Here is a 55,281-nt window from a genome sequence, read left to right as displayed (position 1 = left end):
CCGGCCCAGCTCGGGGTTGCCGGCCAACGGGGCGCCGATCAGCAGCGACTCGGGCGAGTCGGCGGCGTCGTGGTCGATCGTCCCGGCCGGGTGGGCCTGTGACTGAATGCTCAGCAGGTTGGACGGCGCGTACCAGCAGACCGCCGCCTGGACGCGGGTGTCGTCCTGGTCGTCCCCGGTCAGCGCGAGCATCGAGGCGAGATGTCCGCCGGCCGATTCGCCCCAGACCCCGATCCGCTCGTGGTCCACGCCCAACGTGTCGCCGTGTCGGCGCAGCCAGCGGACTGCCGCCGTGACGTCGTCGAGTTGGGCGGGGAAGTGCGCCTCGCCGCTGAGCCGGTACTGCGCGGAGGCGACCGCGAAACCGGCCCGGATGGCGGCGGTGAAGGGATCCACCTCCATGAGCCACTCCGGTGGCTGCTTGGGCGAGCCGAACAGCCACGCGCCACCGTGGATCCACACCAGGACCGGGACCGGTTGGCGGGCCGCCACGGGCACGACCAGGTCCAACGTGAGCGGGCGGAAGCCCGGGACCTCGTTGACGACGATGTCACGGTGCTCGATCCGGTCGCTCCGGGGCCGGGATGCCGCGTCGGTCATCGCGCCATCTTCGCACCGACGGTCCGTGTTGTCGGGCGTCCCGGTCGCGGCGACGCCCGACAACACGCGACCCGCGTTGGTCACTGCTGTTTGTCCGGGCTGGCGGGACGGGCGCGGACGTGGATCCGCTCCCCCTGCGGCCCGAACAGGCTGAGGGCTTCGGCGGTGCCCGGGCCGGGGTTGTAGAAGAGGTGCGGGATGTGGGTGTCGAACTCGGCCACCTCGCCGGGGGTGAGCGTCAGATCACGGTCACCGAGCAGCAGCCGAATCCGGCCGGAGAGCACGTAGAGCCACTCGTACCCCTCGTGGACCTGCGGGATCCGGCCTCCGGCGGACGGGTCCGGCGGGAAGATCTGCTTGAACGCCTGCACACCGCCCGGCCGGCGGGTCAGCGGCAGGTACGTCACGCCGTGCCGGACGATCGGTTTGGGGCGCACCCGGGGGTCGCCGGTGGCCGGGGCGTCGACCAGTTCGTCCAGCGCCACCTGATAGGCCCGGGCCAGCGGGAGCAGCAGTTCAAGCGTCGGTCGACGGCTCCCGGACTCCAGCCGGGACAGGGTGCTCACCGAGATGCCGGTCAGGTCGGCGAGCTGGGTGAGCGTGGTCCCGCGTCGGTGACGCAGGGCACGCAGCCGGGGGCCGACGGCCGCCAGCGCGGCACTGTCCTCGTTTGCCATAACAGCAAGGATAGTTGCCGCCGGGCTGGCGGCGGCGGATGGTGGGGACAGCCGACAGAACACGAGGGGGACAAGCGGTGGACGAGACATACGACGTGGTGGTGGTGGGCGGCGGCGCTGCCGGGCTCAACGGCGCCCTGGCGCTGAGCCGGGCCCGACGGTCGGTGCTGGTCATCGACTCCGGGGAGCCGCGCAACGCGCCCGCCGACCGGATACACAACTACCTGGGTCGGGAGGGAACGCCGCCCGGTGAGCTGCTCGCGGTCGGGCGGGCCGAGGTGGCCGGGTACGGCGGGCAGTTCCGCACCGGGCGGGTGCGCAGCGCCACCCGGGACGACGACGGGTTCCAGCTCAGCCTCGACGACGGCGAGCCGGTGCGCGCCCGGCGGCTGCTGGTGACCACCGGGCTGACCGACGAACTGCCCGACGTGCCCGCCCTGGCGCAGCGGTGGGGTCGCGACGTGCTGCACTGCCCGTACTGCCACGGCTGGGAGGTGCGGGACCGTCGCATCGGCATCCTGGCGACCGGGCCCCTGGCCGTGCACCAGGCGGAGATGTGGCGACAGTGGAGCTCCTCCGTGCTGCTCCTGCTCAACGACACCCCGGCACCGGACGCGGAGACCGCCGAACGGCTCGCCGCCCGCAGCATCACGGTGGTGCCGGGCCCGGTCGCCGAGGTGGAGGTGACCGACGACGCGCTGACCGGGGTACGGCTCGCCGGCGGACGGGTGGTGGCGCTCGACGCGATCGTGGTGGCGACGCGACTGACCCCCCGCGCCGACCTGCTGGTGGGGCTGGGCCTGGCCCCGGAGGAGGTGACGATGGGCGAGCATGTCATCGGTGCCCAGATCCCGGCCGACCCCACCGGCGCGACCACCGTCCCCGGTGTCTGGGTGGCGGGCAACGTGGCCGACCTCCGGGGACAGGTGATCACGTCCGCCGGGGCCGGGTTGACCGCCGCGGCGGCGATCAACGCCGATCTCATCGCCGAGGAGACCCGCGACGCCGTGGCCGCGTACCGGCAGTTGGTGGCCACGACGTTCGAGGAGCCGGCGTGGGAGGAGCGCTACCAGTCCCGACCCTCGGTGTGGAGTGGCCGGCCGAATCCGCAGTTGGTCGCCGAGGTCACCGACCTGACCCCGGGGCGGGCGCTGGACGTGGGTAGCGGCGAGGGCGCCGACGCGGTGTGGCTGGCCACGCGTGGCTGGCAGGTGACGGCGGTGGACATCTCCAGCACGGCACTGAGCCGGGCGTCCGCGAACGCCGAGGCCGCCGGCGTCGGTGACCGGATCGAGTTCACCCACGTCGACCTGCGGGACAAGCCGCCCGCCGAGCAGGCGTACGACCTGGTGTCCGCGCAGTTCATGCACCTGCCCCGGCAGCAGCGGCGGGAGTTGTTCGCCCGGTTGGCCGCGGCGGTGGCACCGGGCGGCGTCCTGCTGCTCGTCGGCCACCACCCGTCCGACCTGTGGGGGGCGGCGCACCGGATGCACATGCCGGACGCGATGTACACCGCGCAGGAGGTGGCCGCCGATCTGGACCCGACCGACTGGGAGGTGCTGACGGCGGAGGAACGCGCCCGTCTCGCCACCAACCCCGACGGCGAGGACGTCACCCACCACGACGCGGTCCTGGTCGCCCGCCGATGCTGACCCGCACCGAGCCGTCGCCCCGCGTCCGTACGTCGACCTGCGTCGATCATGGACTTTCCCCGGATGACAAAGGTGGTGGAGCAGCACCTTTCCGGCACTACGAGTCCGTGACCGGCGCGGGAACGGGGGAACGCGGGGCGACAACGTGAGAGGGGGTGGGGCAGGACTTCGCATGAGGTCCGCTCGGCGGTAGCGTTGCGCCACACTGACGGCCCGTGGGGCAGGCGACCGCCGACCCTGACGCCCCGATCGTACGGAGGATGGTGCATGTCCATCGGCGCTGAGCCGCACGCAGCACGCGACGATGCGGCCTCCCGGCCGAGCTTCGAGCTCGCCCTGCGCGGATACGACAAACGCCAGGTGGACCGGCACCTGGAGCAGCTCGACAGTCAGATCGCGATGTTGAGCCGCGAGCATGGACAGTCCGCCGTCCGGGTCCGTGAGTTGACCGCCGAGGTGCAGCGGCTGCGTGCCGAACTGGCCGAGCTTCAGGAGCAGCCCGTGCAGGTGGACCGCGCCTCGTTCCACGACCTCGGCCCGATGGTCGGCGAGATCATGGCACTCGCCGAGAAGCAAGCCGGGATGATCACCGAGTCGGCCACCGACCGGGCGAACGAACTGCGCAGCGAAGCTGAGCGGATCCTCGCCGACACCCGTGAGCGGTCCGCGCAGGCACGTCAGGACCTGGCCGAGGAGCTGGCCGCCCGGCGGACCGAGCAGGAGCAGGCGTACGAGGAGCGGCGCACCCTTGCCGAGGCCGAGTTGACGGCGATCCGCGAGCACGCCGAGCAGTTGCGGGCCGACGGTGAGGCCGCGCACGAGCGCGCCCAGCACGAGGCCAAGCGGATCACCGAGCAGAGCGCGCAGCAGCTCAACCAGACCCGGGTGGCCGCCGACGCGCTGATGAAGTCGGCCCGTACCCAGATCCAGCAGGAACTGCAGTCGGCCCGCGCCAAGAACCAGCAGGAGATGGCCCAGTGGCAGGCCAACGTGGAGCGAGAGGTCAACGAACGGCGTACCGCCGCCGAGCAGGACATCGCCGAACAGCAGGCCGCCGCTGAGCAGGAGCTGGCCGAGCAGCGCAGCGCGACCGAGCAGCAGATCGCCGCGCTGCTGGCCGAGGCGCAGCAGCACGTGACCGAGCTGCGCAACCGCGCCGACGAGCAGGCCGCCAGCCAGCAGCAGCAGCTCGCCGCCCTGCAGAAGGAGCTTGACGAGCGGCGGCAGGAGGCCGCGGAGCTGCACGCCGAGCTGGACACCGGCCGACAGCAGCTCGCCGAGATCCGCCAGGAGGGCGAGGCGCTGGAGAACGAGCTGTCCCGGATGCAGCAGCGGCTCAGTGAGGTCCGCCGGGACCTCACCGCCGAGAACGCCCGCCTGGACGAGGCCCGCCGGGCCGGGGACTCCGCCGAGCGGCACGCCAAGGAGGTCCGCGCCCGCGTGCAGCGGGAGGCCAAGCGGGTGGCCGACCTCGCCGCCGCCGCGGTCATGGCCGCGGCAGCCGGCGGTACGGAGACCGCGGAGTACCCGATGGTGGGTTCCCGCTCCGGCGCCGATCGGCCCGCAGCCGAGCGGACCGGCGTCGAGCAGCTCACCGTCGATCGCGTCGGCGTCGACCGGCACGCCACGGAGCGAGCGCCGGTGGCCGACGCCGACGCCGATCGCGCCCCGTCCGACCGCTCCCCTGTCGACAGTGGCCCCGCCGACCACGCCCCGGCCGAGCAGGTGGACGACGACCCGGCCGAGCAGGTGAACGGCGAGCACGGTGGCGCGGCGGCGGTGGCGGACGAGCCGGCGGCGCCGGACGCTACGGCTGCCCGTGAGGTGAGCGCTGACGCCGAGCCGATCTTCCCCCGGCACATCGGCACCGACGCGCCGACGCCCGTGCCGTTCCTGGCCTTCGGGCAGCCGGTCAGTGAGAACGGCGCCGCCCGCCACTGACCTCAGCAGCGGTTGCACCCGGGCCCGGAGCACCTCCGCACGGGCCCGGGCCGACCGCCCGGTCGTCGTTCACCGCTGAGCGACTCAAGAAGGAGGCTGAGCTGACCGAGTGAGGTACCTCCGCAACTCGGCGGCCTCCTCGTCGGTGAGGACGGGTGCGAAGTCGAGGTGCTCACCGGGGTAGACGGCGGTGCCGGAACCGGCCACCGTGACGAACCAGGCGCCCTCGTGGCCGAACCAGCGCGCCTGGCCGGCCCGACCGAGGGATTCCGCGTCGGTGGGGTCGTCGGTGGAGACGATGCGCACCCACTGCCCGTCGTGCCCGTACGGCGGCTGAGGGATCACCACGTCCAGGCGGGCCTCGGCGATCTGGTCCACCGGTACGCCGAACAGGCGGGCCGCACCCTGGCGTGCCACCGTGCGCACCTCCCGCAGGCTGCCGGTGGCACCGGCCAGCGTCTCCCCGTCAGGTCCTTCGACCAGCACCGCGTACGACCGGTCCGGCTCATGGCGGACCCGGGCACGGAACTGCGGCGGGATGTCAGGCATCCACCGATGATCCCTCACCGGGCCCGCCGCGTGGGTCCTCGGCACCTGATCAGGGTCCGGGTGGATTCTGCGCGGAACCGGATCGCCGCGCCCGACGGAGCTGGCAGGCTGGGCTGGCCGCCGTGCACCAGCGGTGGCCGCCGGCCTGGCCGGTGACCGAGAGGAGCGCCGGGTGACCGACCAACCGGAGGAGTTCGACCTGCTCGTCGTCGGTGGCGGCAAGGCCGGGAAGACGTTGGGCATGGACGTCGCCCGATCCGGGCAGCGGGTAGCCATGGTCGAGCGCGGCATGATCGGCGGCAGCTGCATCAACGTCGCCTGCATCCCGACCAAGGCGTTGGTGACCAGCGCGCGGGCCGCCCGCCAACTGCGGGACGCGTCGGCGCTCGGCCTCACTGTCGACGGCGGCCGGGTCGACGTGGACCTCTTGCGCGCGCACAAGCAGGACGTGGTCGAGGGGATGGTCGCCGCCAACCGGCAGCAGTTCCTGGACTCCGGCCTGCACCTGGTGATCGGCGAGGCCCGGTTCGTCGGCCCACGGACCGTCCGGGTGGCCCTCGCCGACGGCGGCGAGCGGCTGCTGCGCGGCGCCGACGTCGTGATCAACACGGGGACCCGCCCGCATCTGCCGTCGGTGCCCGGGATGGCCGAGGCCGGGGTGCTCACCAGCGACGAGCTGCTGCGCCTGGATCGGCTGTCGGCCCGGCTGGTGGTGCTCGGCGGCGGGACCGTCGGGGTGGAGTTCGCGCAGATGTTCGCGTCGTTCGGCAGCGCGGTGACGCTGGTCGAGGGCGGTCCACGGCTGCTCACCCGGGAGGATCCCGACGTGAGCGACGCGGTGATGCGCGTCTTCCTCGACGACGGCATCGACGTCCGGGTGGGTGTGGCGGTCGCGCGGGTCGACCGGGACCCCGACGGCGCGTTGCGGGTGACGCTGGACGACGGCGGCGTGGTGATCGGGGACGACGTGCTGGTGGCGGCCGGCCGGGAACCGGTCACCGACGGGCTCGGCCTGGACGTGGCCGGCGTACGGCTCAGCGAACGGGGCTTCGTGGAGGTCGACGAACACCTGCGCACCAGCGCCGAGCACACCTGGGCGGCCGGAGACGTCGCCGGCAGCCCACAGTTCACCCACGTCTCGTTGGACGACTACCGGATCATCAGGGCGAACCTCGCGGGCGGCCAGCGCAGCACCACCGATCGGCTGATCCCGTACACCGTCTTCACCACCCCGGAGCTGGCCCGGGTCGGGCTGACCGAGACCGAGGCGCGCCGCGCCGGGTACGACGTCCAGGTCGCCCACCTGCCGGTCGCCGCCATCCCGCGGGCCCGCACCCTGCGTCAGACCCGGGGCATGTGGAAGGCGGTCATCGACACCGGCACCGACCGGATCCTCGGCGCGGCGCTGCTCGGCCCCGAGGCCGGCGAGGTGATCACCTCCGTGCAGCTGGCCATGCTCGCCGCGATGCCGTGGACCGCCCTGCGCGACGCGGTCATCACCCACCCGACCATGACCGAGGGTCTCAACCTGCTGTTCGCCTCGCTGGAGTCCCGCCCGGTCCGCTGAGCGTCGTGCGGTTCGCCGACCCCAGGCCACGAAGCGGTCGTACAACTCCCGAGCACCGGGTCCGTCGTGGGGGTTGAGGTGGTAGAGATCCTGGGCGGCCTCAGAGAACATGCCCGCCAGGTAGATGGTCAGCCCCGAGGGGTCGTCGTCGAACTCCGCCGTGAGCAGCAGCCTTGCGTCGGGGCAGGGCCACTGCTGGCCGTCCGCCCGGCAACGCCACATCGGGCGCAGCGGAGTGTGCGCCTCGCCGTCGCGCATCGGATGGCCCGCGAGTCCGTGCCGCCCTGTCTCGACCCGGAAGGGCCGAATTGTGCTCACCGCTGGCCGGACAGGTTCAGGCGGATCGCTGAGGCGAGCACGTGGTGCTCGAAGCAGGCTCCGGTGCCACATTCCGGGGGATCTTGGCGTCGGCACACATGCCCTGTCACCCACACCTGGCCGCTGATCGCCCCTGGACGGATGGCCACGACGATCACCACCTCGTCCCGTCGAGCGAGCACGGTGGGTTCGCAGAACCACTCCCCGGCCAGTAGGAAAAGCTTGGTTCCGGCGGGAACCGTCACGTCGACGTCCACGGCCGGCGCTCTCCCAGTCCAGTTCATGACGTTTACCCCCAAGGGTTTTGCGTGGTGGCCCACAGAGCGAGATTTCGGCGGGCCACCACAACCAGCGGCTACGACAGGCCACGCCCGTCCGGCAGCGACCCGCCGCGCCCTTTCGTGCCGCCCGAGATCGACCGACTTGGGTAGCGTGGCCGCTACGCTGAGGGGTGTGGCAGCCGTGAGCAGTGGGCCCACACGGGAGCCCACACGCCGGAGGGCGAGATGGACGGTTTCGGGGACACGCTCAGGCAGCACCGCAAAGCCGCCGGCTGGTCGCTGCGAAAGTTCGCCGAGCTGACCGCGTACGACTTCGGCTACCTCGGGCAGATTGAGCGCGGCGACCGCCCCGCCAACGCAGCTGTGGTGGCCGCTTACGACCGCGCGTTGTCTGCTGGTGGCGCATTGGAGGTGGCGTACGGGAGTAGGCAGGCTGGCGACAAGGACGTGCGCAGACGATCGGTCCTCCAGGCGATGGGCGCGCTCGCGGCGGCACCCGCAGTAGACCGGCTCGCGGGTTGGGAGGCCCTGCGGCAAGGGCTCAGCGCCGCCGTCGATGTCGACTTCGATGAGTGGGCCCAGATAGTCGCGGACCACGGGCGCGGCTACTACTCCCGACCACGCGACCAACTGTTGGCCCAACTGGGGCGGGACCTGACCGTGTTGCAGCACCAGATCGCCGCGGACGACGGGCAGCAACGCCCATTGCTGCTACGCGTCGCCAGCCGCCTGTCGGTCATCGTGGCGCTCAGCTTGAACGCGTGCGGACAGACTGTGTTGGCCGGCAGATGGCGGGCCAGCGCGCACCGGATTGCTGACGGGTCGGGTGACGCCGACACGCGGGTGCTCACCCGGGCGTGGGACGTGGTGAACGGCTGCTACGACGGGCGGACACCGACCACGGTGATAGCGCTGGCCGACGACATGCTGCCGTTGCTCGGCGGCAGGCCTTCGGCGGCCACGTGTGGGCTGCTCGCGGGCCGGGCGCAGGCACTCTCGCTTGCCGGTCGACACGCCGAGGCCGTGGCCTCGGTACGGGCCCTCGCCGACCAGGTGGAGGCTCTTCCCGCCACGGTGACCGTCGATGTGGAGTCGCTGTGGGGGTGGCCAGAGCACCGGCTGCGGCACACCGAGTCGTGGGTGTACGCCCACGCCGGTGACCAGCGCGCTGCCGAGACTGCACAGCAGCGTGCCCTGGAGCTGTACCCGCCGTCGCAGCAGCGGCTACGCACGCAGGTGCAGCTGCACCAGGCGGCGGCGTTGTGCCGCAACGGGCACATCCCCGACGGGTTGCGCCTCGCGGCGGATCTACTCGATCAACTGCCCGCTGAACAGCACAACGAACTCGTGCGTGCGGTCGCCCGGCAGGTTGCCGCCGCCGTTCCCGAGGCCGAACGACACCGGCCGGTCTACGGCGAACTGGTGGAACGGGTACGCGTCTAGCATCCGGGCATGGCCTTGATCTACACCACCAGCCACGGCCAGGACGCGGCTCCCTTCTTCGGCCCGCTGGTCGACCTGTACGAGTGTGTGTACGCCGAGCCGCCGTACGAGGAAGGCCCCGATCAGGTGGCCCGTTTCCGTGACTGTCTGCCTGGCGAGGCCGACCGGCTCGGTTTCACCCTGGTCACTGTCGCGGTGGACTCGTCGCTGGTAGGTGCCGCCTACGGCTGGACCATGCCAACCGGCGATTGGTGGACCCGGGCCGACGCTGATCCGCCCGCCGAGATTCGTGCCGTGGCGAAGCTGGCTGTCATGGAGTGGATCGTCCACCCTCATCACCGCGGCGAGGGCGTCGGCGCGGAGTTGATGCGTCGGCTGCTCGCCGACCGCCCGGAGCGCTATGCCACTCTCGCCTCGGATCCCCGTTCCCGGGCCCGACAGGTGTACGCGCGCAACGGGTGGCGGCAGGTCGGCACATCAGTCCTGCCGTGGGGCCCGCCCATGGCACTCCTCGTCCTCGACCTTGGATCGGAGCCGGTTGACTGAGCGCCGCGACGCGCAGCGCTACCCGGCGATCTCGTCGCGTACCCGTTGCTGGAAGGCGCGGGCCTGTGCCCCGGTGGGCGGCGGCCCGCCGTGCCGCGCGGCGACCGCCTGCCGGATGACCTCGGCCGGGTCGCCGGCGTCGATCAGCCGCTGACCGGCCGCTGTCTTGGCGAGCCAGCTGCCGTCGCGGTGGCGCACCAGCGATCGGCAGGCGCCGAGCACGGCGTCCTCGGTGCCGGGTGCGGGCTGGTCGGCCGGCGGTGCGGGTAGGGCGAGCCACCAGGTCAGCGCCTCGATGAGCAGCCGGCGCAGGTCCGCCGGGGCGAGGTCGGCGAAGACCTCCCCCGCTGGCGGCCCGAGCAGCGCGAGTCCGCTCTGGTGCAGGATGCTGCGGTCGAGGCCGTACCAGAACCGGCCGTCGACGACCGGGCGGTCGGCGGGGTCGAGGGTGCGGCGGAACGGCATGTCGGCCCCGGTGTTCAGTTCGACCTCGAAGCCGGGCTCGGGGGTGCCGGAGGCGGCCACCGCCCGGTCGTAGCAGACGAGTTCCAGCCCACGCGCCGGGCAGGGCAGCGCCTCGTGCCGCAGCCGGGCGACCAGCGCCTGCTTGGCGTCGGTGCTGAGCGGCCCGGCGCTGAGCAGCGCCACGTCCACGTCACTGCGGCCGGGCTGGTACGCCCCGAGCCCGACCGAGCCGGCGGCGTACGCGCCGACCAGGTCGGTGCCGAGCACGTCCCGGGCGGCGGTGACCAGGTCGTCGAGGTAGCGCTGAAGATCGGAGTGCACGGGCCATCATGGCGCACGCCTTGGAACCGGGCGGCACTACCCCGCGTAGAGCAGCAGCAGACCGGCGACGGTGTAGGCGACCATCAGCGCGAGCAGGGGCAGTTGACCGGCCACCGCCCGGGCGCGGGGGAACAGGTGCAGGGCCCGGTCGTGGGCGAGCAGGGTGCCGAGCAGGTGCCCGACGATGATGACGGTGATCTGGAGGGTGGCCACCCCGGAGGGCGTGACCAGCGCGGTGTGCGGCTCCCAGCCGGCGGTGCCGAGCCAGTTGGCGCCGGTGCCCAGCGGGTCGGAGAGCAACGCGACGGTGCGCTGGCCCTCCAGGATCAGCAGTGAGTAGTAGTGCGCCACCACATACCCGACCGCGATCGGCACGATGGAGTGGGCGATCTCGCCCGGCACGGCACGGGCCTCGGCCGGGTCGGCGCGACCGATGCGCGCCGCGGCGCCGGTGGCGGCGAGGTAGGCCACCGCGACGGCGGCGATGACGAGGCTCAGGCCGGCGCTGCCGGTGACCGCCGGGTGCAGGCCGTTCTCCTGGCTGAAGCGCAACCAGCCCGGCGCGTTGGAAAGGCTGTCGTACATTGTCGAGCCGAGCAGCACGATCACCACGGCGACCAGCCCGGGGCGGGGACGCAGACCGGCGATCCCGTCGAGCGGGTTGCGCCACACCAGGACGCCGTCGGCGGCCCGGCCGAGCGGGGCGAGCTGACCGATCACTGTGCTGTACGCCTCGAACGGGTCGGCGTGGTCGAACCAGCCGGCGCCGAACACCACCGCGCCGACCAGCAGGAGCACCGCGTACCCGGCCAGCCAGGCGGTGATGACCGGCAGGGTGGCCCGGTCGGGGGCGACCAGTTCCAGCCAGACGAACCCGAACAGGGTGGCGGCGGCGGGCCACCATCCGACCCCGTCGGGCAGTTCACGCAGCCCGCGGTGCGGGTCGCGCCGCGCGGCCAGCGCGGCGAGCAGGTGCACGGTACGCAGCGGGTTGACCGCCCGCCAGACGGGGCCGAGCAGCAGCGACAGCGGTGCCAGCCCGACCCAGAGCAGGACGTAGAGCGTGCCGGCCGTCGGGTTGTCAGCGGTGTCCGGCCCGCCCAGCAGGCCGAGGCAGAACCAGGCGGCGGCGAGCAGGCCGAGCCCGCGCAGCGCCCACCGGACGGTCTGCGCGTCGACGAGTCGACCGAGCCAGCGCGGCACGGGGCGACCGCCGGTGGCGTCCCGGTCGAGCCGGGGTTCGCGCCACAGCACACCCAGTGCCACGAACGTGACGACGAGGGTCAGCGCGGCGGCGACGACGAGCTGCGGCAGCGTGATCGGCAGGTCCTGGCGGCCACCGGCACCGTGGGCCAGCAGCGTGGGCGCGGCCGTCATGCCGCTCAGCGGACGACGAGCTGGAAGAGCACCAGCTCGGAGTCGTGCGTCTCCACCTCGAACAGTCCGGTCTGGTCGGCGCGGAACTCGACCGAGCCAGGCGTACCGGCCGGCAGCCGGGCGCCCAGGTCGTAGCCGTGCACGTGCAGTTCGTCGGACACGTCGGAGGTGACGGTGATCCGGACCAGCTCGCCCTTACTGACGGTGACCCGACCGGTCGGCGGATCGACCCGCCGCTTCGCGATCGTCACGGTGATCTGTCGGTCCACCGCCGGGGTGCTGGCGGCGGCGCTGGGAGTGCCGGTGGGCGTCGGGGCGGGTGCGGTGGGGGTGGCGCCCGACGGGCCGGCGGACGTCGGCGCCGTCGAGGGGGTGCCCACCGAGGGGTCGTCGTCCTGCCCGCAACCGGCGAGGAGCAGGGCGGCGAGGGCGACGGCGGTGACGGTCGCGGCTGTGCGGGCGGCGGGGGTACGGACGAACACGGGTGGACTCCGAACGACGCGAGGGGGACGGGTGTCGGTTTGATCGTCGGGGAGGAGAACTCTACGTCTTGTTCGGTGCCGGGGAAATGACCATGATGAACGAATGCGATCGAAGCTGGTCACTGTGCGTAAGGTTCTGAGCCGTACCGTGGCGGCGCTGGCGGCGACCCTGGCGGTGTCGCTGCTGCTGCCGGTCGCCCCGGCGTACGCGCACGGCCAGCTGGCGACCTCCACCCCGCTGACCGGCACCGTGGTACGCGAGCCGCTGACGCAGCTGGCGTTGTACTTCACCGAGAAGCCGGCCTCGAACGCGCACTTCGCCGTCACCGGGCCGGACGGGTCGCGGGTGGACAGTGGCTGGTCGCACGGTGAGCCGAAGCGACTGGACAAGCCGGTCACCGAGTACTTCATGGTCAACGGCGTGTTCGAGCCACGGCTGTACCACACCGGCTTTCCGGCCATGGTGACCGTCGCCCACTGGCCGGCGAAGGGCCGTTACACCGCCAGCTATCTCTCCGTCGCCTCCGACGGTGAGGCGGTGCGGGGCGAGGTGAGCTTCGACTACCAGGGCCCCGGCACGCCCGCCCCGGCCGGTTGGTCGCCGCCCACGGCGGGGCCGGATCCGGCGCTGCTCGCCCAGGCCGAGGGTAAGGGCTCGACCACCCCCGGAGCCAGCGGCAGCCCGGTCGCCCCCACCGGCGCGGTTGCGGACGACCCGGCCGGTGCCGCCCCGGAGCAGCGCGGCGGCGGCTTCCCGGCCTGGCTGGTCCCGGCCCTGATCGTCGTGGTGGTCTCGGCGGTGGTGTTGCTGGCGGCCCGCCGTCGACCGGCGACGCGGGGCGCCTCCCCGGCGGGCCGCCGGCCGACCGGCGCGGCGGGTCGGGGCGGCGGCGGCACCCGCAAGGCCGCGGGTCCGGCTCGGAAGACCGGCGCCCGGACGGGTGGTCCGGCGCGGCGCGGACGGCGGTAGACCACCGCAGCACCCGGCATTCTTCGCGTACCGCCTCGAACTTTCGCACAGACATAGGAAACTTTTGATGTATCGAGGCGAAGCCATGGACAGTGCAATCGAAACCCCTTAATGTCTCGACCCATCAACCCGGTGTTTCCGCACTGTCACTCGTCGGCGTCGAGGACGTTACGGAGCCGGGGCCGACGGTCATCCTCACCGCTGATCCACGCCGGCCGTCGGGCACTCCACCGCCTCCTGGAGGAACGATGGGCACACCCCTGCTACGCCGACTCCACCATCCCGCCCTCGGTGCGCTGGCGCTCGTCCTCGCCGCCGGCCTCTGGGCCGTCCCCGCCACCGCCGCCCCCGCGCAGGAACCGGGCGTCACACTGCGCGTCTTCGATGTGCAGGTGCCGCTGTCCGAGCTGTGCACCCTCAAGCCCGCCCAGACCCCGAACGTGGACAAGCTGATGTCCACCATCAACTGGACCTCGGCGGCCGACTTCGGCTTCGAGGACAACTTCGTCTCGCAGGTGCTCGGCAACATCACCACCACCCAGGCCGGCAGCTACACGTTCCGGCTCAGCAGCGACGACGGATCCAAGCTGTCCATCGACAACGCCGTGGTGATCAACCACGACGGTCTGCACGGCGCGACCCCGCCCAAGGAGGGCACGGTCACCCTCACCGCCGGTCTGCACCCGCTGCGCATCGACCACTTCGAGCGCGGCGGTGGGCAGCAGATCACCCTGGAGTGGAAGACGCCCGGCTCGTCGGCCTTCGTGGTCGTACCGAACTCGGCGCTGAGCACCGACGCCGGCGTGGTCCGGGTGACCGCGCCCGGGCGCAAGGAGTGCGAAGGGGTCTTCGACTCCCCCGGCGACGGACTGCCGCTGACCGGCGTACACCCCGGCTACACGCTGACCAACCTGCGGCCCAGCGGCTTCCAGCCGAAGGTCACCGGGATGGACTGGCTGGCCGACGGCCGGCTCGTCATCAGCACCTGGGGTGGCAGCGACCAGTCCGGCACCTCCCAGGACGGCGAGGTCTGGATCCTCGGCAACACCGGCGGGTCGACCAGCCCCGGCACCGTGACCACCAAGAAGATCGCCGGTGGCCTGAAGGAGCCGATGGGGCTCAAGGTCGTCGACGGGGTGGTCTACGTGACCGAGAAACAGCGGTTGACCCGGCTGGTGAACACCGGCGGTGACGAGGCGGCCGAACGCCTGGAAACCGTTGCCACCTGGCCCTACGGCGGCAACTTCCACGAGTTCGCCTTCGGCCTGCTCTACGCCGACGGGTTCTTCTACCTGAACCTGTCAGTGTCGATCAACTCCGGCGGCGCCACCACCAACCCGCAACCCGCCACCAACCGGGGCACCACCATCAAGGTCAACAAGGACACCGGCGCGGTCAGTTACGTCGCCGGCGGCCTGCGTACGCCGCACGGCATCGGCTGGGGCCCGGAGGGCGGCCTCTTCGTCACCGACAACCAGGGCGGCTGGCTGCCCTCGTCGAAGCTGGTGCACGTCAAGCAGGGCCGGTTCTTCAACCACTACACGAACCCGGCGGGGCCTTTCGACACCGCCCCGGTCACGCAGCCGGTGCTCTGGATGCCGCAGAACGAGATCGCCAACTCGCCCAGCACGCCGCTCTACCTGACCAGCGGCCGGTACGCCGGCCAGTTCGTCATCGGCGACGTGACCTACGGCGGCCTGCAACGGGCGAACGTGGAGAAGGTCAACGGCGAGTACCAGGGCGCCCTGTTCCGGCTCACCCAGGGCCTGGAGGCGGGCGTCTCCGAGGTCAACATCGGCCCGGACGGCGCGATCTACGTCGGTGGGCTCGGCGCGGGCGGCAACTGGGGCCAGAGCGGCAAGCTGTCGTACGGCCTGCAGAAACTCACTCCGAACGGTTCCACCACGTTCGAGATGCTCGCGATGCACGCCACCACGACCGGCTTCGAGGTGGAGTACACCCAGCCCGTCTCGGCGGGGACCGCCGCCGAACTGGCCGCGCGCTACAAGATCAAGCAATGGCGGTACGTGGCGACGTCGGCCTACGGCGGGCCGAAGATCGACGAGGAGACGCTGACCGTCACCTCGGCCACCCTGTCGGCGGACGGAAAGAAGGTCACACTGGTGGTGCCCGGTCGCAAGGCCGGTCGGGTGGTGCACCTGCGCTCGCCGCGCCCGTTCACCTCCACCACCGGCCAGTCACTGTGGAGCACCGAGGCGTGGTACACGCTCAACTCCATCCCGGGCAGTCCGCCACCGCCGACCGGCGGCACCATCACCGGCGTCGGCGGCAGGTGCCTGGACGTCGACAACTCGGGCACCGCCGACGGTACGAAGATCCAGCTCTGGACCTGCAACAACACCGCCGCGCAGTCGTGGACCCGGGTCGGCGACACCTACCGCGCGCTCGGCAAGTGCCTGGACGTGGACAACGCGGGCACCGCGAACGGCACGAAGATCCAGCTCTGGACCTGCAACGGCACCGGCGCGCAGGTCTGGCAACCGCAGAGCGACGGGTCGATCCGCAACCCGCAGTCCGGGAAGATCATGGAGGCCGCCGGCGGCAACACCGCCGAGGGCACCCAGATCCAACTCGGCACCTACGCGGGCGGCGCACACCAGAAGTGGGTGGTCAGCAGCGGGGTGACCGGCTGACCTACGACGGGGCGCGGTCTGGTCGGCGGATCAGGCCGTGCCCCGGCCCGTTTGGCGCGTGGGGAGCACGCTCAGCGGAACAGCACGGGCCGGTTCCCCCGAGCGCCGACGAGCTGGCCCTGGATGTTGATGTCCTCGATCACGTCGGTCTCTTGCACGCCCCGGGTGGTCAGGTCGGTCATCACCCCGTTGCGCCAGAGGAACGGGTGCCACGCAGCGGTGGTGCTGCTCTGGCCCACCACGTCGCCCCGGTCGTTGATCGCGGTGGCGCGGCTCCAGTCGCCACCGAGCGTGCCGAGGTCGGTCAGTGTCCCGTTCTGCCAGCGGAACGCCCGACCGTTCGCCGCGCCCACCACCTGGCCACGGTTGTTGATCCCGAGGGCCTCGCTGCCGATCTGGGTGAGCACCCCGTCGCGCAGGCGACCGCCGACGCAGGTGCACGGGTAGTCCTGTGGCGGCACGTTGAACCCACCCACCACGTCTCCCGCGTTGTTGAAGTCGGCGGTGGACTCGTAGAAGTACTGCCGGCCCAGGTCGGTGAAGACGCCGTTGCGCCACAGGAAGCGGTGCGGCATGTCGCCGGCCGGTTCGCTGGTGCCGAGCACCTGCCGCCGGTCGTTGACCCCGATCGCCACACTGTTCTCCCCGCCCAGCGTGCCCAGGTCACGGAGCTGGCCATCGCGCCAGAGCACCGCTCGGGTCAGGTAGTCCGAGCCGAAAGAGGTGATCGCCACATCGCCGAACTCGTTGACATCCACGGCGGTGGAATCCGTGTCACCCGGCAGCACGCCCAGGTCGGTGATGACACCGTGACGCCAGAACACGGCGTGCCGCGCGCCGCCGGCGACGGTGCTCCAGCCGACGATGTCGCCGCGGTCGTTCATCGCCGTGGCAGCGCCGTCACCTCCGCTCAGGGTGCCGAGATCGACGACCCGGTAGCTGGGTGAGGACGCGGCGGCGGGAGCGGGGGTGAGGGTGATCAGCGCGACGACGGTCGTCGCCGCACTCAGCAGGGGACGCGGGGACACCATGGACGCCAAGGGGACGCTCCTCTGGTCGGAGCGGCGACGACCCGGCGGACGGGCGCGGGCCATCACCACTGTGCGTTCGTTCGGTAACGCACAGTAGATCCGGTGTCGAAGCGGCGCACCAGGGACCGAACGGTCATCGACACCCGGCATCCGGCCGTGGGGCGTCGGTCAGGGGCCGTGCGGCAGCGGCTGCGCCAGCGCCCGCAGGTCCGCCGGCAGCTGGGCCAGCGCGTCCTCGAACTCCCGGTGCCCGACCACCCGGTGCATCGTCTGCAACACCGCGCGGGTGCCCCGCTCGGCGGCCGGGCGGTCGATCCCGGCGCGGTCGGCCACCCGGCGCAGGAACTCGTCGTAGTCGAACGTTTCGGCCGGCTCGGCCGCCTTGACCAGCAGCGGGCTCAGTTCGTCGGCCAGGTGGGGAGCCAACGCGCCCGCCTCCCCGCCGCTGAGCCGCTCGGTGAGGGTCCGCAGGACCGCCTCGGTGAGCGGGCGCGCCTGCTCCGGCGAAACATTCGCGCGTGCCGCAACCTTGTCGACGAACGCCAGCTCGGCCATGTCCCCGCCCTTCGCCTCGGAGACGCGTGGCTACCCGGGCCACGCGGCAGCAAACCCGACGGCCGGCGCGATGGTTCTGCTGGTTGCCCCGCGCGACGCCGTCGGCTTCTCGTACGGTGAGGTCGGACCGGGAACCCGACGGCTGCCCGACGGCGGCCCGTGCCGCAGGAGGAGCAGATGGCCCTCGACCTGCCCGACGTGATCGACCGGTACTTCCGGGCCGTCAACGACCGGGACCTGGACGCCTTCGTCGCCTGCTTCGCCGACACCGCGAGCGTCGCCGACGAGGATCGGGTGTACGACGGGCGGGCCTCGATCCGCTCCTGGCGGCAGAAGACCATGGACGCCTACTCGTACACCGCCGAGCCGGTCCGCCTCACTCCGCAGGCGGGCGATTCGTACCTGGCCCTCACCCGGGTGTCCGGCGACTTCCCTGGCAGCCCGGTCGAGCTGCGGTACCGGTTCACGCTGCGCGACGGGCTGATCGGCGCCCTGGACATCCGCCAGTGACGGCGAACCCGTCCACCGCCGCGACGGCGCCGTGCCGCGAGTCCGACCCGGCCGCGCGGTGACCGCGTCCGGCCAGCGAGCCCAGCCGGGCGATCCGGCCCGCAGGTGATCAACCGCCGAACGGACGAGACGGCCAACGGGTCAGTGGATGACATGATGTGAGGAACAGCTGTCGCTACGAGAAGGGTTCCGGCTGCCCGATGGCGCACTTCGAGGCTCGCACGCCGACGACACCCGCGTGGATCGCGGTGCCGCCGGCCGGGCAGCCGCGTCGGGCGGGCTGATGCCGGGAGAGCGACGGGAGGCCGTGGCCGAGCAGAACGTCCCGACCCACGCCACGGACACCATGGCGTACCAGGTCGCGACCGACGTGCGAGCGCTGCGCGCGTTCGTCAGCGCTGGGGCGCTGGCCCGCGGCCTGTCGGCGGAGCGGGTGGAGCTGTTGACGCTGGCGGTCAGCGAGCTGGCCACCAACACGTTGCAGCACACCACCGGCGGCGGCTGGGTCCGGCTCTGGGCAGAGTCGGGTCAGCTGTTCTGCGACGTGGTCGACCACGGGCCGACGCGGGTGTTCGGGCGCAGCATGCCGGCCGCCGACTCGGTACGCGGTCGCGGGCTGGCCATCGTCGAGCAGATCTGTGACGAGGTGGCGGTGCTCACCGGCCCCGGGGAGACCGTCGTACGGATTCGCCTGAGTCTGTGAACGTCGGCGGCGATCCCCGCCCACGCGGGCCACGACGGCTGTCACAATGCGGACAGCCCGGGCCGACGGTGGCCCCGGCTCAGCCCCGAACAGGAGGACGCCACGATGCCGGACAGCGCACGTGAGGCGGAGCTGCTCGACGCCGAGCGCACCCTGCAGGCCGCCCAGCGAGCCGGCGACGTCGCCGCCCTGGACCAACTGCTGGTCGACCAGCTGATCGCCATCGGCCCGGACGGGCGTGCGCTCACCAAGCAGGACGACCTGACCGCCCACCGGGAGCGCCGCTCGGTCGTCGAGGAGTTGGTGGAGGAAGAACTGGACCTGCTCGTCGTCGGTAGGACAGGGGTCACGTTCTTCCTGGGTCGGGTGTCCGGAACCCTCGACGGGGTGCCGTTCGCGGCGCGGCTGCGCTACACGCGGACCTGGGTCCACGACGACCCACACGGCTGGCGGGTCCTGGCCGCGCACATCAGCCCGGTCTGACTCAGCTCGGGTCCTCGTCGTCCTCGTCGAGCAGGCCCTGCTCGTCGAGGAACGCGAACCACCGGTCGTCGGCGGGGGTCAGGTCGGCGTAACCCGGCCCGAGCAGGTAGTAGTCCACGAAGGATTCCACGTCGGGGGCGAGCTCCTCGAACGCGTCGGCCATGAACCACTCGGTGCCGGTGGGTGGGAAGTACCAGATCGCTCCGGTGCCACGGTCCATGAAGACCGGTTCGTCGCTGCGGGTGCCGATCACCAGCCAGCCGGCCCGGTTCTGCGGAATGGCCGAGAAGTCGGGCGCGTAGTCCAGGTGGTACTGGATCCCCGGCAGCGTCGACGTGGACGCCAGCTCGACCCGACCCGCCCGGATCCCGTCGGCCACCAGCAGGAGATCCCGCAGGTCGGCCGGGAGCCCCGCCGGCACGGCGTCGATGGCCGCCCCCTCGCCGAACTCGGCGTACGCCAGGCTCTCCGGCAGATCGGCCAGGTCGGCCCGCAGCTCCTCGATGAGCTGCCGCAGCTCGGCGTTCACCGCACCACCTCTGTTCGGATGAGGCCCGACTGCGCGGTTACCGGCGAGCCGATGCGCGGTTTGGTTCTACCACGCGTCGGCCCGCCCGGGCGTCACCTCGCCGAATCCGCCAGACCAACGGGAACGGGAACTGCCCACGAATCGGTCGGAGGCTCTGCCGTCGAGCCCTTTCCTCAGGTCACGACGGCGTCGATCGGGCCGACGCGCAGGGTGCCGTCGTTGAGGGGGGTGCAGCGGATGCCGCCGGTGGTGCGCAGCGCCTTCCACGCCCCCGGGCCGACGGTGACGTCCATCCAGGCGCACGGTCGGGCCGCCCGGTTGACCCGCAGGCTGACCGGGCCGTCGCCGGAGTCCAGCACCAGCACTCTGCCGATCAGCTCGTCGACGGCGATCCCGGTGGTGAGGATGTTGCGCCGCACCTCGGCCAGGCCGATGCCGTCCGGCAGCGATTCCCGGGCGATGACGGTGACGCTGGCGTCGCGGTGTGCCTGCTGACCGAAGTACCGGTCGCCGACGATGCCGAGGCCGGCCCGGATCCGGACGGCGTCGACCAGTTCGCCGGGTGGGGCGGGTGCCGGACCGTCGGCGGGCCGGCCCAGGAAGCGGTGCACGGGCGAGGCCAGCAACTCGACGATCTCCGGCATGACAGGAAGTCTACGAAGCGGACGGGGTGCCGCGGCGCAGGTCGACGGATGACGAGAAGGGTCTGCTGTTGCCAGGGCACTCCAAGCTGTTCTATAACTGTTGCATGAGTTCTATAACAGTACGCGCGACGGTGGTCCCCGGGCGGTACGGAAGCTATGGCGGGCGGTACGTGCCGGAATCCCTGATCCCCGCCTGCGAGGCGGTCTCCGAGGCCTTCTCCGAGGCGTGGGCCGATCCCCGGTTCCGGGGCAGCCTCACCGCTCTGCTGTCGGCGCACGTGGGACGGCCGACGCCGCTGACGCCGGCCGTGCGACTGTCGGCCGAACTCGGGGTGACGGTGCTGCTCAAGCGGGAAGACCTGACGCACACCGGATCCCACAAGATCAACAACGTGCTCGGGCAGGCGTTGCTGGCCCGGCGCATGGGGCGTACCCGTCTGATCGCCGAGACCGGAGCGGGCATGCACGGCGTCGCGACGGCGACGGCCGGTGCCCTGCTCGGTCTACCGGTGACGGTGTTCATGGGCGAACGCGACGTGGAACGCCAGGCACACAACGTCTTCCGGATGCGGCTGCTGGGCGCCGAGGTCGTTACGGTGACCACCGGCAGCCGCACGCTCAAGGACGCCACCAGCGAGGCCATGCGCCACTGGGTGACCGACGCCGACGAGGCGTACTACTGCGTGGGCTCGGTCATCGGTCCGCACCCCTACCCGATGATGGTCCGCGAGTTCCAGCGCGTCATCGGTGACGAGGCCCGACAGCAGTGCGCGGCCGAACTGCCCGCTGCCACCCCCGACTACGTGGTCGCCTGCGTCGGCGGCGGCAGCAACGCGGCCGGCACGTTCGCCGGGTTCGTCGAGACGTCGGCGAAGCTCGTCGGGGTGGAGGCCGAAGGCGGCTCCGGCGCGGCGAACGGGGAGGTCGGCGTCCTGCACGGCTTCCGGTCGCTGTTCCTGCAGGACGAGCACGGGCAGATCAGGGAGGCGCACTCGATCGCGGCCGGGCTGGACTACCCGGGCGTCGGCCCCGAGCACGCGTACCTGCGCGATCTGGGGCGCGCCCGGTACGTCACCGCCTCCGACGGGGAGGCGGTCGCGGCCGCGGTCCGGCTCGCGCGGGCCGAGGGCGTGCTGCCCGCCATCGAGTCGGCCCACGCGCTCGCCTGGGTCGTTCGCGCCGCCGGCACACCGGAACTGCCCAGCGGGTCGACAGTGCTCGTCACCCTCTCGGGGCGCGGCGACAAGGACGTGACCACCCTGATCGCGGAGGCGGACCTCGGATGAAGCTGTTGATGCCCTACGTCACCGGCGGGATCGTGCCCGGTTGGACGGCCTTCCTGAGCGCCTTCGCGCACGCCGGGGCCGACATGATCGAGGTCGGGCTGCCGTTCTCCGATCCCACTGTGGACGGCCGCACCATCCAGGAGGCCTCGGACGCGGCGCTCGCCCGGGGCGCCACGCCCGCCTCGGTCCTGGCGGACCTCGCCGGAACGCGGGTGGGCATCCCCCTCGTCGCCAGCACGTACGCCAACATCGCGCTGCGGCCGGGGTTCGGCGACGCGCTCACGGCGGCCGGGGTGACCGGGCTGATCGTGCCCGACCTGCCCCTCGACGAGCTGGCCGGGTTACACGTGCCGGGCGTCCAGGTGAGTCTGCTCGCCTCGCCCGCCACGCCGGACGACCGGCTCGCCGAGATCGGCCGGCGCAGTCAGGGTTTCGTGTACGCCGTCTCGGTCATGGGCACGACCGGCGAACGCGAGCGGCTCGCGCCCTCGGCCGTCCTGCTGGCCGCTCGCCTCAAGCAGGTCACCGACCTGCCCGTGCTCGTGGGCTTCGGCATCTCGACCCCGCAGCAGGCGGCCGAGGCGGCGGCGGCAGCCGACGGGGTCATCGTCGGCGCGGCCGTCATGCGGCGCATCCTCGACGGGGCGAACCCCGCCGAGGTCGGGGCCTTCGTGGCGTCACTGCGGGCCGCGCTGTCGCCGGTGGCCCCCGTGCGATGATCGGCGGTGGCCGTCGACGACGGGGGGCGGACAGTCGACGCATCGGGAGGCAGACCAGTGGCACGCTATCGGGCCATCGCCGCCGACCTCGCCGCCAAGATCCGCGACGGCCACTACCGGCCGGGCGACGCGCTGCCCGCGCAACGCGAGCTGAGCGCGGCGTACGGCGTCACGGTGATGACTCTGCGGCAGGCCCTGCGCGAGCTGAGCGCCGAGGGGCTGATCGTCCAGCGGCCCGGCAAGGGCACCTACGTCACACCGTCGCCCGCGGCGTACCAGCTGGGATCCTTGCGGAGCTTCGGCGACGACCTGCGCGAGCAGGGCCACGAGGTCCACACGACGGTGCTCTCCCGCGCGCAGCGCCGGGTGCCCGCACGCGTCGCGGCCCGGCTGCGGGTCCGCGAGGCCGAGACGGGCCTGCGCCTCGAACGGGTCCGCGCGTTCGCCGGCCGCCGCGCCATTCACCAGATCTCCTGGATACGCGAGCCGCACGCGAGCCGGTTGCACGACGTGGACTTCACCGGCACGTCGTTGTACGCGGCCCTGGCCGACCTCGGCGTGACGGTGGCCCGGGCGGCGGAGACGATCCGGCCGCAGGTGTTGAGCGCCGACGTGGCCCGGCATCTGGACGAGGCCGAGGGAGCGCCGGTGCTGGTCAGCGACCGGATCACCTACGCGCCCGACGGGACGGCCCTGGTGACGGACCGGGCGACGATGGTGGGCAGCATGATGCAGATCACCGCCGACCGGGCCGCCACCGGGCTGTCCCTGCACTACGGCGCGGTTTAGCCCGCCATTGACCCGGTGCCGGCTGGTGTGCCGGTGACGGTCAGGTCGCGCACCCGGCCCACGTTGTCGAACGAGCCGAAGCCGACCCGCCCCGCACCGAACGTGGTGTCCTTCGCGGTCAGCAGCGGGTCCCGGTCTCCGTCGACGTAGACGGCGATCTCGCCGGTGGCCGGCAGGTGCACCACCCGCACCCGGTGCCACCGGGCATCGGTGATCGCCGGGTTGGCGCCCCGGGACCGGCCGTTCCACTGGTGGTCGATGCGTTCCCGGTCGGCGTTGTTGACCTTGAAGATGCCGTTGTGTGGATAGATCGTGTTGTCGGTGGAGAGGTGGGCGTAGTAGAACTCGGTGTCCGAGCGCCAGCCGAAGACGATGATCACGTCCCGGTTGCTGACCTCCACCGGTGTGTCGAGCCGTACCTGGGCGTCCACCCGCACCGACGACCACTCGGGGCCGGCGGTCAGCACGGCGTACTCGAAGGGCCGGCGCGGACCCGGCCGGCTCTCCCCGGCCTCGGCCAGGATGACCTGGTCGCGGGTGAACCGCCACTTCGCCGGCGTCACCGGCGCCCAGTTCGCGGCCCCGGCGGTGCGCCGCAGGGTGGTGTGCCCGACGTCGCCGCTGGCGAACTCCCTGGTGCCGGTCACCTTCCAGACCTTCCCGTTGGCCTTCGCGACGACGTAGAGCTCACCGGCGGCGTCGGTGCCGAAGCGCAGGTCGACCCGGTTGGGGTCACCGGGCGCGCCCGGCGCGGACAGGTCGCGCATCCGGACCGGGGTGCCCGCCGCGTCGAAGAGCGCGAGTTGGTGGATCGTGGCCAGCTCGCGGCTTCGCCGCATCTCGTTGGCCTCGGTGTAGAACACCCGGCCGTCGACCAGGTCACCGAAGACGTACTTGCCGCGCAGCGCGGGCAGCGTCCGCCCCCGGTAGACGAAACCACCGGCCACCGCGACACCGACGTCGTCGGTGCAGTTCCAGCCGGCGGCGGGGTCGTGGTCGTACGCGGCGACCGGGTAGGTGTAGCCGTAGCTGGCGTCGTCGGCGGGCAGCGGAAGCAGCCGGTCGCAGGGGTTGGTGGCCGTCTTGTCGAAGACGAACGAGCCTTCCCGCTCGCTCCAGCCGAAGTTGTCCCCGGCACGGACCTCGTAGATCGCCTCGACGGCGTGTTCACCGATGTGCCCGAGGTACATCCGACCGGTCGCCCGGTCCCAACTGAACCGGTGCGGGTCCCGGAAACCCACAGCGTAGAGCTCGCCGAGCGCGCCAGCCCGCCCCACGAACGGGTTCGTCGGTGGGATGCCGTAGCGCCCGTTCGTGGCGTTGGTGCCCCGGGGGTCGATCCGCAGCAGCTTGCCGTGCGGCACCGCCAGGTTCTGCGGGTCGGTGTTGCGCGCGCCCTGCCCGCCGTCGCCGACGGCGAGGTACAGCAGGCCGTAGTCGCGGTCGTGGCGCTTGGCAGTCGGGTTGAAGTTGATCTCCTGGATGCCGTGCACCTGGCCGCCGAAGCCGATGCGCAGCACCTCGCGGCGCCCACCGGCGAAGGTGGCGGCGGCCGGGTCGGTCGCCGTCCACTCGGTGATGACGCCGTGGAAGAGCGTGTTGGGCTGGGCGTAGTCCGGGGTGGCGGTCGTCGTCGACGCCAACTCGGTGTGGATGGTGTAGAACCGGCCGTTCACCCCGAACTCCGGGTGGAACGCGACGTACCCGAAGCCCTGGCCGAGCCCACGACCGGAGAAGAACCGCGGCGCGAACGTCGCGGCCACGTCCAGGTAGACGTGCGGCACACCATTCTCGACCAGGTAGAGGCTGCCGTTGAGGTCGGGCACCGCCCGCCGGCCGGAGCCGTCGGGCACCTCCATGATGGTGTTGATCCGCGCGGTACGCATGAGCCGCGCGTCGGTCGGCGCGGGCGTGGGGTACGACTGCGGGAAGCTGGCGTACTCGCTGAGCACCAGCCCGAGTCGGGACTGGGTCGGCATCTCGGGGATCGGGTCGTAGACCGCGTCGGCGGCCCGCGCGGGGGTGGCGACCAGTGTGGACAGGATCAGCACGAAGGCGGTGAGCCCGGCCCTCACTGTGGGCCGGCGGGTGGTGCCGGCGCGGCGGTGCACTGTGCGCACGCGTGTCTCCTTCTCGGTGGGACGGTGCCGAGGGTGGTCAGCGGGCAAGGTGGCGGTACTGCCTCCGTACGTCGTTCGCGGAGACCACTCTGTCGAGGAACATCAGGCCGTCCATCCGGCAGTCGCACGGGTTGCGTTCCACCGTGTCCTGCGGGAAGCTGCCGCCGATCTTGATGCCCCGGGGGTCGGACGCGCTGGTCAGGTGCGGGCCGGGTCCGGACACCAGCCACGGGTCGTCGGTGCGGGTGTAGAAGCCGTCCACCGGTTCACCGTTGCGGTAGAGGGCGAGCGCGCCGGTGTCGAAGTCGAAGGTGGCGGCCAGGTGCACCCACTGCCCCACCGGCAGCAGCTCGCGCCAGTCCCGGCTGGCGGCGAAGGTCTGCGAGTTGCCGCCGTCGAGCCGCCGGCCGAGCGCGACGAGGCGCACCTGCCCGTCGACGTCGATCAGCTCCAGCAGGGCGCGGACGCCGTGGCCGTCGGAGTCGCCGGTCAGCACCCCGGCCAGGCCGATGGCGTTGTACCTGTCGTCCGGGTCGGCGGTGGTGGAGTTGGGCAGCGGGCTGTCCATGTTCAGCTTGAACCAGCCCATCACCGTGGTGCCGGCGGTGGCGCTGAAGGCGCGCAGCGTCCGCACCCCGCTGGCCGACCAGGTGCCGGCCTTCCAGTCGTCGTTGCCGGCGACGGTGGGGTCGACCTGGCGGGTCTGCACCGCGTTGCGGCTGCCCCGGTAGGCGTGGTCCGGCACCCGCATCGCCGCGCCGCCGTTGACCAGCTCGATCTCGGTGCCGGAACGGCCCTGGTCGCGTTCCAGGGCGGGGTCACCGGGCACCGGGTGGTCGAAGTCGTACGCGGCGACCAGGTGCGCGCGCAGCGCCGGGTGGACGTCGGGCGAGGTGTGCCGGTCCGCCTGCGCCGGTGGCGTGCCCACACCGGCCAGGACGCCGATCGCCAGCAGGGAGACGGCCGCTCGTCGGGCAGTGGACATGGCTGTCACCTCGTTTCGCGGCAGGGAGGATGCCGGTCACGTAAGCGCTTACGTAAGCGCTTACGTACCCTAGGCTTCGATCAATGTCACTCGCAATAGATCGGGTGACATGAATGTTTCCGGAGGGTTGCGGATGCCTAGGGCCAGCCGGCGGCCGCGCCTCGTGGACGTCGCCGAACACGCCGCCGTCTCGCTGGCGACCGCCTCCCGGGCCCTCGCCGGCCGCGCGGGGGTCAGCGCCGAGGTGGCCGACCGGATCCGCCAGATCGCCCGCGAGCTGGGCTACGTGGCCAACCCGTACGCCCGCACCCTGGCCGGCGGGGCCACCTCCACCGTGGGTCTGATCGTCCACCAGGTCGACGACCCGTACTTCGCCGAGATCGCCGCCGGGGTCATCCAGCTCGCCGCCGAGCAGGGGCTGCTGGTGCAGATCTGCCAGTCCGGCCGCGACCCCGACTACGAGCTGCACCAGCTGCGCCACCTGATCGCCCAACGGGTCGGCATCGTCCTGATCAGCGGTTCCGGCTACGACGACCCACGGATGGAGAGCGCGGCCCGCGCCGAGCTGGCCGCGTTCCAGGACCACGGCGGCCGGGCCGCGGCCATCGGTCGACACGCGCTCGGCGTCGACGCCGTCCTGCCGGACAACGAGGCCGGTGGCCACGCCCTCGCCCAGCACCTGATGGATCTCGGCCACCGGCGGATCGCGGTCGCCGCGGGCAGCGCCGGCCTCACCACCGTCGCCGACCGGCTGGCCGGGGTCTCGGCGGCAGTGCGCCAGCGCGGCCGGTCCCCCGTCGACCTCGCCGTCGTGCACAGCGCCTTCACCCGCGACGGTGGGCGCGCCGCCGCCGAGCGGATCCTCAACGAGCATCCGGAGACGACGGCAATCATCGCGCTCAACGACGTGATGGCCATGGGCGTGCTGTCCACGCTGCGGTCCCGCCGGGTGCCGGTGCCCGCGCGGATGTCAGTGGTCGGCTTCGACGACGTCTCCGTGGCCGCCGACCTCGCACCCAGCCTCACCACCATCCGGCTGCCGATGACCGAGATGGGTCGCACGGCACTGACCCTCGCGCTCAAGCCGCGCACGACCCGCCCCCGCCGCCGCCCCACCGGGCACCTGCTGGTCGTCCGCGACTCGACCGGGCCCGCACCGACGAGCTGACCGCAATGCCGCACCGCGACGGCCGGACGTCTGGCACGGTCGAGGGGTCCACCTTGTGACCGGGTCAGGAGAGTCCATGGCCGAGAACGCCGTACGCCACCGGACCGTCGACGTCGACGGCATCGCGATCTTCTACCGCGAGGCCGGTCCCGTCGACGCGCCGGTCGTGCTGCTGCCGCACGGGTACCCCTCGTCGTCGTTCCAGTTCCGCCACCTGCTGCCCGCGCTGGCCGACCGCTGGCACGTCATCGCGCCCGACTACCCGGGCTTCGGTTACAGCGCGCTGCCCGAGCCCGACCGGTTCGCGTACACCTTCGACGCCCACGCTCACCTGCTCCAGCGCTTCGTCGACACGCTGGGGCTGACCCGCTACGTGATCTACCTGCAGGACTACGGCAGCCAGTTCGGGCTGCGCCTGGCGATGGCCGCCCCGCAGCGGGTCGCCGGCCTGGTCATCCAGAACGGCGACATCTACCCCGACCAGCACGGGCCCAAGTACGAGCCGCTGAAGCGGTTCTGGCGCGACCCGACCGACGAGGGCCGGGAGGAGTTGGCCGCGGCGATCAGCGAGGACGGCTTCCGCGGCGAGTTCCTGGGCGAACTGCCGGACCGGCTGACCGACCAGGTGAGCCCGGACCTGTGGCGGCTCTCCGGCGCGCTGGTCACCGATCCGCGGCGGCGCGACGCCTGGCTCCGGCTCCTCGCCGACCAGGGCAGCACCGTCGCCTGGTTCCCCCGCCAGCAGGAGTACCTGCGGACCCACCGGCCGCCCACACTGATCGTGTGGGGGCCGCACGACGGCTACATGCCGCAGGGCGCCGCCCGCGCCTACCTGCGGGACCTGCCCGACGCGGACCTGCACCTGCTCGACGGCGGCCACTGGCTGCTCGAGACGCACCTCGACGAGGTCGTCCGGCTGGTCCGCGACTTCCTCGACCGGCTCCCGCCGTGACAGACGCGCCGCCGATCAGACCGCCAGGGCGGCCCGGACCTCCCGCTCCGCGGTCAGCCCCCCGTCGCCGTGCGAGGTGACCCGGCCGGACTCCAGCACGTGGTAACGGTCCGCCACCCGCAACGCGAAACCCAGGTGCTGCTCGACGAGCAACACACTGAACCCGGCCTGCCGGGTCAACTCGACGATCCGCTCCTGGATCTCCGCGACCACCGACGGCTGGATGCCCTCGGTCGGCTCGTCGAGCATCAACAGCCGGGGCCGGGTGATCAGGGCACGGGCGATGGCCAACTGCTGGCGCTGACCGCCGGAGAGCAGCCCGGCCCGACGCCGCAGCAGCGGGCGCAGCGCCGGGAACAGATCCAGCACCTCCGCCGTGGCCACCGCCCCGTCGCGCCGGCCGTCGGCGACCAGCCGCAGGTTCTCCGCGGCGGTCAGGTGCGGGAAGCACTGCTGACCCTGCGGGACGTACGCCATCCCCCGCGCCACCCGCTCGTGCGGCCCGGCGCGGGTGACGTCCTCGCCGTCCAGCTCGACGGTGCCGGCGCTCGGACGCAGCAGGCCGGCCGCGACCCGCAGCAGGGTGCTCTTGCCGGCGCCGTTGTGCCCGAGCACCGCGGCCACCCCGTCGGGCGGGACGGCCAGGTCGACCCCGTGCAGCACCCGAGAGCGCCCGTACCCGGCGTGCACCCCACGCAGCGTCAGCATCATGCCTCCGAAGGAGTACGGGCCGACCCGGCGTCGACCGGGTGGCCAAGATAGACCTCCTGTACGCGCGGATCCGCCTGGACCTGCGCCACGGTTCCCTCGCTGAGCACCCGCCCGGCGTGCAGCACCGTGACGCTGCGCGCGAACCGACGCAGGAAGTCCATGTCGTGCTCGATCACGACGACAGTGCGGTCCCGGCTCACCGTCTCCAACAGGGCGCCGGTGGCGTCGCGTTCCTCGTGGCTCATGCCGGCGACCGGTTCGTCCAGCAGCAACAGCCGGGCGTCCTGCACCAGCAGCATGCCGATCTCCAGCCACTGCTTCTGGCCGTGCGCGAGGGTCCCGGCGAGGTGCCCGGCGCGCTCGGCCAGCCCGATGGTCTCCAGCGCCGCGGCCACCTCGTCGGGGACACCACGGCGACGCCGGGCCAGCGTCGCCCAGCTGCGCCGGGCCCCGGCGGCGATGTCGAGGTTCTGCAACACCGACAGCTCCTCGAAGACCGTCGAGGTCTGGAACGTCCGCCCGACGCCGAGCCGGCTGATCCGGTGCACCGGACGACCCAGCAGCTCCTCGGCACCGAAGCGGACCGAGCCGGTGGCCCGGACCAGGCCGGTGATCGCGTCGACCAGTGTGGTCTTGCCGGCCCCGTTCGGCCCGATCAGGAACCTGATGTCCCCGGCGGGCACCTCCAGGCTGACCCCGTCGACGGCGGTGAAACCGTCGAAGCTCACCCGCACGTCGCGGACCGACAACCCGTCCAACCGTTCGCCACTCATGCCGTGCAGGTCGGGCATGCGCTCACGGCCCTCGCTGCGCTCGGTGCGTTCGCTCATGCCGCAGGCACCTCCGTCCGATCGGCGCGTCGTCGGGCTGCCGGCAACCACCCGCGCCGCACCGGCCGCGCGCCGACGTCACGGCGGCGAGCCAGCGCCCACAGCGACGCCAGGCCGCCGGGAAGGAACGCCACCACCACCACGAAGAGCAACCCCTGCAGGTACGTCCAGGTGCCCGGGAACCGCTCGGAGAGGGCGGTCCGCGCCCAGGCCACCGCCACCGCGCCGAGGACCGGCCCGAGCAGTGTGGCCCGGCCACCCACCGCGACGCCGATGACGAACTCGATCGACGGGACGATGCCGATCAGCGCGGGCGAGATGATGCCCACCGCCGGCACGAACAGCGCACCGGCCAGCCCGGCCATGCCGGCCGCGACCACGTACGCCACCAGCTTGACCGACGCCGGGTCGTAGCCCAGGAAGCGGACCCGTTCCTCACCGTCGCGGACCGCCACCAGCAGCTCGCCGTAGCGGCTGTGGATGAGTTGCCGGGTCAGCGCGAGCAACGCCAGCAGCGTCCCGGCGATGATGAAGTACACCATCCGCTGGTTGACCGGGTCGTCCAGGTCGTAGCCGAAGAAGCCCTTGATGTCGGTGAGCCCGTTGGTGCCGCCGGTGGTGCCCTGCTGACCGATCAGCAGGATCACCATCGCGGCGGCGAGCGCCTGGCTGAGGATGGCGAAGTACGCGCCACGCACCCGGCGGCGGAACACCAGTGAGCCGAGCCCGAAGGCGACAGCCATCGGCAGCAGCACCGTGGCGGGCAGCGCGAACCACGGGCTGGCGAACGGCCGCCACCACAGCGGCAGCTCGTCGAGCTGGCCGTACAGCTGCATGAAGTCGGGCATCCCACCCGGGCCCGCGTCGGCGAGCTTGAGGTGCATGGCCATCGCGTAGCCGCCCAGGCCGAAGAAGACGCCCTGACCCAGGGTGAGCATCCCACCCCGGCCCCAGGCGATCCCGATGCCGACCGCGACCATGGCGACGCAGAGGTACTTGGCGAGCAGCCCCAGCCGGAAGTCCGACAGCACCAGCGGGGCGACGGCGAAGAGCAGCGCCGCGCCGAAGGCGAACCCGGCCGCCGGCCGCAGCCGCGAGCGCCGTCCCGGCGGGTTCGGTGGTGCCGCGCCGGCGGGGGCCGGTGCGACGGCGGTGCTGGGCGGCGCGGGGGTGACGGCGGTCATGCGAGGCTCCTGGTCCGCAACGTGAACAGGCCCTGTGGTCGCCACTGGAGGAACGCGACGATCGCCACGAACACGATCACCTTGGCGACGCTGAGGGTGGTCAGGTACTCCCCGGTGGCCTGGAGCACGCCGAGGGCGAAGGCGACTATCACACTGCCCTTGAGCTGGCCGATCCCGCCGACCACGACGACCAGGAAGGCGTCGATGATCAGGTTGGTGCCCATGGTCGGGCCGATCGGGCCGAGCAGGGTGAGCGCCACCCCGGCCAGCCCGGCCAGGCCGGAGCCGAGGAAGAAGGTCGTCCGGTCGACCCGGGAGGTGGCGATGCCGGACACGGCGGCGAGGTCGCGGTTCTGCACCACCGCGCGGATCCGACGCCCGAGCGGGGTGAGTCGCAGCGCCAGTGTGAGCGCCGCGACGGCGGCCAGCGCCAGGGCCAGGATGAACAGCCGGTTGTTGGCGATGGTCAGCCCGCCGGGCAGCGCCACGTTGCCGGTGAGCAGCTCGGGCGCGCGGGTCTGCACGTTCGGGCTGCCGAAGACGTCGCGGGCCAGCTGCTGCAACATCAGTGACACCCCCCAGGTGACCAGCAGGGTGTCCAGCGGCCGGGCGTAGAGCCGGCGGATGAGCAGCACCTCCAGCAGGACACCCATGGCGCCGGCGACCACGAACGCCACCGGCAGCGCCACCACCAGCGACAGGCCGGCGCCGGTGATGCTCTGCTGCAGGACGTAGGTGGTGTACGCGCCGGCCATGATGAACTCACCGTGCGCCATGTTGATCACGTTCATCTGGCCGAAGGTCAGCGCGAGGCCGAGCGCGATGAGCAGCAGCACCGCGCCGATGCTGATGCCGGTGAAGAGTTGACCGAAGAGGACTGTCACGGTGGGTACTCCGTACTGCTGGTCGGGTGGCCCGGGCGGGGCGCGTCGCCGCGCGGCCCGCCCGGGCCGGCGTCGTCAGCTCAGGCCGCTCGCCCACGGGTAGGTCTTGAGGTACGGGTCCGGCGCGACCGGCTTGCCGGAGTTCCACACCTCGGTGATCAGACCGTCCGCGCCGATCTTGCCGATCCGGGCGGTCTTGGCGATGTGCTGGGTCTTGCCGTCGACGGTGACCAGACCCTCCGGCGCGTCGAAGGTGATGCCGTCCGAGGCGGAGCGGACCTTCTCCACGTCGAAGGCGCCGGCCTTCTCGACCATCGCCTTCCACAGGTGGACCCCGACGTACGCGGCCTCCATCGGGTCACTGGTCGGTTTGTCCGCGCCGTACTTCGCCTTGTACGCGGCCACGAACTTCGAGTTCGCCGCGCCCGGGGTGGTCTGGTAGTAGTTCCAGGCCGTCAGTTGGCCCTCCAGGTACTGGGTGCCGATGCTCTTGACCTCTTCCTCGGCGATCGACACCGACACCACCGGCATAGCGGCGGCGGTCAGCCCCGCGGACTTGTATTCCTTGAAGAAGGCCACATTGCTGTCACCGTTGAGCGTGTTGAACACCGCGTCCGCACCGGACGATTTGACCTTGTTGACGATGGTGCCGAACTCGGTGGAGCCCAGCGGCGCGTAATCCTCGCCCAGCACTGTCATCCCGTTCGCGGCCGCGTACGCCTTGATGATTTTGTTCGCGGTCCGGGGAAAGACGTAGTCGCTGCCGACCAGATAGACCGACTTCGCGCCCTGCGACTTGAGGTAGTCGAGCCCCGGAACGATCTGCTGGTTGGTCGTCGCTCCGGTGTAGAAGATGTAGGGCGACTGCTCCAGACCCTCGTACTGCACGGGGTAGAACAGCAACGCCTTGTTCTTCTCGAACACCGGTTTGACCGCCTTGCGGCTGGCTGAGGTCCAACAGCCGAAGACGGCGGCCACCCGGTCCTCGGAGATGAGCTTCTCGGCCTTCTCGGCGAAGGTGGGCCAGTCGGAGGCGCCGTCCTCACCGACCGGCTGGATCTTCTTGCCGAGGACGCCGCCGGCCGCGTTGATCTCCTCGACGGCGAGCATGATGGCGTCGCGAACGGTGACCTCGCTGATCGCCATGGTCCCGGAGAGCGAGTTGAGCAGGCCAACCTTGACGGTGTCGCCGGAGACGTCGGCGCTGACGCCGGTGGCGCCGCCCTCGTCGGTGGTCTTGCTGCCGCACGCGGTCATCGCGGCCGCGGCGACCACTGTGATGGCACCCGCCAGGATGCGGCGGCCCCGGAATAATGACATCTACTCTCCCTGCGGTGCACTCAGGTGACGTAAGGACGGTCGGTGCGGTCCGATGGAGCTGACGTGGGCGATGCCGAGGTCGACGGGTGGACGCCGCGCGGGGCACCGGATCGGATATGGGCAGGGAAAGCGTCGACCGGCATGATTGCGCGGGTGTTTCCCAGTCCTTAATTGACTGTTTCCGAGGGCCCTGTCAGGCGCGCACGAAAAACGGCCGACACCGTGGGGAGGAAACGGTGTCGGCCGTTGGGAAAGACGCGAGATAAGTGCCACCACAATGGTGGGCGGAAGAATCCGCCGACGGTGGGCGCACAATGGTGACAGCTGACCGCCCGGCCAGATACTTCACGCAGGAAGCATCTTAGGACGGGATCGGGTGGCGCTGTCAAGGGCCCGGTGGGCCGACTCCCGGCGCCCGGTTCAGAGTTGGGCGAGCACTGTGAAGTCCAACCCGTCCGCCTCGGCCAGGTAGATGCGCTGACGCACGTGCCGCTGACGCAGCCGCAACCGTCCACGCGGCCCGTGGTAGGCGACCGTGTCGGCGGCCGTCTCGATGGCCCGCACATCGAGGGTGCGGGCCTGGCCGATCAGCGCGGCGAGCAGCATGACGCCCTCGTAACAGGACTCCCCCAGGCTGCCCAGCGGTGGCGCCTCCACCCCGAAACGCCTGGCGAACTCGCCGTGGAAGTCGAGGTTCTCCGGAGTCACCAGCCCGGCGAAGAAGCCCGCCGTGCTGTACAGCCTCCGGGTCGCGCCGGCACCGCTGGCCAACAGCATGTTCTCGTCCATCAGGGTGCTCAGCCGCAGGCAGCGCTGGTCCAGGCCGGATCGGGCGAACGCGCGGTTGAACCGCACCGCGTCGGCACCGACCAGCAGCATCAACACCGCGTCCGCGTCACTGTGCTCGATGCGGCGCAACACCTCGGTGAAGTCGTGCGCGTCCAACGGCAGGAAGTGCCGGCCCACCACCTGCCCGCCGCCGCGCAGCGCGTACCGCTGGGCCGCCCGCGAGGTGCGACGCGGCCACACGTAGTCGTTGCCCACCACGAACCAGCGCCGCACCCCCTGCTCCCCGGCGAGCAGCCGCATCGCGGGCCACAGTTGGGCATCCGGTGTCTCGCTGGTCAGGAAGACCCCTTCGGTACGCTCACCGCCCTCGTAGAGTGCGGTGTAGACGTACGGCACCCGGTGCGCGACGCGGGGCGCCAACGCCTGGCGCACCGAGGAGATGTGCCACCCGGTCACCCCTTGCACGGCTCCCACCGACACCAACGCCTCGACCTCGGCGGCCACCTCGGCCGGCGGTGCGCCACCGTCGACCGGCACCAGCCGCACCTCCCGGCCCAGCACCCCACCACACCTATTGATCTCCTCCACCGCGAGTTGCGCGCAGAGCTCGCAGGTAGGGCCGAACATGCCGGCCGGCCCGCGCATCGGGTAGACCAGCGCGATGCTGACCACGGCACGGTCGACGGTCAGCCACGGCGGTGCCGGCGCGGACATGAGCACATGATTGCCCGGCCCACGACGGAAGACCAGCGCTCACCACTGGCCGGGACGACTCGCTACCATGACACTGCCACCGGACCAGGGAGTTTCATGTCAGACGTGCCCGGGGCGCCAGCCGACCTGCTGCGCTCGCTCACCCGCGCCGAACGGTTGCTCTCCCGCCGGCTGGGCGCGGTGCTGGCCGACGACGGGCTGAGCATCGAGGCCTGGCGGGTGCTCTGCCTGCTCTCCGACGGCCAGGGTCACCCGATGAGCGAGGTGTCCGCCGAGGCGTCGCTGCCGCCGGGCACCCTCACCAAGCTGGTCGACCAGCTCGTCGACCGCAACCTCGTCTTCCGCCGGATCGATCCGGTCGACCGCCGCCGGATCCGGGCGTACCTGACCGCTCGGGGCCGCCGCGAGCACGCCCGCCTGGACGAGCGGGTCCGCGCGAGCCTCGCCGAGTTGGGAGTGCCGCACGCCGCCGACCTGACGAGCCAGCTCGACGACCTGATCGGCCGTCTCGCCCCGGCTCCGCAGCGGGAGCACGTTCACGCGTCCGGCCCCCACCGCTGACCTCAGCCCGGCGCACGCGGCACTCAACCGCGAACGCCACCCCGCCGCGAGCGTGATGTCTGTGAGTCATCGTGATGATTCACAGACATCACGCTCCCCGCGGTGTCCGCTTCCAGGACGGCCGGGGCGCCAGGCGGACCGACAGGGCTTCCTAGCCAGTGAGGTGGGCGCGCAGGGTGTGCGCGTCGGGGGCGGTGGCGGTCCACAGGGTCGCCGGGCCACCCGCCAACGGCAACCGGGCGACACCGCCCTCGACCATCGGCGGGTCGGCGGGTCGCGACGGGTCGACCACCAGCAGCGACCCGGTGGCCGGGGCGCCGCCGAGCACCGCCGGGCCGGCCCAGCCCGGCGCGTGCGGTCCCACTGCCAGGGACTGGCGCAGCAGTGGCCGATCCGCGTAGTCGACGTGGGTGTGCACCACGGCGCCGCCGGGCGTCTCGCCGTACCGGCCGCAGATCAGCTCGTCGCGCCAGCGCAGGCTCGCACCGGCGGCCAGCTCGACGCGGGACTCGGCGAGATGCGCGCAACCGGCCGCCGCGACCAACTGCTCCGGAAGCCAGTGCAGCGTGGCACCGGCGTGCACCACCGCCCGCACCACCATCCGGGACACCGCACCCGCCCGGCCCGGCAGGGCGATCGACGCGGCGACGCTGTGCACCCGGACCGCCGCGCCCGGACCCACCTCGATCTCCAGGCGCAGATCGTCGCCCGCGAGCGGGCCGGCCGCCCCGCCGACGAGGTGCACAGTGGCGACACCACCGTCGGTCGGGGTCTGGCGCAGCAGCAACGGCGTTTCGCCGCGCAGCTCGACCACTGCCGTGCCGCCCCGACCGTCGGCCCGGGCGACCAGCCGGGCGAGCGCTCGCATCAGGCCAGGCCGACCGGCGCGGTGAGCGGGTGCAGGTCGGCGTGGTGGGCCAACTCGTGCCGGATCCACTCCGCGACCGCCGACGCCGTGGGATCCCCCACGATGGACAGGAAGAGGGTCGGGAGGTCGCCACGTCGGGCTCGCGCGTCACGGTCCATGACCGCGAGGTCGGCACCCACCAGCGGCGCCAGGTCGGTCTTGTTGATCACGAGGAGGTCGGCGGCGGTGACCCCCGGCCCACCCTTGCGGGGCACCTTGTCCCCGCCCGCCACGTCGACCACGAAGATCTGCCGGTCGACGAGCCCCCGACTGAAGGTCGCGGTCAGGTTGTCCCCACCGCTCTCCACGAGGACCAGGTCCAACGGGCCGACCGTGTCGGCCAGCTCGTCGACGGCGTCCAGGTTGGCGCCGATGTCGTCGCGGATCGCCGTGTGCGGGCAGCAGCCGGTCTCCACCGCCCGGATCCGGGCGGGGTCCAGCACCCCGGCCCGCCGGAGGAAGTCGGCGTCCTCGGTCGTGTAGATGTCGTTCGTCACCACGCCGAGCCGCAACTCGTCGGCGAAGGCGCGGCAGAGGGCGGCCACCAGGGCCGTCTTGCCGGAACCGACCGGGCCGCCGATGCCGACCCGCAGGGCACGGCCGGCACGCGCCAACGGCGGGTGGGGGTCCACCCCCGGTTCCGGGTGGGTGTGCGGAACGGTCTCGTCGTGGGGTGGGGCGGCCGGCGGCGGCGTGGTCGGTTCGACGGCGGGCACAGCGCTCGGCACAACGGTGTCAGGACGCAAAGAGACGCACCTCCCAGGTGGCATGGATTTCGGCATGGATGTCGGCGAGTGGAGCGGCGGCGGCCGGCAGCCGCTCCGGTGGGCCGTCGGCGGCCCGTGCCGCGTCGGCAGCGGTGCCGTCGCAGGCGTCGGCCAGACCGACCAGCAGGGCCTGGACCCGGTACGGGTCGAGGCCGAGCAGACGTACGCCGGCGCTGGCCGCCCCGGTGACCGTCCCGTACGCGGCGATCGTGGCGGTCTCGACGCGGGACAGCCCGGCCGCGGCGCAGAGCAGCCCCAGCACCAGCGGTTGGTGTGCGCCGCCGGGTGTCGCGGGCAGGTCCGCGAACGGGGCGTCCGGCCAGACAGCCCGGCCGGCCCGCAGCAGCGCCCGGCCCTGTCGACGCGAGACCGCCCGCAGCGCCGGTGCGGCGGTACGCGCGTCCAGCTCCGCGTCGAGCCGGGCCAGCGCCTGCGACCTGACGGCGGGCCCAGTCACCACACCCGACCGGGCGGGATGCGCCGAGCCGACGCTCTCGGGCACCGCCGTCCGGTGCGCCGCCGCCGCGAACGCCGCGCCGACCAGACCGGCGGTGGCCAGCCGTCCGGCCAGGAACGCCTCCAACGTGACCAGGTCGGTGACCCGGCCGGCGGCGACGGCCGCCTCCAGACCACCGGAGTGCGCGTGCGCCCCCGCCGGAAAGCGCCCGTCGGCCAACAGCAACAGCAGGCTCGGTGTCGCCATCAGAACAGGAAGTACCGCTGGGCCATCGGCAGCCGGGTCACCGGGTCCGGCTCCACCACCTGCCCGTCGATCCGCACGGTGAAGGTGTCCGGGTCCACCTCGATGCGCGGCATCGCGTTGTTCTCCGGCAGGTCGGCCTTGCCCCGCGACCGCACGTCGCTCACCGGCACCACCCGGCGGCGCACGTCCAGGCGGAGCCCGGCGTCCACTGCCGCCGGGGCCACGAAGGCCAGGCTGGTGGCAGCCGCCGCCGCGCCGTACGCCCCGAACATCGGCCGGGGCAGCATCGGCTGGGGTGTCGGGATCGAGGCGTTCGCGTCACCCATCTGGGCGTACGCGATCATGCCGCCCTTGAGCACCAGGTGCGGTCGGACGCCGAAGAACGCCGGGTCCCAGAGCACCAGGTCGGCGAGCTTGCCCGGCTCGACCGAGCCGATCTCCCGTTCCAGCCCGTTGGCCATCGCCGCGCAGATGGTGTACTTCGCCACGTACCGCCGGGCCCGGTGATTGTCGGCGGACCCGTCACCCGGCAGCGCGCCGACCCGGTCCTTCATCACGTGGGCGCTCTGCCAGGTCCGCGTGATCACCTCGCCGACCCGGCCCATCGCCTGCGCGTCGGAACCGATGATCGAGATCGCGCCGAGGTCGTGCAGCAGGTCCTCGGCGGCCATCGTGGACGGTCGGATCCGGCTCTCGGCGAAGGCCAGGTCCTCCGGCACCGACGGGTTGAGATGGTGGCAGACCATCAACATGTCCAGGTGCTCGGCCAGGGTGTTCGTGGTGTACGGCCGGGTCGGGTTGGTCGACGACGGCAGCACGTTCGGCTCGCTGGCCACGGTGATGATGTCCGGCGCGTGCCCGCCGCCGGCGCCCTCGGTGTGGTACGAGTGGATCGCCCGCCCACCGATCGCCCGCAGGGTGTCGGCGACGAATCCGGCCTCGTTGAGCGTGTCGGTGTGGATCGACACCTGCACCCCGGACGCGTCCGCCACCCGCAGGCACGCGTCGATCGCCGCCGGTGTGGTGCCCCAGTCCTCGTGCAGCTTGAAACCGCCCGCACCGGCCCGCAACTGTTCCCACAGCGCCTCGTCGGAGACGGTGTTGCCCTTGCCGAGCAGCAGCACGTTGACCGGCATCGTGTCCAGTGCCTCGTGCATCCGGGCCAGGTGCCAGGCGCTCGGGGTGACAGTTGTCGCGCGGGTCCCCTCGGCCGGCCCGGTGCCGCCGCCGACCAGAGTGGTGACGCCGCTGGCCAGCGCCTCGGTGACGATCTGCGGGCAGATGAAGTGCACGTGGGTGTCGACAGCGCCGGCGGTGAGGATCCGCCCGTTGCCCGCGATCACCTCGGTCGACGGGCCGATGACCAGGTCGGGGTGCACGCCGGGCATGGTGTCCGGGTTGCCGGCGCGACCGAGCGCCACGATGCGCCCGTCGCGCAGCCCCACGTCGGCCTTGACCACACCCCAGTGGTCGAGCACCACAGCTCCGGTGATGACGGTGTCCAGTGCCCCCTCGGCCCGGGTGGCCCGGGACTGCCCCATCGACTCGCGGATCACCTTCCCGCCGCCGAAGACCGCCTCGTCGCCGCCCACGCAGTGGTCGGTCTCCACCTCGATGAGCAGGTTCGTGTCGGCCAGCCGGATCCGGTCACCGGTCGTCGGTCCGTACAGGTCGATGTAGCGGTCCCGCCGCACGGCGCTCACCGCGGCGACCCGGCGGCCGTCGGGGTGTCGAGCGGTCCGGCGCACTCGCCCCGCAGGCCGGGCACGACGCGCGCGCCTCCCAGCGGGACGAGGTCGACGCTGCGGCTGATGCCCGGCTCGAACCGGACCGACGTGCCGGCCGGCACGGCGAGGCGCTGCCCCCACGCCGCGCCCCTGTCGAAGGACAGCGCCGGGTTGGCCTCGGCGAAGTGGTAGTGCGAGCCGACCTGCACCGGACGGTCGGCGGTGTTGACCACGAGCAGCGTGGTCACCGGGCGACCCACGTTGATCTCGACCGGGTCGGCGGCCGGCAGGATCTCCCCGGGGATCACGGGATCGGGTGGTGCACCGTCACCAACTTGGTGCCGTCCGGGAACGTCGCCTCCACCTGCACCTCCCTCAGCAGCTCGGGGATGCCGTCCTGGACGTCGTCGCGGCCGAGCACCGCCCGGCCGGCCGACATCAGGTCGACCACCGACCGCCCGTCGCGGGCCCCTTCGAGGAGGAACGCGGTGATCACCGCGACGGCTTCGGGATAGTTGAGGCGCAGGCCGCGTTCGCGGCGGGCGCGGGCGACATCGGCCGCGACGTGGACGAGCAGGCGGTCCTGCTCGTGCGGGCTGAGGAACACGGGGCTCTCCCGGTGGGTCGGCGTGCCCCGGCTCGCGTCGGCTCCACGCGGAGCCACCCCGGGCGGACCCGGGAACGAGCTGGGAGTCACACGACCGCCGGGGCACCGCCGCCGGGGCGACCCGGGACTCCACCATCCCGGCCCGCACGACGGGCAACCGGCGGTGTCGGGTCGGATGCGGACCGCACCGCCCACCGCTGAGCAGACCGTAGAGGATCGCCACCGACCGGGGCAACAGTCCATCGCGGATCGTGTGGGGCGGGGCCCGGGTGCCGGGGTGTGTTCCCGTCGGCGTGGGAGGCGGGGGATGATCGCCGGATGACGGCTTCGAGGGGTACGCGGACACTGCTCGGCGTTCTGTTCCTGGCGGCGGCCACGGTCGGGGCGTGGCTGCTCTGGCTGGGTTGGGACACCCGGTACACGGTCGACGCGCAGACCGGCGCGAGCAGCGGCCCGTACGAGGCGTGGCAGGTGATCGGCTGCGTGCTGACGCTGGTGCTGCTGGCCGGTTTCGCCGGGACGCGGCTCAGCCCGTGGCTGGTGGCGCCGGTGATGACTGTGGCGTTCACGGCGGTCTGGTCGTGGCGGGCCGCCGGCACCGACGACAGCGGGCTGTGGGTCGTAGGCGGAATTCTGGTGCTGGTCGGGATGGCTGTCGGCAGCACACTGGTGAGCCTCGCCGGGCGGCGGATCGGCCGACGGATGGCCCGCCGACCCACCTGATCCCAACGGCCGTCCGGGCCCGGTCAGCGGACCCCGGCAGGCTCCGGCGCGGGCGAACCGGCGAACGGGACGTCGACCTGGTCCGCCGCGCCCCGCGGGCCGTCGGGGTGCCGCCACAGCCCGCGGTCGCGAAGGATCGGCAGCACCCCCTCGCCGAACCAGTACGCCTCCTCCAGGTGCGGATAGCCGGAGAGGATGAACTCGTCGATGCCGAGCGCGTGGTACTCGGCGATCCGATCAGCGACTTCGGCATGGCTGCCCACCAGCGCGGTGCCGGCCCCGCCACGGACCAGCCCGACCCCCGCCCACAGGTTGGGCGCGACCTCCAGGCCGTCGCGGGAGCCACCGTGCAGGTCGAGCATCCGGCGCTGCCCCTCCGACTCGCTGCGGCGCAGACCGTCCTGCACCGCCCGGATGTCGGCCTCGGCGATGCCGTCGAGCAGGCGACGAGCCTGCGCCCACGCCTCGGCGGCGGTGTCGCGGGCGATGACGTGCAGCCGGATGCCGAAGCGCAGTTCCCGCCCGACGTCGGCGGCCAGCGACCGGACCCGGTGCAGCTTCTCGGCGACCTGGGCCGGCGGCTCGCCCCAGGTGAGGTAGACGTCGCTGTGCCGTACCGCCACGGGCAGGGCTGCGGCCGACGAGCCGCCGAAGTAGACCGGCGGGGCCGGGTCGGGCAACCGGTGCAGCCGCGCCTGCTCGACGCGCAGGTGGCTGCCCGCGTGGTCCACCGTCTCCCCCCGCCACAGCGCGCGGACGACGTGCAGGAACTCGTCGGCCCGCGCGTACCGGGCGTCTTTGTCCAGGAAGTCGCCGTAGGCCCGCTGCTCCGATGACTCGCCGCCGGTGACCACGTTGAGCAGCAGGCGGCCCCGGGACAGCCGCTGGAACGTGGAGGCCATCTGGGCGGCGAGGGTGGGTGAGGTCAGGCCGGGCCGGAAGGCGACCAGGAACCTGAGGCGTTCGGTGACCTCGGTCAGCATCGCCGTGGTCAGCCAGGCGTCCTCGCACCAGGCGCCGGTCGGGGTGAGCGCGCCGACGAAGCCGAGTTGCTCGGCGCTGCGGGCGATCTGTCCGAGGTACGCCACGCTGGCCGGGCGGGCGCCTCCGGCGGCACCGGTCGGTACGCCGTGCCCGCCGCCGACGATGTCGCGACTGTCGCCGTTGGTGGGCAGGAACCAGTGGAAGGTGAGGGTCATCGCGGCTCTTTCCGTCAGCGGGGCGGTCGGCGCACGCGGTGACGCGGGCACCTCCTGAGGGGTGGGACGATCCTGCGGACAGCCTACCCATAAAACCTATCGGGTTAGTAGGCTACCGTCGCGCCGACACCTGTCGATGCGCCGCCACCCCGCCTGCCCGATCCGAGGAGCCGCCATGCCCACTCCATCGACGACTCGCCACCCGCGGCGCCTTCTGACGGCCGCGCTCACCACCGTGGCGCTGCTCGCCACGACCGCGGTGAGCGGGTGCGGTGGGTCCGCCGATGCCGGCGGCACCGCGCAGAAGCTCCGGATCGGTTACCAGCGCTTCGGCGGGCTGAGCCTGGTGAAGGCGCGCAACGCCGCACCGGACGTGGAGTGGTCGCTGTTCGAGAGCGGCCCCGCGCTCACCGAAGCGCTCAAGGCCGGCTCCATCGACATCGGGCAGGTCGGCGAGGCACCGCCCGTCTTCGCCGCCGCCGGGAAGATTCCGTTCTCCATCATCGGCACCTCGGCACCGATCCCGCAGGGTGAGGCCGTGCTGGTCAAGGCCGATCGCGGGTTCCGCAGCTTCGCCGACCTCAAGGGCAGGACGGTGGCCCTCAACAAGGGCTCCAACGTGCACTGGCTGCTGGTCCGGCTGCTGGAAGCGAACCACATGACCCTGAAGGACATCCAGGTCAAGTACCTCAAGCCCGCCGAGGGGCGGCCCGCGTTCGACGGCGGCCAGATCGACGCCTGGGTGATCTGGGACCCGTACTTCGCCCTGGCCGAGCAGCCAGGGGTTCAGGTGCTCGCCGACGCGACCGGCCTGGCCAGCAACCGCGAGTACGTCCTGGCCGCGCCCCAGGCGCTCGACGAGCGCTCGGACGAGATCCGGGCGTTCCTGCAGCGCTACCGCGAGGTGACCGACTGGGGCATCGCCCACCCCGAGGAGCGAGCCAGCACCCTCGCGCCGGAGCTGAAGATTCCGCAGGACGTCACCAGCCGCGCGCTGGCCCGCAGCGCCAAGCCCCTCGCCGCGGTCACCCCGGCCATCGGCGACGAACTGCAGGCGATCACCGACAGCTTCATCGCCCTGGACCTCATCCCAGGCCCGGTCGACCTGCGATCGCGGGTCGACGACCGGTTCAGCGCGGTGTTCCAGTGACCCGGGCGACGCTGGTCGAGGCGCCCGACGAGATCGCGGCCGCGGCGCCGGTCGTACCCCGTCGTCAGCGGCCGGCCCGGCGCTGGCGGCGGGTGGTGAGCCCGGCGGTGCTGGTCCTGGGCTGGGAATTGGCCGCGCGGACCGGGCTGCTGGCGGCCGAGAAGCTGCCCGCGCCCAGCGACGTCCTGGCCACCGGGTGGCGGCTGAGCCGGGACGGCACACTCGGCATCCACCTGCTGGACTCCCTCACCCGCGCCGGGGCGGGCCTGCTGATCGGCGGCCTGCTGGCGCTGGCCCTGGGCACCGTGGCCGGGCTGCTGCGGCTCGGTGACGACCTGGTCGATCCGCCGGTGCAGATGGCCCGGATGTTGCCACACCTCGGGCTGGTGCCGTTGCTGATCATCTGGGTCGGCATCGGCGAGTCGCTGAAGATCAGCCTGGTGGCGCTGGGCGCGTTCTTCCCCATCTACTTCAACACCTACGCCGGCATCCGGGACATCGACGAACGGCTGGTGGAGGTCGCCCGCACCTGTGGTCTGGGCCAGGCCGCCCGGCTGCGCCACGTGGTGCTGCCCGGTGCGCTGCCGTCGCTCTTCCTCGGCCTGCGGCTGGCGATCGGGGCGGCCTGGCTCAGCCTGGTCGTCGGCGAGCAGGTCAACGCCCAGACGGGGATCGGCTTTCTGATGATGGAGGCGCGCGAGTTCAGCCAGACCGACGTGGTGGTGCTCGGTCTGCTCGTCTACGCCCTGCTCGGGCTGATATCCGACAGTGCGTTGCGGGTCCTGGAGAGGAGGATGTTGACATGGCGTCGCGGACTGCGGGCCACCTGAACGGCGCCGAGCCGGTGCTGACCGCCCACGCGGTGCGCCGGGCGTTCGGCCCGACCGTCGTGTTGACCGGGGTCGACCTGAGCATCGCCCGCGGTGAGGTGGTGGCCCTGCTCGGCGGCAGCGGTTCCGGCAAGAGCACGCTCCTGCGGATTCTCGCCGGGTTGGACGGCGAGGCCAGCGGGACGATCGTCGTGCACGGCACCGCCGCCGTGGTCTTCCAGGAACACCGGTTGCTGCCGTGGAAACGGGTGGCTGACAACGTGCGGCTCGGCGTGTCCGGTGTGGACGCTCCGGGGCGTGTCCGGCGGGCGCTGGCCGAGGTCGGTCTCGCCGAGCGGCACCGCGCCTGGCCGGCCGAGTTGTCCGGCGGGCAGGCGCAGCGGGTGGCCGTGGCGCGGGCCCTGGTCCGCGAACCGGACCTGCTGCTGCTCGACGAGCCGTTCGGCGCGCTGGACGCGCTGACCCGACTGCGGATGCAGATCCTGCTGCGCCGGCTGCGCGCCGAGCACGGTTTCGCCGCCCTGCTGGTCACCCACGACGTGGAGGAGGCGTTGCTGCTCGCCGACCGGATCCTGCTCCTCGACGAGGGTCGCATCGCCGCGGACCTGCCCGTCGACCTCGGTCCCACCCGTACGCCGGACGACCCGGCCCTCGGCGCGTTGCGCCGCCACCTGCTCGGCCGGCTCGGCGTTCCCACCATCTGACGAGCGGAGACGCGATGACCCGCTGGACCCCCGACCCCACGTTCTACCCGTCCCCCGGCGAGGCGGTGACCGCCCCGGCGGAGAAACTCGCCTACGTGGCGGCCTTCGACCGGGCGGCGAAGCGTCCGGACGCCATAGTGGTGCTGGACACCGACCCGGAGTCGGCCGACTACGGCCGCGTCGTCGGCTGGACCGACCTGCCGTACGTCGGTGACGAGCTGCACCACTTCGGCTGGAACGCGTGCAGCAGCGCGCTCTGCCCGACCGCCCCGCACCCGCACGTCGAGCGGCGGTACCTGATCGTGCCCGGCCTGCGGTCGTCGCGCATCCACGTGCTCGACACCCAGCCTGATCCGCGCCAGCCGCAGATCGTCAAGGTGATCGGGGCGGAGGAGTTGGCGAAGCGGGCCGGCTACTCGCGGCCGCACACCGTGCACTGCGGCCCGGACGGCATCTACCTCTCCGCGCTCGGTGGCGCGGATGGCGCGGAGGGCCCGGGCGGCATCGCCATCCTCGACCACACCACGTTCGAGGTACGCGGGGCGTGGGAGGCCGACCGGGGTCCGCAGTTCCTGGCGTACGACGTGTGGTGGCACCTGACCCAGGACGTGCTGGTCACCAGCGAGTGGGGCACCCCGTCGATGATCGAGGACGGCATCGTCGGTGAGTTGCTGCTGGGCCGACGCTACGGGCACGCCATCCACTTCTGGGATCTGGCGAAACGCCGGCACGTGCAGCGGGTCGACCTGGGCGATGCGTATCAGATGCCGCTGGAGCTGCGGCCGGCGCACGACCCGACGAAGTCGTACGGGTTCGTCGGTGTGGTGATCAGCGTCGAGGACCTGTCCGCCTCGATCTGGTTGTGGCACCGCGACGGGGACGGCTGGGCGGTCACCAGGGTGATCGACATCCCGGCCGAGCCGGCCGACCCGGCGGACCTGCCCGACCTGCTCAAACCGTTCGGGGCGGTGCCGCCGCTGGTGACCGACATCGACCTGTCGGTGGACGACCGGTTCCTCTACGTCTCCTGCTGGGGCACCGGCGAGCTGCGCCAGTACGACGTCAGCGACCCCCTGCACCCGGTGCAGACGGGCTCGGTGCACCTCGGCGGGATCGTCCGCCGCAGCGCGCACCCGTCCGCGCCGGACGAGCCGTTGGCCGGTGGCCCGCAGATGGTCGAGGTCAGCCGGGACGGTCGGCGGGTGTACGTCAGCAACTCGCTCTACGGCGCGTGGGACGACCAGTTCTACCCCGACGGGGTGGGCGCCTGGTTGGCCAAGCTCGACGTCGACGTGGACGCCGGTGGGCTCACCCCGGATGAGCGGTTCTTCCCGCACGGGGACGAGTTCCGGGGTCTGCGTGTGCACCAGACCCGGTTGCAGGGCGGGGACGCCTCCTCCGACTCGTACTGCTTTCCGTGACCCTCACCGCCCTGGCGACGCTCGCCGCGCTCGGCGCGTTCCATGGTCTGAACCCGGCGATGGGGTGGCTCTTCGCGGTGGCCCGGGGCCTTCAGGAGCGCAGCCGGATGGCGTTGCTGCGGGCCCTGCCGCCGATCGCGGCGGGGCATCTCGCCTCGGTGGCGATCGTCGCCGCGCTGGTCGCCGCGACCCGGTCGGTGACGGCGAGCAGCGCCCTCGCGGTGCTCGGCGGCGTGCTGCTGGTCGCGTTCGGGCTGTGGCGACTGCTCTCCGAGCGGCACTTCCGGTGGGCGGGGATGCGGTTGTCGGCGGGGCAGCTCGCCGGTTGGTCGTTCCTGATGTCGTCAGCGCACGGCGCGGGTCTGATGCTGGTGCCGGTGCTGGTGGCCGAACCGGTGCCCGGGGGTCACTCCGGGCACCTGGCCGCCGCGCCGGTGGGTGCGCTGTCCGGCCTCGCGGCGGCCGGGGTGCACACCGTGGCGATGCTCGGCGTCGCCCTGGCCGTGGCGGTGCTGGTCTACCAGGTGTTCGGGGTGGGTGTGCTGCGTCGGGCCTGGTTCAACGTGGACCGGCTCTGGGCCGGGGTGCTGGTGGCCGCGGGGTTGGTGACGTTGCTACGGGCGTGACCGTCCATCGTGGAAAGCGCCGATCTGTGATCTCATGTCGGCATGATCACTCCCACTCCCCTCATGCGTCTGGTGGCCGGTGTGTGGGGGTTCAAGACCCTCGCGGCCGGCGTCGAGCTCGGCCTGTTCACCAGGTTGGCCGGTGGGCGGACGATGACCGTCGAGGAGGCCGCCGCCGAGTTCGGGTTGCCCGACCGGCCGGCGGACCTGTTGCTGGCCGCCAGTGCCTCGCTCGGGCTGCTGGAGAGGGCCGGCGACGCGTACCGCAACTCCGAGTTGGCCGAGCAGTTCCTGGTCGAGGGTCGCCCGTACTACTTCGGCGCGCAGATCCGCTACTCCGACCTGCGCACCTACCTGCCGTGGCACCGCATCGGCGAGGCACTGCGCACGGATCGGCCGTTGACCTGGGACCCGGAGGCCCAACAGTCGATGTTCGACACCGCCGACCCGGAGATGCTGGCGCAGTTCTGGGACGCGATGTTCTCCACGTCCAGCTTCACCGCCAGCGCGTTGGCCGACGCGTACGACTTCTCGGCGCATCGCCGGCTGCTCGACGTCGGCGGCGGGGCCGGCGCGTTCCCGATCGAGTTCTGCCGCCGCCTGCCCGAGTTGCGGGCGACCGTCCTGGATCTGCCGCACGTCTGCGTCAGGGCCCGGGAGCGGATCGCGGAGGCCGGCCTTACCGGGCGGATCGACGCGGTGGCGGGTGACTTCCTCGCCGACCCGGCGCTGCCGACGGGCCACGACGTCATCCTGCTCAGCATGATCCTGCACGACTGGGACGAGCCGACGAACCGGGCGTTGCTGACCCGGTGCCACGCGGCGTTGCCGCCCGGCGGGGCGATCGTCGTCTGCGAACTGCTGCTCAACGACGAACGCACCGGGCCACCCGAGGCGGCGCTGATGGGGATGAACATGCTCGTCGAGACCGAGGGCGGGCGCAACTACTCGGGCGCCGAGTACGCCGCCTGGCTCACCGACGCCGGTTTCGTCGACGTGCGTACGGTGCCGTTCGACGCACCGGGGGCGAACGGCGCGGTGGTGGCCCGCCGGGCCTGACCGACGACGACACCCGGCCCCGGTGCGAACCGTGGGCCGGGTGTCGCGGCGCCTCACGGCGCTGGCGTCCGATCGGCTACCGGTACGGGTCAGGCACGCGCCTTGGCCGGCTGCTTCATGAAGTCCAGAACCGCCTTGTTGATCTCGTCGGCGTGGGTCCACGGGATGCCGTGCGGCGCGCCCTTGAGCGTGATGAGCTGGCCGGTCGGCATCATCGGCCCGAGCCGCTGGCCGGTCACCGGGTAGGGCAGCACCCGGTCCTGGTCACCCTGAATGATCAGCACCGGAATATTGATCTTCGGCAGGTCCGGACGGAAGTCTTCCTGCCAGGCGTCCACACTGTCGTGGGTGGCCTTGCCGGAGGCCATCGCGCCGATCTGCCAGTGCGCCCGGTACGCCTCCTCGCTGACCCGCTTGCCCATGTTCTGGTCCGGGTTGAAGAACGCGTCGCAGAAGGACGTCAGATAGGCGAAGCGGTCCTTCAGGATGGCGTCCTGGAAACCCTTGAAGAGGTTTCTCTCGACACCCTCCGGGTTGTCGTTGGCCTTGGCCAGCATCGGTTGCAGCGGGCTGATCAGCACGGCCCGGCTCACCCGTTGCGAGCCGTAGTTACCGAGGTAGCGGACCACTTCGCCGGTGCCCATCGAGTGACCGATCAAGGTCACCTCGTTCAGGTCCAACTCGGTCATCAGCACGTCCAGGTCCGCGGCGAACGTGTTGTAGTCGTACCCGAACGCCGGCTGGGCGGAGTTGCCGTTACCGCGCCGGTCGTAGGTGATCGTCCGGTATCCGGCGTTGAGCAGCGCGGTGGTCTCCTTCTCCCAGGTCGCGCCGTTGAACGGGAAGCCGTGGATCAGCACCACCGGCTTACCGGAACCGTGATCCTCGTAGTACAGGTCGATGGGCGCGGAGTTTTCCGTCCCCACGGTAATGAAAGGCATGTTTGTCTCCTGCTCCGGTTTCGGGCTGTCGGACGCCCCGCGCTTTCCCGCCGGGTCGACGGATATGCGGGCGTCCGGACACGCTCAGAAGCCCCGGACAGGGGTGTTCCGATCGGGTAGCGACGGCCTAGCCTCGGGTGGTGAGCCTTCCGCCCCGACTGCGGGCTGTCAGCGACCTGCACGTCGGGCACCCACTGAACCGGGCGTTCGTGCGGGAACTACGCCCCGACAACGACGGCGACTGGCTGCTGGTCGCCGGTGACGTCGCCGACCGGTTCGCCGACATCGAGTGGGCGCTCGGGCTGCTGAACAGCCGCTTCGCGCGCGTCGTCTGGGCACCCGGCAACCACGAGTTGTGGACGCCACCGAACGACAGGGTCACCCTGCGCGGCGAGGAGCGTTACCGCGAGCTGGTCCGGATGTGCCGACGGCTGGGCGTGCTCACCCCGGAGGACCCGTACCCGGTGTGGGACGGCGACGGCGGCCCGGCCACCATCGCCCCGCTGTTCGTGCTCTACGACTACACGTTCCGGGTGCCGCAGGCCCGCACCCAGCAGGAGTCGCTGGCCCTGGCGTACGCGGCCGGGGTGGTCTGCACCGACGAGATGCTGCTGCACCCCGACCCGTACCCCAGCCGGGAGGCGTGGTGCACGGCCCGGATCGCCGAGACCGAACGCCGGCTGACCGAACGCGACCCGGCGTTGCCGACGGTGCTGGTCAACCACTACCCGCTCGTGCGGGAACCCACCGACATCCTGCGCTACCCGCTCTTCGCCCAGTGGTGCGGCACCGTCCGCACCAGCGACTGGCACCTGCGCTTCGGCGCGGCCACCGTCGTGTACGGGCACCTGCACATCCCCCGCACCACCTTCCACGACGGGGTGCGCTTCGAGGAGGTCTCGCTGGGCTACCCGCGCGAGTGGCAACGCCGGGGGCCGGTGCCCGACCCGGTACGCACCATCCACCCGGCCGACGACCTGCGCCGGCGTTCGTCCGTCAGCGGGTGAGGTTGTCAGGGGTTCCGCAGCGGCCGGAACGCGGCACGCACCTCGGCGGAGAAGACGTCCGGCTCCTCCCACGCCGCGAAGTGCCCGCCGCGGTCAGCCTCGTTAGCGCCGAAACGCGAATCGCGGACGCGCCTCGGCGTCGGACACATGAGATGATCAACCGATGGGCCAGGCGGACGACGTCGACGACAACTGGCTGAACGGTGAGGACATCATCTGTCCGGAGTGCCACGAACGGCTCTACCGCCTCGACCACTCGCCACTTCTGGACTGCTACTTCCTCTACTGCGACAGCTGCCCGATGCGGGTGGACATCAGCTACTACGACAGCACGTGTATGGCCATCGCGGACGCTCTGCCGTCCCGGGACGACGCCTACCCCACGCTGATGGCGGCACTTGAGGCACGGCTGCGCCCCTGCGACTGCGGCGGGCGGTTCCGGGACTCGGCACCCCGGCGCTGCCACCGGTGCTCCACCGTCCTGACGGCCATCAGCGCACCCTCCGGCGTCGATGTCTGGCCAGGCTGGTGGACAGCCGAGACGGACACCGGAGCCGTGGAAGAGCAGTTCACCGCCAGGTACTTCCGCACGGAAAACCTCTGGGAGCACTGACGCCCGGCCTACAACCTGCGCCTGCGCTCGTCCATCAGCGGGTGAGGCCGACCACCGTGGCCAGTCGCGCCACGCCGGCCGGTGCCGGCTGCGCGCGGGCGACATCGGCGATCACGGTACGCGCCAACGACCGGCACCGAACCTCAGCCGGCGCGACACTGTCCGCGTCGACAAGCGCGCGAGCAGCCCCGCGCAGGTCACCCACCTGGAGGCACGCCCGAGCGACGTTTACCAGGTACGCGCCCCGATACTCGGCCGGCAACCGCCGCCACCCCTCCCGCCGCACGATTGTCGAGTGCCGTCGTAACGCCTCGACGGCGTCACCCCGCTGAGCCGCCACCAGTACCCGGGCCAACTCGACGGCGGTCGCGCCGAAGCTGATGCGATGCGGGTCGTCGTACCCCCTCAGGCTGGCGGCGACGCCAGCGGCCCGGTCGATCAGCGCGTCAGCGCGACGGTGCTCACCGCAGCCAGCGGCGGCGAGAGCGGCCTGCACCAGCAGGGTCCCACCTACCGCCCAATCCCCCGCCGACCGCTGCCGCGAGGGCGCACCCTTGCCCTCGCCCTCGCCCTCGCCTCGTTGATCATGAGGTTGGCGGGCGATTTGATCTCCACGAAGCCCGCCAACCTCATGATCAGCCGGGTGGGAGAGGGGCGGGAGGATGCGGTTCGCCGCCGTTTGGGTCACGGTCAGGGCTAGGCGGTCGCGGCTGGAGGCGCGGAGCGCCTGGGCTACCGAGATGGTCGCCGTTGCGGCCAGGATCGGGTCGTCGCCGGCGGCGGACATCGCCCGGTCGGCGGCCAGCCACGCGAGGTCGGCCTCGCCGAGCTTCACCAGCAACGACGAGGTGATTCGGTACGCCTGCACCCGCAACTCCTGTGCCTGGGCGGCCTGGGCTGCGTCGAGCAGACTCGGCAGGAGCCTTACCAACTGGCCGTAGTGCGCGTGCTGGTAGCTCAACCAGGCGTACCCGACCTGCCTCCTCAGCTCGTCCGTCTGCTGCGCGGCTTGCGGGATGTCGTAGCGTGCGAGGGCGGCGCGGATGTCGTCCACCCCCTCCGGCGTGCCCGCCGGGGTGCTGCGCTGCTGGCCGAGCAGCACCTCCGGGTCGACCCGCAGGACGTGGGCCACCTCCTGAATCACCGAGTACCGGTCCAGAGCGCGGGCACCCCGCTCAATCTTGTCCACCCAACTCTTCGACCTGCGCAGCCGATCGGCGAGCATCTGCTGCGTCATCGACCGCCGCACTCGCCAGCGGGCGACGCGGCGGCCGATCGGGAGGTTATCGCTGCTCACGCCGCCACCGCCGGTCCGGGACCGCCCGAGTGGTGTCCTCCACCGGCACGCGCTCTTCCTCGGCCCGAGCCAGAAGGCGCTGTTTGGCAGCCTCCCGCTCGGCCGCCTCTGACTCTTCGCCCCTGCTCGCTGACTCGTCGCCCTGCATGACCACCTCCGCAAACCCGGGCGCGACGTTCAGATTTGGTCGGCTACCCAGGACTCCTGCAATCACCGAAGCCGGTTGCCGATCGACGGACCAGATGGCAAGCAATGCGTGCGATTGCGCTGCTCAGGACGTGGGTTGCGCAGGGTTGCGCCGGTCCCCATAGGACCTCGACAACCCTTAGGGTCGTCACTAGTTGTAGTTGACTGATGCCTGGAGGCGGACCCATGGCGCGACCGGTGACGAACGCGGCGTTCGAGGGGCTGCTGCTTGCCGCTGGCTACGGCAACGCGCACGCTGCCTTCGCCCGCCAGCTCAATCACGCGGGCCGCGACCAGGGCACCTGGCGATACGACGCCGCCAGCGTCTACTGGTGGTTACGCGGTCGCCGGCCAGGCGAACACGTCCAGGCCGCCATGGCCGAGACGCTAACCCGCAAGCTCGGTCGCTCCGTCCCTGTTACGGAACTGGGCTTCGGACACGCCGAAAACATCGGAACCTGCGTCTATCCCGGGTCCGTTGATAGCGCGATAGGTACCGCCGAGCAGATCTGGACGAGACTCGCCAGGCGCCTCAACCCACAAGTCAGCGGGGCGTTCGATACCGGCAAAGCACTACAGGCGGCACTCGGTTGGCGGTATGACCTGCCCGACGAGACGGCCAGCCGGAGCGGCCGACAGCAAGTCACCCCTACCGACGTCCAGTCGCTGTACGCGCTCGCGGACCACTTCACCGATCTCGACCGACGTCACGGCAGCGGCTCCTCGCGCACCCGCGCGCTCATGGCCGACTTCCTCGTTCGCCAGGTCGTACCCATGCTGCACGGCACTTACACCGAGGCCGTGGGACGCGACCTCATGCGGGCAACTGCGACATTGTGCGGGCAGCTCGCCTTCATGTCCTACGACGCGGGCGACCACGCCACCGCCCAACAACACGTGACCGTTGCCTTGCGGCTCGCCAAGGCCGCCGATGACCGCCTCTACGGCGCTCACCTGCTGGCCAACCTCGCAACCCAGGCCGTGCACCTGGGCCATTCCCGGGACGCGGCCCGGCTCGCCGAAGCGGCCATCGACGGGGCAGGGCGGGCGCCGGCCGCCGTGCTGGCTCGGCTGCACGCCACCGCCGCGACCGCCTACGGGCAGTCCGGCGAGCGACGTGGCTGCCAACTCGCGCTCGCCAGAGCCGAGCGTGCCCTCGACCGCACAGGCGCAGCCCCCGGTCCGCGCTGGGTCACCTACTTCAGCCCGGCCCACCTCGCCGGAGCCGCGTTGAGGTGCCTCGGTGACCTACAGCTGTATTCGCAGGCCCTTAACCACGCCCCCGACGCTCTCACCCTTGCCAGCGAAAACACCCGTACGCGCGCCCTGCACACCGCTCTCCTCGCCGTGACCCATGCCCGCGCCGGGGACACAGACGCCGCCTGCATCTGGGGTCGGAAGCTGGCACAGCACGCCTCGGATATCCATTCGGCACGTGTTCAACAGCGCGTCCGCGAACTGAGTGCGGTGCTCAGCCCTCAGCAGGCGTCGCCCCAGGTCAACGAAGTGCTGCATAGCCTCGCGGCCCTGCCGACAGCCGCGTAGCGCGAGAGCCCCACCTGGGCTCGTCCGCTAGCGTCACCGAGGTGACATGGACGGAGCCCGCCACGTGGTACGCCAACCTGGCTTCCTTCTACGCCGCCGCCGCTGCCTTCATCACCGACCCGGCCGGCAACGTGCTGCTCGTCAAACCCACGTACCGCGACCACTGGGCCTTCCCCGGCGGCTACGTCGAAGATGGCGAGTACCCACATGATGCCTGCGCCCGTGAGATCCGAGAGGAGTTGGGGATCTCCGTGGTGGTGGGTGACCTTCTCGTAGTGGACTGGGCACCGCCCGCCGGGCAGCGGCCACGGGCAATTGTCAGCTTCACGTTCGACTGCGGGTCCGTTGCCAGCCTCGATCGTCTCGATCTGCCGAGAGAGGAGTTAGAGGACGCTGCCTTCTTCTCGCCTCGGGAGGCCGAGCACCGTCTTCCCGACAACGTCGCCATACGAGTCCACGCGGCGATGAGCGCGCGTGAACAACAGGTTCCGCTGTATCTTGCTGGCGGCTCGATTGTCGCGCTGTCTTCAGTTCACGGAGCAGAACACGAGGCAGGGCCTCGGTCGCATACTGGGTGAACACAATCCGGTCGTGCAGGTCGCGTCGTCCGTCGCCCACTGGCTCACAGAGCTGATCAAGGGGTCTACAAGCGGCGTGCTTACTCGCCGCTTTATCGGGCATGGATCGGGCGTGCTAGGACGTGATGTCGGCCGCGCCATCACCGTCGACGGGTTGCCCTCGCACCCTGGATGGCCCAGACGTTGGCGAGAAGAAGTCCGCCGACGAGCCCAGCAAAGAGTGCGCCTCCCCACGATCCGATCAGCAGACCCGCAAGCAGACACAGCGCCGATGTGAGGACCTGTGCAGAGCTTGCGGTCACTGCGACCCCAAATGCGATCGCGGCCAGGCCAGCGACTAGGGAGAATGGTCCCGCTCCACGCGGCCAGGCATGATCACTGCGATGCGCAGCCCGCTCGGCTTTGGTCACGGCCGAGATACTGCCATGCCGGCTGATCAAGGACGGAAAGGCCAGCGGCAGGCTGTTGCCGTCCCGCCTCCCGCCGACCACGGCTCTCGGGGCTGAGCAGGCCAGAATGACGAGGACCTTGGTCGAAGGGCGGCTCGCGTCCGCTCGATGAGATGGACGGCCGCCGGTCGGCGTCCGGCGGCCGCCCACGTCCAATCAGCTGGCGTAGACCTCCAGCGTCGACAACTGCCCAGCCGGCCAGCCCGTGTTACCCGTGACGGTGATCCGCACGTAGCGCGCCTGCGCGGCGGTGAACGTCAGCGTCACCTGATTACCGCTGGCAGGGTCGAACGTCCGCCCCGCCGAGCCGACGAGCGTGCCGAAGCTGCCCCCGTCGGCGCTCCCGTGCACGGACAGGGTCTGCGTCCGAGCGCCCCACGCCGACGACGGCGGCAGCTTCAACACCACCCGCCCGACCGTGCGCGTCGCACCCAGGTCGACCTGGACCCACTGCGGGAACGCGTCGTTGGCGCTCTCCCAGTAGCTGTTCGGGTCACCGTCGACCACGTTGCCCGACCCGTAGCTCTGGACGTGGCTGCTCTCCGACGTGGATCGGCCCCGGGCAAGGTCCGAGTTGGCTGCGGCGTCGGTGGTCACGGTGACGGCGTTCGACGCGGTCGAGGTGTTGCCGGCGGCGTCGCGGGCGACGACGGTGAACGTGTACGCGGTAGAGGCGCTGAGCCCACTAACCGTCGCCGTGGTGCCGGTGACGGTGGCGACCACCGTGCCGCCCTGGCGTACCTGGTAACCGGTCACCCCGGTGTCGTCGGTGGCGGCCGTCCAGGACAGGGACACGCTCGTCGACGTCTTGCCCGTGACGGCGAGGCCGCTCGGGGCGGTCGGCGGGTTGTCCGGGACGGTGCTGCCGGCGTACACCTCGACCTTGGCGAGCTGGCCCGCCGGCCAGCCGGTGTTGCCGGCGATGCTGAGCC

Annotated in this window: 56 protein-coding genes and 1 pseudogene (2 of these 57 running past the window's edge); 27 read left to right on the top strand and 30 right to left on the bottom strand. The window is 71.8% G+C overall.

Going from position 1 to position 55,281, the window contains the following annotated elements; all coding sequences use genetic code 11:
• Together QCZ28_RS22515 and QCZ28_RS22510 are read right to left on the bottom strand one after the other, a co-directional pair.
• On the bottom strand, positions 1 to 600 hold the 5' portion of the coding sequence (locus tag QCZ28_RS22515; RefSeq protein ID WP_279518508.1) for an alpha/beta hydrolase. 264 nt of this gene lie to the left of the window's left edge; 600 of the gene's 864 nt are visible here — the first part of the coding sequence; it begins with the start codon at positions 598 to 600; its stop codon lies off the left edge, out of view.
• Between the two features lie 80 nt (positions 601 to 680).
• The gene (locus QCZ28_RS22510; protein ID WP_279518507.1) at positions 681 to 1,277 is read right to left on the bottom strand and encodes an XRE family transcriptional regulator; all 597 of its coding nucleotides are present in this window, start codon (positions 1,275 to 1,277) and stop codon (positions 681 to 683) included.
• Between the two features lie 77 nt (positions 1,278 to 1,354).
• On the opposite strand from QCZ28_RS22510, the gene QCZ28_RS22505 reads away from it, so the two are divergent.
• Both QCZ28_RS22505 and QCZ28_RS22500 read left to right on the top strand, forming a co-directional pair.
• Positions 1,355 to 2,929, top strand: a complete 1,575-nt coding sequence (locus tag QCZ28_RS22505; RefSeq protein WP_279518506.1) for an NAD(P)/FAD-dependent oxidoreductase — start codon at positions 1,355 to 1,357, stop codon at positions 2,927 to 2,929.
• Between the two features lie 267 nt (positions 2,930 to 3,196).
• Entirely contained in the window at positions 3,197 to 4,870 is a 1,674-nt protein-coding gene (locus tag QCZ28_RS22500; RefSeq protein WP_279518505.1) for a DivIVA domain-containing protein, read from the top strand.
• 84 nt (positions 4,871 to 4,954) lie between these two features.
• Here QCZ28_RS22500 and QCZ28_RS22495 read toward each other — a convergent pair whose 3' ends face one another.
• Complete coding sequence (locus QCZ28_RS22495) at positions 4,955 to 5,419, bottom strand: hypothetical protein (RefSeq protein WP_279518504.1); 465 nt, start codon at positions 5,417 to 5,419, stop codon at positions 4,955 to 4,957.
• A gap of 172 nt (positions 5,420 to 5,591) precedes the next feature.
• On the opposite strand from QCZ28_RS22495, the gene QCZ28_RS22490 reads away from it, so the two are divergent.
• Entirely contained in the window at positions 5,592 to 6,986 is a 1,395-nt protein-coding gene (locus tag QCZ28_RS22490; RefSeq protein ID WP_279518503.1) for an FAD-dependent oxidoreductase, read from the top strand.
• On the opposite strand, the pseudogene QCZ28_RS22485 reads toward QCZ28_RS22490, so the two are convergent.
• Positions 6,978 to 7,226, bottom strand: a pseudogene (locus QCZ28_RS22485) (hypothetical protein); the annotation flags it as partial. The gene QCZ28_RS22490 and the pseudogene QCZ28_RS22485 sit on opposite strands and share 9 nt — an antisense overlap.
• Before the next feature lie 74 nt (positions 7,227 to 7,300).
• A complete protein-coding gene (locus tag QCZ28_RS22480) occupies positions 7,301 to 7,561 on the bottom strand; it encodes a hypothetical protein (protein ID WP_279518502.1) in 261 nt (86 codons plus the stop codon).
• 249 nt (positions 7,562 to 7,810) lie between these two features.
• Between QCZ28_RS22480 and QCZ28_RS22475 the strand changes: the two genes are divergently transcribed.
• Both QCZ28_RS22475 and QCZ28_RS22470 read left to right on the top strand, forming a co-directional pair.
• The gene (locus QCZ28_RS22475) at positions 7,811 to 9,028 is read left to right on the top strand and encodes a helix-turn-helix transcriptional regulator (protein ID WP_279518501.1); all 1,218 of its coding nucleotides are present in this window, start codon (positions 7,811 to 7,813) and stop codon (positions 9,026 to 9,028) included.
• 9 nt (positions 9,029 to 9,037) lie between these two features.
• Entirely contained in the window at positions 9,038 to 9,574 is a 537-nt protein-coding gene (locus QCZ28_RS22470; protein ID WP_279518500.1) for a GNAT family N-acetyltransferase, read from the top strand.
• 18 nt (positions 9,575 to 9,592) lie between these two features.
• Here the strand turns inward: QCZ28_RS22470 and QCZ28_RS22465 are convergent, their stop codons facing one another.
• From QCZ28_RS22465 to QCZ28_RS22455, 3 genes are read right to left on the bottom strand one after another with little or no spacing between them, the layout of a single operon-like run.
• Entirely contained in the window at positions 9,593 to 10,360 is a 768-nt protein-coding gene (locus QCZ28_RS22465; protein ID WP_279518499.1) for a nucleotidyltransferase domain-containing protein, read from the bottom strand.
• A gap of 36 nt (positions 10,361 to 10,396) precedes the next feature.
• Positions 10,397 to 11,737 carry a hypothetical protein gene (locus tag QCZ28_RS22460; protein ID WP_279518498.1) on the bottom strand — a complete coding sequence of 447 codons (1,341 nt, stop codon included), beginning with the start codon at positions 11,735 to 11,737 and terminating at the stop codon, positions 10,397 to 10,399.
• Between the two features lie 5 nt (positions 11,738 to 11,742).
• Entirely contained in the window at positions 11,743 to 12,219 is a 477-nt protein-coding gene (locus tag QCZ28_RS22455; protein WP_030335497.1) for a hypothetical protein, read from the bottom strand.
• A 103-nt stretch (positions 12,220 to 12,322) separates the two neighbouring features.
• On the opposite strand from QCZ28_RS22455, the gene QCZ28_RS22450 reads away from it, so the two are divergent.
• Positions 12,323 to 13,189: a copper resistance protein CopC gene (locus tag QCZ28_RS22450; protein WP_279518497.1), complete on the top strand. Its 867-nt coding sequence runs from the start codon at positions 12,323 to 12,325 to the stop codon at positions 13,187 to 13,189.
• Between the two features lie 248 nt (positions 13,190 to 13,437).
• A complete protein-coding gene (locus QCZ28_RS22445) occupies positions 13,438 to 15,843 on the top strand; it encodes a ricin-type beta-trefoil lectin domain protein (protein ID WP_279518496.1) in 2,406 nt (801 codons plus the stop codon).
• Positions 15,844 to 15,914: 71 nt separating this feature from the next.
• Here QCZ28_RS22445 and QCZ28_RS22440 read toward each other — a convergent pair whose 3' ends face one another.
• Positions 15,915 to 16,874, bottom strand: coding sequence for a hypothetical protein (locus QCZ28_RS22440; RefSeq protein WP_279518524.1), 960 nt, complete (start codon positions 16,872 to 16,874; stop codon positions 15,915 to 15,917).
• 168 nt (positions 16,875 to 17,042) lie between these two features.
• Positions 17,043 to 17,429, bottom strand: coding sequence for a DUF2267 domain-containing protein (locus tag QCZ28_RS22435; protein WP_030335491.1), 387 nt, complete (start codon positions 17,427 to 17,429; stop codon positions 17,043 to 17,045).
• A 177-nt stretch (positions 17,430 to 17,606) separates the two neighbouring features.
• Between QCZ28_RS22435 and QCZ28_RS22430 the strand changes: the two genes are divergently transcribed.
• The 3 genes from QCZ28_RS22430 (at position 17,607) to QCZ28_RS22420 (ending at position 19,125) form a co-directional block, all read left to right on the top strand.
• Positions 17,607 to 17,939 (top strand): nuclear transport factor 2 family protein, encoded by a 333-nt coding sequence (locus QCZ28_RS22430; protein WP_279518495.1) that lies wholly within the window; start codon positions 17,607 to 17,609, stop codon positions 17,937 to 17,939.
• A gap of 283 nt (positions 17,940 to 18,222) precedes the next feature.
• Entirely contained in the window at positions 18,223 to 18,642 is a 420-nt protein-coding gene (locus tag QCZ28_RS22425) for an ATP-binding protein (RefSeq protein WP_279518494.1), read from the top strand.
• Positions 18,643 to 18,747: 105 nt separating this feature from the next.
• A complete protein-coding gene (locus QCZ28_RS22420; RefSeq protein ID WP_279518493.1) occupies positions 18,748 to 19,125 on the top strand; it encodes a nuclear transport factor 2 family protein in 378 nt (125 codons plus the stop codon).
• A gap of 1 nt (position 19,126) precedes the next feature.
• Here QCZ28_RS22420 and QCZ28_RS22415 read toward each other — a convergent pair whose 3' ends face one another.
• Positions 19,127 to 19,654 carry an SUKH-4 family immunity protein gene (locus QCZ28_RS22415; RefSeq protein ID WP_279518492.1) on the bottom strand — a complete coding sequence of 176 codons (528 nt, stop codon included), beginning with the start codon at positions 19,652 to 19,654 and terminating at the stop codon, positions 19,127 to 19,129.
• A gap of 173 nt (positions 19,655 to 19,827) precedes the next feature.
• Positions 19,828 to 20,298, bottom strand: coding sequence for a hypothetical protein (locus QCZ28_RS22410; protein ID WP_030335483.1), 471 nt, complete (start codon positions 20,296 to 20,298; stop codon positions 19,828 to 19,830).
• 104 nt (positions 20,299 to 20,402) lie between these two features.
• On the opposite strand from QCZ28_RS22410, the gene trpB reads away from it, so the two are divergent.
• Genes trpB through QCZ28_RS22395 form a run of 3 tightly spaced genes read left to right on the top strand, consistent with a single transcriptional unit; the run spans position 20,403 to position 23,092 of the window.
• Positions 20,403 to 21,584 (top strand): tryptophan synthase subunit beta, encoded by a 1,182-nt coding sequence (gene trpB / locus QCZ28_RS22405; protein ID WP_279518491.1) that lies wholly within the window; start codon positions 20,403 to 20,405, stop codon positions 21,582 to 21,584.
• Positions 21,581 to 22,303, top strand: coding sequence for a tryptophan synthase subunit alpha (gene trpA / locus QCZ28_RS22400; RefSeq protein WP_279518490.1), 723 nt, complete (start codon positions 21,581 to 21,583; stop codon positions 22,301 to 22,303). The genes trpB and trpA overlap by 4 nt, the downstream gene beginning before the upstream one ends.
• A 57-nt stretch (positions 22,304 to 22,360) precedes the next feature.
• On the top strand, positions 22,361 to 23,092 hold the full coding sequence (locus QCZ28_RS22395) for a GntR family transcriptional regulator (protein ID WP_279518489.1): 732 nt from the start codon (positions 22,361 to 22,363) through the stop codon (positions 23,090 to 23,092).
• Here the strand turns inward: QCZ28_RS22395 and QCZ28_RS22390 are convergent.
• Together QCZ28_RS22390 and QCZ28_RS22385 are read right to left on the bottom strand one after the other, a co-directional pair.
• The gene (locus QCZ28_RS22390; RefSeq protein WP_279518488.1) at positions 23,089 to 25,212 is read right to left on the bottom strand and encodes a PQQ-dependent sugar dehydrogenase; all 2,124 of its coding nucleotides are present in this window, start codon (positions 25,210 to 25,212) and stop codon (positions 23,089 to 23,091) included. The two genes, QCZ28_RS22395 and QCZ28_RS22390, sit on opposite strands and share 4 nt — an antisense overlap.
• Positions 25,213 to 25,249: 37 nt before the next feature.
• Entirely contained in the window at positions 25,250 to 26,197 is a 948-nt protein-coding gene (locus QCZ28_RS22385) for a LamG-like jellyroll fold domain-containing protein (RefSeq protein ID WP_279518487.1), read from the bottom strand.
• A 133-nt stretch (positions 26,198 to 26,330) separates the two neighbouring features.
• Between QCZ28_RS22385 and QCZ28_RS22380 the strand changes: the two genes are divergently transcribed.
• On the top strand, positions 26,331 to 27,365 hold the full coding sequence (locus tag QCZ28_RS22380) for a LacI family DNA-binding transcriptional regulator (protein WP_279518486.1): 1,035 nt from the start codon (positions 26,331 to 26,333) through the stop codon (positions 27,363 to 27,365).
• Between the two features lie 76 nt (positions 27,366 to 27,441).
• Positions 27,442 to 28,317 (top strand): alpha/beta hydrolase, encoded by an 876-nt coding sequence (locus tag QCZ28_RS22375; RefSeq protein WP_279518485.1) that lies wholly within the window; start codon positions 27,442 to 27,444, stop codon positions 28,315 to 28,317.
• Positions 28,318 to 28,332: 15 nt separating this feature from the next.
• On the opposite strand, the gene urtE is transcribed toward QCZ28_RS22375, so the two are convergent.
• The 6 genes from urtE to QCZ28_RS22345 all read right to left on the bottom strand — a co-directional run bounded on the left by urtE (position 28,333) and on the right by QCZ28_RS22345 (position 34,749).
• Positions 28,333 to 29,025, bottom strand: a complete 693-nt coding sequence (gene urtE / locus QCZ28_RS22370; RefSeq protein WP_279518484.1) for an urea ABC transporter ATP-binding subunit UrtE — start codon at positions 29,023 to 29,025, stop codon at positions 28,333 to 28,335.
• A complete protein-coding gene (gene urtD, locus QCZ28_RS22365; protein WP_279518483.1) occupies positions 29,025 to 29,858 on the bottom strand; it encodes an urea ABC transporter ATP-binding protein UrtD in 834 nt (277 codons plus the stop codon). Before urtD ends, urtE begins: the two co-directional genes overlap by 1 nt.
• Positions 29,855 to 31,042 carry an urea ABC transporter permease subunit UrtC gene (gene urtC, locus QCZ28_RS22360; RefSeq protein WP_279518482.1) on the bottom strand — a complete coding sequence of 396 codons (1,188 nt, stop codon included), beginning with the start codon at positions 31,040 to 31,042 and terminating at the stop codon, positions 29,855 to 29,857. Before urtC ends, urtD begins: the two co-directional genes overlap by 4 nt.
• Complete coding sequence (gene urtB / locus QCZ28_RS22355; RefSeq protein ID WP_238681496.1) at positions 31,039 to 31,926, bottom strand: urea ABC transporter permease subunit UrtB; 888 nt, start codon at positions 31,924 to 31,926, stop codon at positions 31,039 to 31,041. The genes urtC and urtB overlap by 4 nt, the downstream gene beginning before the upstream one ends.
• 75 nt (positions 31,927 to 32,001) lie before the next feature.
• Positions 32,002 to 33,246 (bottom strand): urea ABC transporter substrate-binding protein, encoded by a 1,245-nt coding sequence (urtA, locus tag QCZ28_RS22350; protein WP_279518481.1) that lies wholly within the window; start codon positions 33,244 to 33,246, stop codon positions 32,002 to 32,004.
• Between the two features lie 420 nt (positions 33,247 to 33,666).
• Complete coding sequence (locus QCZ28_RS22345; RefSeq protein WP_030335459.1) at positions 33,667 to 34,749, bottom strand: substrate-binding domain-containing protein; 1,083 nt, start codon at positions 34,747 to 34,749, stop codon at positions 33,667 to 33,669.
• A gap of 96 nt (positions 34,750 to 34,845) precedes the next feature.
• On the opposite strand from QCZ28_RS22345, the gene QCZ28_RS22340 reads away from it, so the two are divergent.
• Positions 34,846 to 35,310: a MarR family transcriptional regulator gene (locus QCZ28_RS22340; protein WP_279518480.1), complete on the top strand. Its 465-nt coding sequence runs from the start codon at positions 34,846 to 34,848 to the stop codon at positions 35,308 to 35,310.
• Between the two features lie 151 nt (positions 35,311 to 35,461).
• Here the strand turns inward: QCZ28_RS22340 and QCZ28_RS22335 are convergent, their stop codons facing one another.
• Genes QCZ28_RS22335 through QCZ28_RS22310 form a run of 6 tightly spaced genes read right to left on the bottom strand, consistent with a single transcriptional unit; the run spans position 35,462 to position 40,021 of the window.
• On the bottom strand, positions 35,462 to 36,178 hold the full coding sequence (locus QCZ28_RS22335) for an urease accessory protein UreD (RefSeq protein ID WP_279518479.1): 717 nt from the start codon (positions 36,176 to 36,178) through the stop codon (positions 35,462 to 35,464).
• A complete protein-coding gene (gene ureG / locus QCZ28_RS22330; RefSeq protein ID WP_279518478.1) occupies positions 36,178 to 36,963 on the bottom strand; it encodes an urease accessory protein UreG in 786 nt (261 codons plus the stop codon). Before ureG ends, QCZ28_RS22335 begins: the two co-directional genes overlap by 1 nt.
• Positions 36,953 to 37,687 (bottom strand): urease accessory UreF family protein, encoded by a 735-nt coding sequence (locus QCZ28_RS22325; protein ID WP_279518477.1) that lies wholly within the window; start codon positions 37,685 to 37,687, stop codon positions 36,953 to 36,955. The genes ureG and QCZ28_RS22325 overlap by 11 nt, the downstream gene beginning before the upstream one ends.
• Positions 37,687 to 39,390, bottom strand: coding sequence for an urease subunit alpha (locus tag QCZ28_RS22320; RefSeq protein ID WP_279518476.1), 1,704 nt, complete (start codon positions 39,388 to 39,390; stop codon positions 37,687 to 37,689). The genes QCZ28_RS22325 and QCZ28_RS22320 overlap by 1 nt, the downstream gene beginning before the upstream one ends.
• The gene (locus QCZ28_RS22315; protein WP_347815123.1) at positions 39,387 to 39,722 is read right to left on the bottom strand and encodes an urease subunit beta; all 336 of its coding nucleotides are present in this window, start codon (positions 39,720 to 39,722) and stop codon (positions 39,387 to 39,389) included. Before QCZ28_RS22315 ends, QCZ28_RS22320 begins: the two co-directional genes overlap by 4 nt.
• Positions 39,719 to 40,021 (bottom strand): urease subunit gamma, encoded by a 303-nt coding sequence (locus QCZ28_RS22310; protein WP_030335444.1) that lies wholly within the window; start codon positions 40,019 to 40,021, stop codon positions 39,719 to 39,721. Before QCZ28_RS22310 ends, QCZ28_RS22315 begins: the two co-directional genes overlap by 4 nt.
• Before the next feature lie 318 nt (positions 40,022 to 40,339).
• On the opposite strand from QCZ28_RS22310, the gene QCZ28_RS22305 reads away from it, so the two are divergent.
• On the top strand, positions 40,340 to 40,744 hold the full coding sequence (locus tag QCZ28_RS22305; protein ID WP_279518475.1) for a hypothetical protein: 405 nt from the start codon (positions 40,340 to 40,342) through the stop codon (positions 40,742 to 40,744).
• A gap of 23 nt (positions 40,745 to 40,767) precedes the next feature.
• Here QCZ28_RS22305 and QCZ28_RS22300 read toward each other — a convergent pair whose 3' ends face one another.
• Entirely contained in the window at positions 40,768 to 41,943 is a 1,176-nt protein-coding gene (locus QCZ28_RS22300; RefSeq protein ID WP_279518474.1) for an LLM class flavin-dependent oxidoreductase, read from the bottom strand.
• A 175-nt stretch (positions 41,944 to 42,118) separates the two neighbouring features.
• Here QCZ28_RS22300 and QCZ28_RS22295 point away from each other — a divergent pair, with 175 nt between their 5' ends.
• The 6 genes from QCZ28_RS22295 to QCZ28_RS22270 are packed head-to-tail and all read left to right on the top strand — an operon-like array spanning position 42,119 to position 47,733.
• Positions 42,119 to 43,093: an aliphatic sulfonate ABC transporter substrate-binding protein gene (locus tag QCZ28_RS22295; protein ID WP_279518473.1), complete on the top strand. Its 975-nt coding sequence runs from the start codon at positions 42,119 to 42,121 to the stop codon at positions 43,091 to 43,093.
• Positions 43,090 to 43,923, top strand: coding sequence for an ABC transporter permease subunit (locus QCZ28_RS22290; protein ID WP_279518472.1), 834 nt, complete (start codon positions 43,090 to 43,092; stop codon positions 43,921 to 43,923). The genes QCZ28_RS22295 and QCZ28_RS22290 overlap by 4 nt, the downstream gene beginning before the upstream one ends.
• A complete protein-coding gene (locus QCZ28_RS22285; RefSeq protein ID WP_279518471.1) occupies positions 43,896 to 44,627 on the top strand; it encodes an ABC transporter ATP-binding protein in 732 nt (243 codons plus the stop codon). Before QCZ28_RS22290 ends, QCZ28_RS22285 begins: the two co-directional genes overlap by 28 nt.
• 14 nt (positions 44,628 to 44,641) lie before the next feature.
• A complete protein-coding gene (locus tag QCZ28_RS22280; RefSeq protein ID WP_279518470.1) occupies positions 44,642 to 46,048 on the top strand; it encodes a selenium-binding family protein in 1,407 nt (468 codons plus the stop codon).
• Positions 46,045 to 46,674, top strand: coding sequence for a hypothetical protein (locus QCZ28_RS22275; RefSeq protein WP_030335430.1), 630 nt, complete (start codon positions 46,045 to 46,047; stop codon positions 46,672 to 46,674). The genes QCZ28_RS22280 and QCZ28_RS22275 overlap by 4 nt, the downstream gene beginning before the upstream one ends.
• A 42-nt stretch (positions 46,675 to 46,716) precedes the next feature.
• Positions 46,717 to 47,733, top strand: a complete 1,017-nt coding sequence (locus QCZ28_RS22270; RefSeq protein ID WP_279518469.1) for a methyltransferase — start codon at positions 46,717 to 46,719, stop codon at positions 47,731 to 47,733.
• A gap of 89 nt (positions 47,734 to 47,822) precedes the next feature.
• Here QCZ28_RS22270 and QCZ28_RS22265 read toward each other — a convergent pair whose 3' ends face one another.
• Positions 47,823 to 48,674, bottom strand: coding sequence for an alpha/beta hydrolase (locus tag QCZ28_RS22265; protein ID WP_279518468.1), 852 nt, complete (start codon positions 48,672 to 48,674; stop codon positions 47,823 to 47,825).
• Between the two features lie 140 nt (positions 48,675 to 48,814).
• Between QCZ28_RS22265 and QCZ28_RS22260 the strand changes: the two genes are divergently transcribed.
• Both QCZ28_RS22260 and QCZ28_RS22255 read left to right on the top strand, forming a co-directional pair.
• Positions 48,815 to 49,681 (top strand): metallophosphoesterase, encoded by an 867-nt coding sequence (locus QCZ28_RS22260; RefSeq protein WP_279518467.1) that lies wholly within the window; start codon positions 48,815 to 48,817, stop codon positions 49,679 to 49,681.
• A 163-nt stretch (positions 49,682 to 49,844) separates the two neighbouring features.
• A complete protein-coding gene (locus QCZ28_RS22255) occupies positions 49,845 to 50,294 on the top strand; it encodes a hypothetical protein (RefSeq protein ID WP_279518466.1) in 450 nt (149 codons plus the stop codon).
• Between the two features lie 34 nt (positions 50,295 to 50,328).
• Here QCZ28_RS22255 and QCZ28_RS22250 read toward each other — a convergent pair whose 3' ends face one another.
• Positions 50,329 to 51,591: a helix-turn-helix domain-containing protein gene (locus QCZ28_RS22250; protein WP_279518465.1), complete on the bottom strand. Its 1,263-nt coding sequence runs from the start codon at positions 51,589 to 51,591 to the stop codon at positions 50,329 to 50,331.
• A 372-nt stretch (positions 51,592 to 51,963) separates the two neighbouring features.
• Between QCZ28_RS22250 and QCZ28_RS22245 the strand changes: the two genes are divergently transcribed.
• Positions 51,964 to 53,322: a hypothetical protein gene (locus tag QCZ28_RS22245; RefSeq protein WP_279518464.1), complete on the top strand. Its 1,359-nt coding sequence runs from the start codon at positions 51,964 to 51,966 to the stop codon at positions 53,320 to 53,322.
• Between the two features lie 41 nt (positions 53,323 to 53,363).
• Positions 53,364 to 53,900 (top strand): NUDIX hydrolase, encoded by a 537-nt coding sequence (locus tag QCZ28_RS22240; RefSeq protein WP_279518463.1) that lies wholly within the window; start codon positions 53,364 to 53,366, stop codon positions 53,898 to 53,900.
• Between the two features lie 605 nt (positions 53,901 to 54,505).
• Here QCZ28_RS22240 and QCZ28_RS22235 read toward each other — a convergent pair.
• A protein-coding gene (locus QCZ28_RS22235) for a discoidin domain-containing protein (RefSeq protein ID WP_279518462.1) crosses the window boundary here: on the bottom strand, positions 54,506 to 55,281 show its end. 1,612 nt of this gene lie beyond the right edge of the window; the window shows 776 of its 2,388 coding nt (coding positions 1,613-2,388); the start codon falls outside the window, past its right edge; it ends in the stop codon at positions 54,506 to 54,508.

It is taken from the genome of Micromonospora sp. DH14 (genome assembly GCF_029809455.1).
Taxonomy (GTDB): domain Bacteria; phylum Actinomycetota; class Actinomycetes; order Mycobacteriales; family Micromonosporaceae; genus Micromonospora; species Micromonospora parva.
The sequence above is the reverse complement of the archived record's forward strand: the minus strand, read 5'-3'. Positions and strand labels throughout refer to the sequence as shown.

What these genes read in the sequence shown, in the direction of transcription:
- QCZ28_RS22265 (WP_279518468.1), bottom strand. Translation starts at nt 48,674, where the DNA reads ATGCCTTTCATTACCGTGGGGACGGAAAACTCCGCGCCCATCGACCTG.
- QCZ28_RS22385 (WP_279518487.1), bottom strand. Translation starts at nt 26,197, where the DNA reads ATGTCCACTGCCCGACGAGCGGCCGTCTCCCTGCTGGCGATCGGCGTC.
- QCZ28_RS22280 (WP_279518470.1), top strand. Translation starts at nt 44,642, where the DNA reads ATGACCCGCTGGACCCCCGACCCCACGTTCTACCCGTCCCCCGGCGAG.
- QCZ28_RS22470 (WP_279518500.1), top strand. Translation starts at nt 9,038, where the DNA reads ATGGCCTTGATCTACACCACCAGCCACGGCCAGGACGCGGCTCCCTTC.
- QCZ28_RS22495 (WP_279518504.1), bottom strand. Translation starts at nt 5,419, where the DNA reads ATGCCTGACATCCCGCCGCAGTTCCGTGCCCGGGTCCGCCATGAGCCG.
- QCZ28_RS22460 (WP_279518498.1), bottom strand. Translation starts at nt 11,737, where the DNA reads ATGACGGCCGCGCCCACGCTGCTGGCCCACGGTGCCGGTGGCCGCCAG.
- QCZ28_RS22270 (WP_279518469.1), top strand. Translation starts at nt 46,717, where the DNA reads ATGATCACTCCCACTCCCCTCATGCGTCTGGTGGCCGGTGTGTGGGGG.
- QCZ28_RS22340 (WP_279518480.1), top strand. Translation starts at nt 34,846, where the DNA reads ATGTCAGACGTGCCCGGGGCGCCAGCCGACCTGCTGCGCTCGCTCACC.
- QCZ28_RS22380 (WP_279518486.1), top strand. Translation starts at nt 26,331, where the DNA reads ATGCCTAGGGCCAGCCGGCGGCCGCGCCTCGTGGACGTCGCCGAACAC.
- QCZ28_RS22475 (WP_279518501.1), top strand. Translation starts at nt 7,811, where the DNA reads ATGGACGGTTTCGGGGACACGCTCAGGCAGCACCGCAAAGCCGCCGGC.
- QCZ28_RS22335 (WP_279518479.1), bottom strand. Translation starts at nt 36,178, where the DNA reads ATGCGAGCGCTCGCCCGGCTGGTCGCCCGGGCCGACGGTCGGGGCGGC.
- QCZ28_RS22375 (WP_279518485.1), top strand. Translation starts at nt 27,442, where the DNA reads ATGGCCGAGAACGCCGTACGCCACCGGACCGTCGACGTCGACGGCATC.
- QCZ28_RS22445 (WP_279518496.1), top strand. Translation starts at nt 13,438, where the DNA reads ATGGGCACACCCCTGCTACGCCGACTCCACCATCCCGCCCTCGGTGCG.
- QCZ28_RS22500 (WP_279518505.1), top strand. Translation starts at nt 3,197, where the DNA reads ATGTCCATCGGCGCTGAGCCGCACGCAGCACGCGACGATGCGGCCTCC.
- QCZ28_RS22410 (WP_030335483.1), bottom strand. Translation starts at nt 20,298, where the DNA reads ATGCCGGAGATCGTCGAGTTGCTGGCCTCGCCCGTGCACCGCTTCCTG.
- QCZ28_RS22450 (WP_279518497.1), top strand. Translation starts at nt 12,323, where the DNA reads ATGCGATCGAAGCTGGTCACTGTGCGTAAGGTTCTGAGCCGTACCGTG.
- QCZ28_RS22255 (WP_279518466.1), top strand. Translation starts at nt 49,845, where the DNA reads ATGGGCCAGGCGGACGACGTCGACGACAACTGGCTGAACGGTGAGGAC.
- QCZ28_RS22420 (WP_279518493.1), top strand. Translation starts at nt 18,748, where the DNA reads ATGCCGGACAGCGCACGTGAGGCGGAGCTGCTCGACGCCGAGCGCACC.
- QCZ28_RS22425 (WP_279518494.1), top strand. Translation starts at nt 18,223, where the DNA reads ATGCCGGGAGAGCGACGGGAGGCCGTGGCCGAGCAGAACGTCCCGACC.
- QCZ28_RS22430 (WP_279518495.1), top strand. Translation starts at nt 17,607, where the DNA reads ATGGCCCTCGACCTGCCCGACGTGATCGACCGGTACTTCCGGGCCGTC.
- urtD (WP_279518483.1), bottom strand. Translation starts at nt 29,858, where the DNA reads ATGAGCGAACGCACCGAGCGCAGCGAGGGCCGTGAGCGCATGCCCGAC.
- QCZ28_RS22305 (WP_279518475.1), top strand. Translation starts at nt 40,340, where the DNA reads ATGACGGCTTCGAGGGGTACGCGGACACTGCTCGGCGTTCTGTTCCTG.
- QCZ28_RS22345 (WP_030335459.1), bottom strand. Translation starts at nt 34,749, where the DNA reads ATGTCCGCGCCGGCACCGCCGTGGCTGACCGTCGACCGTGCCGTGGTC.
- urtE (WP_279518484.1), bottom strand. Translation starts at nt 29,025, where the DNA reads ATGCTGACGCTGCGTGGGGTGCACGCCGGGTACGGGCGCTCTCGGGTG.
- QCZ28_RS22440 (WP_279518524.1), bottom strand. Translation starts at nt 16,874, where the DNA reads ATGGTGTCCCCGCGTCCCCTGCTGAGTGCGGCGACGACCGTCGTCGCG.
- QCZ28_RS22295 (WP_279518473.1), top strand. Translation starts at nt 42,119, where the DNA reads ATGCCCACTCCATCGACGACTCGCCACCCGCGGCGCCTTCTGACGGCC.
- trpA (WP_279518490.1), top strand. Translation starts at nt 21,581, where the DNA reads ATGAAGCTGTTGATGCCCTACGTCACCGGCGGGATCGTGCCCGGTTGG.
- trpB (WP_279518491.1), top strand. Translation starts at nt 20,403, where the DNA reads ATGAGTTCTATAACAGTACGCGCGACGGTGGTCCCCGGGCGGTACGGA.
- QCZ28_RS22510 (WP_279518507.1), bottom strand. Translation starts at nt 1,277, where the DNA reads ATGGCAAACGAGGACAGTGCCGCGCTGGCGGCCGTCGGCCCCCGGCTG.
- QCZ28_RS22300 (WP_279518474.1), bottom strand. Translation starts at nt 41,943, where the DNA reads ATGACCCTCACCTTCCACTGGTTCCTGCCCACCAACGGCGACAGTCGC.
- QCZ28_RS22245 (WP_279518464.1), top strand. Translation starts at nt 51,964, where the DNA reads ATGGCGCGACCGGTGACGAACGCGGCGTTCGAGGGGCTGCTGCTTGCC.
- QCZ28_RS22285 (WP_279518471.1), top strand. Translation starts at nt 43,896, where the DNA reads ATGGCGTCGCGGACTGCGGGCCACCTGAACGGCGCCGAGCCGGTGCTG.
- urtC (WP_279518482.1), bottom strand. Translation starts at nt 31,042, where the DNA reads ATGACCGCCGTCACCCCCGCGCCGCCCAGCACCGCCGTCGCACCGGCC.
- urtA (WP_279518481.1), bottom strand. Translation starts at nt 33,246, where the DNA reads ATGTCATTATTCCGGGGCCGCCGCATCCTGGCGGGTGCCATCACAGTG.
- QCZ28_RS22325 (WP_279518477.1), bottom strand. Translation starts at nt 37,687, where the DNA reads ATGGCGACACCGAGCCTGCTGTTGCTGTTGGCCGACGGGCGCTTTCCG.
- QCZ28_RS22435 (WP_030335491.1), bottom strand. Translation starts at nt 17,429, where the DNA reads ATGGCCGAGCTGGCGTTCGTCGACAAGGTTGCGGCACGCGCGAATGTT.